General features: G+C 51.7%; 53 protein-coding genes and 1 rRNA gene (1 of these 54 running past the window's edge). 38 read left to right on the forward strand and 16 right to left on the reverse strand.

What is annotated here, in order from left to right:
* The 8 genes from B4113_RS15705 to dnaA form a co-directional block, all read right to left on the reverse strand.
* Window positions 1–79 (reverse strand): 16S ribosomal RNA (locus B4113_RS15705); the annotation flags it as partial.
* Between the two features lie 362 nt (window positions 80–441).
* Window positions 442–1503 carry an HD-GYP domain-containing protein gene (locus B4113_RS15710; protein ID WP_033842756.1) on the reverse strand — a complete coding sequence of 354 codons (1062 nt, stop codon included), beginning with the start codon at window positions 1501–1503 and terminating at the stop codon, window positions 442–444.
* A gap of 117 nt (window positions 1504–1620) precedes the next feature.
* Window positions 1621–4083, reverse strand: a complete 2463-nt coding sequence (gene gyrA, locus B4113_RS15715; protein ID WP_033842757.1) for a DNA gyrase subunit A — start codon at window positions 4081–4083, stop codon at window positions 1621–1623.
* A gap of 336 nt (window positions 4084–4419) precedes the next feature.
* On the reverse strand, window positions 4420–6339 hold the full coding sequence (gene gyrB / locus B4113_RS15720) for a DNA topoisomerase (ATP-hydrolyzing) subunit B (RefSeq protein WP_033842758.1): 1920 nt from the start codon (window positions 6337–6339) through the stop codon (window positions 4420–4422).
* 41 nt (window positions 6340–6380) lie between these two features.
* A complete protein-coding gene (gene recF / locus B4113_RS15725) occupies window positions 6381–7499 on the reverse strand; it encodes a DNA replication/repair protein RecF (RefSeq protein WP_033017850.1) in 1119 nt (372 codons plus the stop codon).
* Window positions 7500–7510: 11 nt separating this feature from the next.
* Window positions 7511–7732 carry a S4 domain-containing protein YaaA gene (yaaA, locus tag B4113_RS15730; protein ID WP_033017852.1) on the reverse strand — a complete coding sequence of 74 codons (222 nt, stop codon included), beginning with the start codon at window positions 7730–7732 and terminating at the stop codon, window positions 7511–7513.
* A gap of 176 nt (window positions 7733–7908) precedes the next feature.
* Entirely contained in the window at window positions 7909–9045 is a 1137-nt protein-coding gene (gene dnaN / locus B4113_RS15735) for a DNA polymerase III subunit beta (protein WP_033842760.1), read from the reverse strand.
* Between the two features lie 171 nt (window positions 9046–9216).
* The gene (gene dnaA, locus B4113_RS15740) at window positions 9217–10569 is read right to left on the reverse strand and encodes a chromosomal replication initiator protein DnaA (RefSeq protein WP_033017854.1); all 1353 of its coding nucleotides are present in this window, start codon (window positions 10567–10569) and stop codon (window positions 9217–9219) included.
* A 477-nt stretch (window positions 10570–11046) separates the two neighbouring features.
* On the opposite strand from dnaA, the gene rpmH reads away from it, so the two are divergent.
* The 11 genes from rpmH (at window position 11047) to B4113_RS15795 (ending at window position 20862) form a co-directional block, all read left to right on the forward strand.
* Window positions 11047–11181 carry a 50S ribosomal protein L34 gene (gene rpmH / locus B4113_RS15745; RefSeq protein ID WP_020961658.1) on the forward strand — a complete coding sequence of 45 codons (135 nt, stop codon included), beginning with the start codon at window positions 11047–11049 and terminating at the stop codon, window positions 11179–11181.
* 84 nt (window positions 11182–11265) lie between these two features.
* Complete coding sequence (rnpA, locus tag B4113_RS15750) at window positions 11266–11631, forward strand: ribonuclease P protein component (protein WP_033017858.1); 366 nt, start codon at window positions 11266–11268, stop codon at window positions 11629–11631.
* Window positions 11632–11704: 73 nt separating this feature from the next.
* Window positions 11705–12469 (forward strand): YidC family membrane integrase SpoIIIJ, encoded by a 765-nt coding sequence (spoIIIJ, locus tag B4113_RS15755; protein ID WP_033017860.1) that lies wholly within the window; start codon window positions 11705–11707, stop codon window positions 12467–12469.
* Window positions 12466–13122 (forward strand): RNA-binding cell elongation regulator Jag/EloR, encoded by a 657-nt coding sequence (gene jag, locus B4113_RS15760; RefSeq protein WP_033017861.1) that lies wholly within the window; start codon window positions 12466–12468, stop codon window positions 13120–13122. Before spoIIIJ ends, jag begins: the two co-directional genes overlap by 4 nt.
* Window positions 13123–13353: 231 nt before the next feature.
* On the forward strand, window positions 13354–14742 hold the full coding sequence (mnmE, locus tag B4113_RS15765; protein ID WP_033017863.1) for a tRNA uridine-5-carboxymethylaminomethyl(34) synthesis GTPase MnmE: 1389 nt from the start codon (window positions 13354–13356) through the stop codon (window positions 14740–14742).
* A gap of 16 nt (window positions 14743–14758) precedes the next feature.
* Entirely contained in the window at window positions 14759–16648 is a 1890-nt protein-coding gene (mnmG, locus tag B4113_RS15770; protein WP_033017864.1) for a tRNA uridine-5-carboxymethylaminomethyl(34) synthesis enzyme MnmG, read from the forward strand.
* A gap of 22 nt (window positions 16649–16670) precedes the next feature.
* Window positions 16671–17387 carry a 16S rRNA (guanine(527)-N(7))-methyltransferase RsmG gene (gene rsmG, locus B4113_RS15775; protein ID WP_033844728.1) on the forward strand — a complete coding sequence of 239 codons (717 nt, stop codon included), beginning with the start codon at window positions 16671–16673 and terminating at the stop codon, window positions 17385–17387.
* A 135-nt stretch (window positions 17388–17522) separates the two neighbouring features.
* Window positions 17523–18368 carry a nucleoid occlusion protein gene (gene noc / locus B4113_RS15780; RefSeq protein ID WP_033017865.1) on the forward strand — a complete coding sequence of 282 codons (846 nt, stop codon included), beginning with the start codon at window positions 17523–17525 and terminating at the stop codon, window positions 18366–18368.
* A gap of 126 nt (window positions 18369–18494) precedes the next feature.
* Entirely contained in the window at window positions 18495–19256 is a 762-nt protein-coding gene (locus B4113_RS15785) for a ParA family protein (protein ID WP_033017866.1), read from the forward strand.
* Window positions 19249–20118 carry a ParB/RepB/Spo0J family partition protein gene (locus tag B4113_RS15790; protein WP_033842767.1) on the forward strand — a complete coding sequence of 290 codons (870 nt, stop codon included), beginning with the start codon at window positions 19249–19251 and terminating at the stop codon, window positions 20116–20118. The genes B4113_RS15785 and B4113_RS15790 overlap by 8 nt, the downstream gene beginning before the upstream one ends.
* A 45-nt stretch (window positions 20119–20163) precedes the next feature.
* A complete protein-coding gene (locus B4113_RS15795) occupies window positions 20164–20862 on the forward strand; it encodes a DUF554 domain-containing protein (RefSeq protein WP_033842768.1) in 699 nt (232 codons plus the stop codon).
* Between the two features lie 394 nt (window positions 20863–21256).
* Here the strand turns inward: B4113_RS15795 and yyaC are convergent, their stop codons facing one another.
* Window positions 21257–21880 (reverse strand): spore protease YyaC, encoded by a 624-nt coding sequence (gene yyaC, locus B4113_RS15800; protein WP_033017870.1) that lies wholly within the window; start codon window positions 21878–21880, stop codon window positions 21257–21259.
* A gap of 212 nt (window positions 21881–22092) precedes the next feature.
* On the opposite strand from yyaC, the gene B4113_RS15805 reads away from it, so the two are divergent.
* The 19 genes from B4113_RS15805 to rlmH all read left to right on the forward strand — a co-directional run bounded on the left by B4113_RS15805 (window position 22093) and on the right by rlmH (window position 40215).
* The gene (locus B4113_RS15805; RefSeq protein ID WP_033017900.1) at window positions 22093–22974 is read left to right on the forward strand and encodes a mechanosensitive ion channel family protein; all 882 of its coding nucleotides are present in this window, start codon (window positions 22093–22095) and stop codon (window positions 22972–22974) included.
* Window positions 22975–22992: 18 nt separating this feature from the next.
* On the forward strand, window positions 22993–23190 hold the full coding sequence (locus tag B4113_RS15810; protein WP_033017872.1) for a DUF951 domain-containing protein: 198 nt from the start codon (window positions 22993–22995) through the stop codon (window positions 23188–23190).
* 27 nt (window positions 23191–23217) lie between these two features.
* Entirely contained in the window at window positions 23218–24318 is a 1101-nt protein-coding gene (gene ychF / locus B4113_RS15815; protein WP_033017873.1) for a redox-regulated ATPase YchF, read from the forward strand.
* A 196-nt stretch (window positions 24319–24514) separates the two neighbouring features.
* The gene (rpsF, locus tag B4113_RS15820; RefSeq protein WP_033842772.1) at window positions 24515–24802 is read left to right on the forward strand and encodes a 30S ribosomal protein S6; all 288 of its coding nucleotides are present in this window, start codon (window positions 24515–24517) and stop codon (window positions 24800–24802) included.
* Between the two features lie 29 nt (window positions 24803–24831).
* Window positions 24832–25326, forward strand: a complete 495-nt coding sequence (ssb, locus tag B4113_RS15825; protein ID WP_033017875.1) for a single-stranded DNA-binding protein — start codon at window positions 24832–24834, stop codon at window positions 25324–25326.
* A gap of 336 nt (window positions 25327–25662) precedes the next feature.
* Window positions 25663–25899 (forward strand): 30S ribosomal protein S18, encoded by a 237-nt coding sequence (gene rpsR, locus B4113_RS15830; RefSeq protein WP_008880812.1) that lies wholly within the window; start codon window positions 25663–25665, stop codon window positions 25897–25899.
* A 68-nt stretch (window positions 25900–25967) separates the two neighbouring features.
* Window positions 25968–26894: a YybS family protein gene (locus B4113_RS15835; RefSeq protein ID WP_033842773.1), complete on the forward strand. Its 927-nt coding sequence runs from the start codon at window positions 25968–25970 to the stop codon at window positions 26892–26894.
* A gap of 47 nt (window positions 26895–26941) precedes the next feature.
* Window positions 26942–28915 (forward strand): DHH family phosphoesterase, encoded by a 1974-nt coding sequence (locus B4113_RS15840; protein ID WP_033842774.1) that lies wholly within the window; start codon window positions 26942–26944, stop codon window positions 28913–28915.
* Complete coding sequence (gene rplI / locus B4113_RS15845) at window positions 28912–29361, forward strand: 50S ribosomal protein L9 (RefSeq protein ID WP_033842777.1); 450 nt, start codon at window positions 28912–28914, stop codon at window positions 29359–29361. The genes B4113_RS15840 and rplI overlap by 4 nt, the downstream gene beginning before the upstream one ends.
* Window positions 29362–29466: 105 nt before the next feature.
* On the forward strand, window positions 29467–30831 hold the full coding sequence (gene dnaB, locus B4113_RS15850; protein ID WP_033844731.1) for a replicative DNA helicase: 1365 nt from the start codon (window positions 29467–29469) through the stop codon (window positions 30829–30831).
* Between the two features lie 189 nt (window positions 30832–31020).
* Window positions 31021–32307, forward strand: coding sequence for an adenylosuccinate synthase (locus B4113_RS15855; RefSeq protein ID WP_033017903.1), 1287 nt, complete (start codon window positions 31021–31023; stop codon window positions 32305–32307).
* Window positions 32308–32502: 195 nt separating this feature from the next.
* Window positions 32503–33216 (forward strand): response regulator YycF, encoded by a 714-nt coding sequence (gene yycF / locus B4113_RS15860; RefSeq protein WP_061912659.1) that lies wholly within the window; start codon window positions 32503–32505, stop codon window positions 33214–33216.
* A gap of 6 nt (window positions 33217–33222) precedes the next feature.
* Complete coding sequence (gene walK, locus B4113_RS15865; protein ID WP_061912660.1) at window positions 33223–35052, forward strand: cell wall metabolism sensor histidine kinase WalK; 1830 nt, start codon at window positions 33223–33225, stop codon at window positions 35050–35052.
* Complete coding sequence (locus B4113_RS15870; RefSeq protein WP_061912661.1) at window positions 35045–36376, forward strand: YycH family regulatory protein; 1332 nt, start codon at window positions 35045–35047, stop codon at window positions 36374–36376. Before walK ends, B4113_RS15870 begins: the two co-directional genes overlap by 8 nt.
* Complete coding sequence (locus tag B4113_RS15875) at window positions 36363–37145, forward strand: two-component system regulatory protein YycI (RefSeq protein WP_061912662.1); 783 nt, start codon at window positions 36363–36365, stop codon at window positions 37143–37145. The genes B4113_RS15870 and B4113_RS15875 overlap by 14 nt, the downstream gene beginning before the upstream one ends.
* Window positions 37146–37153: 8 nt before the next feature.
* Window positions 37154–37948: an MBL fold metallo-hydrolase gene (locus B4113_RS15880; RefSeq protein WP_061912678.1), complete on the forward strand. Its 795-nt coding sequence runs from the start codon at window positions 37154–37156 to the stop codon at window positions 37946–37948.
* 105 nt (window positions 37949–38053) lie between these two features.
* Entirely contained in the window at window positions 38054–39274 is a 1221-nt protein-coding gene (locus tag B4113_RS15885) for a S1C family serine protease (RefSeq protein ID WP_061912663.1), read from the forward strand.
* Window positions 39275–39502: 228 nt separating this feature from the next.
* A complete protein-coding gene (locus tag B4113_RS19180) occupies window positions 39503–39652 on the forward strand; it encodes a CxxH/CxxC protein (protein ID WP_082799330.1) in 150 nt (49 codons plus the stop codon).
* An 83-nt stretch (window positions 39653–39735) separates the two neighbouring features.
* Window positions 39736–40215, forward strand: a complete 480-nt coding sequence (gene rlmH, locus B4113_RS15890) for a 23S rRNA (pseudouridine(1915)-N(3))-methyltransferase RlmH (protein WP_061912664.1) — start codon at window positions 39736–39738, stop codon at window positions 40213–40215.
* 121 nt (window positions 40216–40336) lie between these two features.
* On the opposite strand, the gene B4113_RS15895 is transcribed toward rlmH, so the two are convergent.
* The gene (locus B4113_RS15895; protein WP_061912665.1) at window positions 40337–41575 is read right to left on the reverse strand and encodes a GGDEF domain-containing protein; all 1239 of its coding nucleotides are present in this window, start codon (window positions 41573–41575) and stop codon (window positions 40337–40339) included.
* A gap of 303 nt (window positions 41576–41878) precedes the next feature.
* On the opposite strand from B4113_RS15895, the gene B4113_RS15900 reads away from it, so the two are divergent.
* Complete coding sequence (locus B4113_RS15900; protein ID WP_061912666.1) at window positions 41879–43021, forward strand: glycerate kinase; 1143 nt, start codon at window positions 41879–41881, stop codon at window positions 43019–43021.
* A gap of 102 nt (window positions 43022–43123) precedes the next feature.
* On the opposite strand, the gene manA is transcribed toward B4113_RS15900, so the two are convergent.
* Window positions 43124–44086, reverse strand: coding sequence for a mannose-6-phosphate isomerase, class I (manA, locus tag B4113_RS15905; protein ID WP_061912667.1), 963 nt, complete (start codon window positions 44084–44086; stop codon window positions 43124–43126).
* A gap of 141 nt (window positions 44087–44227) precedes the next feature.
* Window positions 44228–45751, reverse strand: a complete 1524-nt coding sequence (locus tag B4113_RS15910) for an FAD-dependent oxidoreductase (RefSeq protein ID WP_061912668.1) — start codon at window positions 45749–45751, stop codon at window positions 44228–44230.
* 187 nt (window positions 45752–45938) lie between these two features.
* Between B4113_RS15910 and B4113_RS15915 the strand changes: the two genes are divergently transcribed.
* Complete coding sequence (locus B4113_RS15915; RefSeq protein WP_061912669.1) at window positions 45939–47339, forward strand: hypothetical protein; 1401 nt, start codon at window positions 45939–45941, stop codon at window positions 47337–47339.
* 530 nt (window positions 47340–47869) lie between these two features.
* Here B4113_RS15915 and B4113_RS15925 read toward each other — a convergent pair.
* Window positions 47870–49258, reverse strand: a complete 1389-nt coding sequence (locus B4113_RS15925; RefSeq protein ID WP_061912671.1) for an amino acid permease — start codon at window positions 49256–49258, stop codon at window positions 47870–47872.
* Between the two features lie 231 nt (window positions 49259–49489).
* Here B4113_RS15925 and B4113_RS15930 point away from each other — a divergent pair, with 231 nt between their 5' ends.
* The 5 genes from B4113_RS15930 (at window position 49490) to qoxD (ending at window position 54330) form a co-directional block, all read left to right on the forward strand.
* Entirely contained in the window at window positions 49490–50230 is a 741-nt protein-coding gene (locus B4113_RS15930) for an RNA methyltransferase (protein WP_033842784.1), read from the forward strand.
* A gap of 310 nt (window positions 50231–50540) precedes the next feature.
* Complete coding sequence (qoxA, locus tag B4113_RS15935; protein WP_033842785.1) at window positions 50541–51446, forward strand: cytochrome aa3 quinol oxidase subunit II; 906 nt, start codon at window positions 50541–50543, stop codon at window positions 51444–51446.
* Window positions 51447–51464: 18 nt separating this feature from the next.
* Window positions 51465–53411, forward strand: coding sequence for a cytochrome aa3 quinol oxidase subunit I (gene qoxB / locus B4113_RS15940; RefSeq protein ID WP_033842786.1), 1947 nt, complete (start codon window positions 51465–51467; stop codon window positions 53409–53411).
* Between the two features lie 3 nt (window positions 53412–53414).
* On the forward strand, window positions 53415–54029 hold the full coding sequence (gene qoxC / locus B4113_RS15945) for a cytochrome aa3 quinol oxidase subunit III (protein ID WP_033017978.1): 615 nt from the start codon (window positions 53415–53417) through the stop codon (window positions 54027–54029).
* 1 nt (window position 54030) lies between these two features.
* Entirely contained in the window at window positions 54031–54330 is a 300-nt protein-coding gene (gene qoxD / locus B4113_RS15950) for a cytochrome aa3 quinol oxidase subunit IV (RefSeq protein WP_033017979.1), read from the forward strand.
* Between the two features lie 111 nt (window positions 54331–54441).
* Here the strand turns inward: qoxD and B4113_RS15955 are convergent, their stop codons facing one another.
* The 3 genes from B4113_RS15955 to B4113_RS15965 all read right to left on the reverse strand — a co-directional run bounded on the left by B4113_RS15955 (window position 54442) and on the right by B4113_RS15965 (window position 56707).
* Window positions 54442–55164, reverse strand: coding sequence for an amino acid ABC transporter ATP-binding protein (locus B4113_RS15955; RefSeq protein WP_033842788.1), 723 nt, complete (start codon window positions 55162–55164; stop codon window positions 54442–54444).
* Window positions 55161–55817 (reverse strand): amino acid ABC transporter permease, encoded by a 657-nt coding sequence (locus B4113_RS15960; protein ID WP_033017983.1) that lies wholly within the window; start codon window positions 55815–55817, stop codon window positions 55161–55163. The genes B4113_RS15955 and B4113_RS15960 overlap by 4 nt, the downstream gene beginning before the upstream one ends.
* Window positions 55818–55885: 68 nt before the next feature.
* Window positions 55886–56707 (reverse strand): basic amino acid ABC transporter substrate-binding protein, encoded by an 822-nt coding sequence (locus B4113_RS15965; protein ID WP_033842789.1) that lies wholly within the window; start codon window positions 56705–56707, stop codon window positions 55886–55888.
* 548 nt (window positions 56708–57255) lie between these two features.
* On the opposite strand from B4113_RS15965, the gene putP reads away from it, so the two are divergent.
* Window positions 57256–57671, forward strand: the start of a protein-coding gene (gene putP, locus B4113_RS15970; RefSeq protein ID WP_061912672.1) for a sodium/proline symporter PutP. It continues 1042 nt past the right edge of the window; only the first 416 of its 1458 coding nucleotides appear in the window; it begins with the start codon at window positions 57256–57258; its stop codon lies off the right edge, out of view.

A 57671-nucleotide genomic window follows, 5' to 3' on the forward strand; every position in this document is an offset into this window, starting at 1 on the left:
CTCATTCGGTCCGCTCGACTTGCATGTATTAGGCACGCCGCCAGCGTTCGTCCTGAGCCAGGATCAAACTCTCCAATGAAAGTGGATTGGCTTTGTAAGCTTCGGCGCCGACACCAAACGTGTCAAGCGGCCTCCGCTTTTCGTATGGTCTAGCTTCGGCCGCTATCGGCTCGCGACGCTTCGGCCCTGCTGCGGCGGCAACAGCCTCCTCGCAGGCCCTCCAGCGCGTTTCGCCGATAAGCGAGCGGCCTCCGCTTTTCGTATTGGCGCTTGGGTTTTGTTTAGTTTTCAAGGAGCATGATTACGAATAAAGACAGCTATTACATAATAACAAAAAAGCGATCAAAAGTCAACGCTTTTTTCTTTTTTATCGTTGCAAGCAGATTTGATTGTATCACGTCTCTTTCATTTTTGCAACAAAATTTTTTGGAATGACGGTTTTTATAGGATCTCATCGATAAATAGATCGCGCCGTTGATTCAATGGAAGCAACTGTCCCGTTTCAATGATTTTGACAATCGGTCGGACAGGATCGTCAGAGCGAGCAGATATTACTTCGGCCCGCTGGCCGTCAGAAAGCCGGACAATCGTGCCCTTTTGCAGCCCAATGAGGCCGTTGATCAACGCGGCGACAGCTTGGGCGTCCAGTTTGCTAGGTTGTTCTCGCCAAATCGTTTCAATCGCCCGAAACGGTGATTGTTTCCGGCGGTATAGCCGTTCTGAAGTCATGGCATGAAATACATCGGCGACAGCCACAATCAGGCTGTACGGATGAATTTTTTCTGCTTGAACGCCAAGCGGGTAACCGCTGCCATCCTTTCGTTCATGATGTTGCAACACCGCGAGTTTGGCTCCATGAGTTAAGGCCGGGATTTTTTGTACCATGCGATAACCGAAAATCGGATGTTGTTTCACCTCGTTAAATTCAGCCTCGGTAAGAGCGGACGATTTCCATAAAACCTGTTTGCTGACTTTCGCCATTCCGCAGTCTGCTAGCGCGCCGGCAAGAGCAACTTGATAACATTCCCCTTCGCTGTATCCGAGCTCCATTGCCAGCAAACCAGCGATCACTCCTACACTGACAGCGTGATGATAAAGATAATCGTCCTTGGACGCATAATGACGAACTGTGAGCAAATCGTGCTTCGCGTGCGCCATTTGCTCTAAAAGCGGAATGATCAACTCGCGGATTTCCCTGATTTCAATCGGCAGTCCCGATTGCCATGATTGAAACAGCTGTTTATATCGTTGGACCGCCTGCAAATACGAGGAAATGGGCTGTCGATGAGCCGTCGTCCCGATGACATCTTCTTCAAAAAACGGCTCACCATTGGCGAGAACCGGCTCGATTTCCACCTCGTCAATGAGAAACTTTTCAAGCACGTGCAGCAACGGCTCCGTGATGATCGTATTTTTCGGGATAATGGGCCGCTTGGTCGGGCCAAGCACATCATCGGCAAGCACGCATCCTTCACGAAGCCGGGAACGGTTTACGCGAACCATCAGTTTGTTCCTCCCTTCTCTTATATCTTTTATCGTAACATGACTTTGGGTGCATGGACAGCGTTTCGACATAAAAACCGACGCTCCCTGTCCGTTGCAGCAGAGCGTCGTCCCCCATTAGGCGAGATGTCCGTCTTCTTTTTCTTCTTCAGGCACTTTCGCCACAGTGGCTACACATTCATGCTCATCATCGCCAGAAAGGCGGATAAGTTTTACGCCTTGAGCGATTCTCCCTGTGCGGGAAATGTCACTGACCGCCATACGAATGAGCACGCCGCCTGTCGTAATGACCATTAAATCTTCGTTGCCGACGACAGTCGTCACCGCAACAACCGGGCCATTTTTTGGTGTGACATTGCATGTTTTCAATCCTTTGCCACCGCGGCTTTGCACGCGGTATTCCGAAGCCGGAGTGCGCTTGCCGAATCCTTTTTTCGTGACGACAAGCACGTCATGGTGATCTTCCAAAATCTCCATCCCGACTACTTCGTCGTTGTCGTCAAGCGTGATCGCTTTAACTCCAGTCGCGCTGCGTCCCATGGCCCGCACGTCGGTTTCCGGAAAGCGAATGAGCAGACCATTTTTCGTGCCGACAATTACATGCTTTTGACCGTCTGTCAATCGGACCGAAATGAGTTCATCGCCTTCACGCAAATGAATAGCGATCAACCCATTGTTGCGAATATGGGCAAACGCGGAGAGCGAAGAGCGTTTCGCGATCCCCTGTTTCGTTGCAAACACGAGGTAACGCTCGTTGTCAAACTCCTCGATCGGGATCATGGCGTTGATCCATTCACCTTTTTCAAGTTCGAGCAAATTCACGATCGGAAGCCCTTTGGCAGTTCGTCCGAACTCTGGAATTTCGTAGCCTTTCGCCTGATATACTTTCCCTTTGTTCGTGAAAAATAGGACAGTGTCATGAGTCGATGTAATCAGCAAGTGTTCGACAAAATCATCTTCCGCTGTGTTCATTCCTTGCACACCCCGACCGCCGCGCTTTTGGCTCCGGTACGTCGATAAAGGCAGACGCTTAATGTAGCCTTTATGGGTGAGGGTAATGACGACGCGCTCGTGCGGAATCAAGTCTTCGTCATCAAACTGTTCGACGGCTCCTGCCACGATTTCCGTACGCCGCTCATCATTAAACCGCTCCTTGATTTCGCTCAATTCCTCACGGATGATTTGCAACACTTTTTCTTCATCGGCGAGCACCGCTTTCAGCTCAGCGATCAAGCGGACAAGCTCTTGATATTCTTGTTCAATTTTTTCCCGCTCGAGGCCGGTCAGCCGCTGCAAACGCATATCCAAAATCGCCTGCGCCTGCCGCTCGCTGAGGGAAAACCGCTCCATCAATCCTTGGCGCGCCGCTTCTGTCGTCTGCGAACGGCGGATGAGATCAATCACTTCATCCAAATGATCGAGAGCCGTGCGCAAACCTTCTAAAATGTGAGCGCGCGCTTCGGCTTTTTGCAGTTCAAATGCCGTCCGTCGGCGAATCACTGTCTTTTGATGGTTTAAATAATGCTCCAAACATTCTTTTAAGTTCAGCACTTTCGGCTCGCCGTTCACCAAAGCGAGCATATTAATCCCAAAGCTCGTTTGCAGCGCGGTATGTTTGTACAAATTGTTCAGCACGACTTTGGCGTTCGCATCGCGCCGCACCTCGATGACAATGCGCATGCCGCTCCGGTCCGATTCATCGCGCAAATCAGTGATCCCGTCAATTTTTTTCTCACGGACCAGTTCGGCGATCCGCTCAATCAGCTTCGCTTTGTTCACTTGGTAAGGAAGTTCGCTCACAATGATCGTTTCTTTGCCGTTCGGCTGCTGTTCAATTTCGGCCTTGGCGCGCAGCGTAATCGAACCGCGGCCGGTTTCATACGCTTTGCGGATGCCGCTGCGGCCGATAATTTGTCCGGCGGTCGGAAAATCGGGGCCCGGGATGTATTTCATCAAGTCGGCAACCGTCATCTCTGGGTTTCGGCTTAGCGCCAGCAACGCATCGATCACTTCACCGAGCTGATGGGGCGGAATGTTCGTCGCCATTCCAACCGCAATGCCCGATGAGCCGTTGACCAATAAATTCGGAAATCGGGACGGCAGCACGACCGGCTCTTTTTCCGAGCCATCATAGTTGTCTTGGTAGTCAATCGTATCTTTATTGATATCACGAAGCAATTCCATCGCGATTTTCGCCATGCGCGCTTCCGTATAGCGCATGGCGGCGGCAGCGTCGCCGTCGATCGATCCAAAGTTCCCATGGCCGTCAACAAGCATGTAGCGGTAGTTGAAATCTTGCGCCATGCGCACCATCGTATCATACACGGCGGCATCCCCGTGCGGATGGTATTTCCCGATCACTTCGCCGACGATGCGAGCTGATTTTTTGTACGGTTTATCGGCGGTCATTCCAAGATCATGCATGGCGTACAAAATGCGGCGGTGCACCGGTTTCAAGCCGTCGCGCACATCCGGCAACGCGCGGGAAACGATGACGCTCATCGCATAGTCGAGAAACGAGGAGCGCATCTCTTGGCTGATATTGACTTCGCGAATGCGCGGTTGTTCATGTTCTGCCATTCTTCAAACCTCCCTTAAAACCCTCCTCCGATCCGACTGGCCGGCGACAGACGGGTGGCGTCAGTCCACCTGCGCATGCGAGGACACCCAGCGGCGTCACGAAGCGGGAAGGGGGCTGTCTTCCTCTCAGTTCAAAGCCTACAAAAAATCAGATGGATCAGCTTTAAAACGGACTCCAATGATGTGACGTTCACCGACCCTCCTAGAAGGTTGTGATTTAATGGCGTATACGGCTTTACCATGTCATTTCTCAATTAGAAAAACCTTGTTGTATCGGGCCTGCTTTTCAATCACTCTCCCATTGATGAAGGGGATCAGCGGTTTTTCACCGGCCTCCTAGATATCTAAGTTTTTCACGTAACGCGCGTTTTCTTCGATAAACTGGCGGCGCGGTTCGACTTTATCGCCCATTAAAATTTCAAACGTTTCGTCCGCATCGATGGCGTCCTGCAAACTTACTTGCAGCAGTGTTCTCGTCTCTGGATTCATCGTCGTTTCCCAAAGCTGTTCCGGATTCATCTCGCCCAATCCTTTGTAGCGCTGAATCGTCGGTTTGGGCTGATCGGGCAACGCGGCGAGAATTTGTTCAAGCTGACGGTCGTTGTAAGCGTAACGGACTTGTTTTCCCTGCTCGATTTTATAGAGCGGAGGCTGGGCAATATAAATATAGCCTTGTTCAATCAATTGACGCATATAGCGGTAAAAGAACGTCAAAAGGAGCGTGCGGATGTGAGCGCCGTCAACGTCCGCGTCGGTCATGATAATGACTTTATGATAACGGGCTTTCGAGATGTCAAAATCTTCGCCAATGCCCGTGCCAAGCGCCGTAATAATCGCCCGCACCTCATTGTTTGACAAAATTTTGTCCAAGCGTGCTTTTTCCACGTTAAGAATTTTCCCGCGCAGCGGCAAAATGGCTTGAAAATGGCGGTCACGCCCTTGTTTCGCTGATCCGCCCGCCGAGTCGCCCTCAACGACGTACAGCTCGCTGATCGCTGGATCTCGCGATGAACAGTCGGCCAATTTCCCCGGCAAATTGGAAATTTCGAGCGCGCTTTTGCGCCGCGTCAACTCGCGCGCTTTTTTCGCCGCCAGCCGGGCGCGCGCTGCCATCATGCTTTTTTCCACAATCTTGCGGGCGATTGTCGGGTTTTCCAGCAAAAACGTTTCAAACTGTTCGGAAAAAATCGCATCGGTCACCGTACGGGCATCGCTGTTACCGAGCTTCGTTTTCGTCTGCCCTTCAAATTGCGGAGACGGGTGTTTGATCGACACGATGGCGGTCAATCCTTCACGCACATCCTCACCGGTTAAATTGGCATCGTTGTCTTTCACCAATTGTTGCTTGCGGGCATAGTCGTTGATAATGCGCGTCAGCGCCATTTTAAAGCCGGATTCATGCGTGCCGCCTTCATGCGTATGAATGTTGTTGACGAACGAATAGATGTTGCTCGTGTACCCGTCGTTGTACTGCAAGGCGATTTCAACTGCAATGCCGTCCCGCTCGCCGGCGATATAAATCGGCTCCTCATGCAGCACTTCGCGCGTCCGATTCAAATGCTGGACATAGGAGCGAATGCCGCCTTCATAAACATATTCGTTTCTCCGGTTGTCAACCCGTTCATCGGTCAACGTGATTTTCAAGCCGCGATTTAAAAAGGCGAGCTCGCGCAACCGGGCGGCCAGCGTTTCGTAATCGAACTCAATCGTTTCGGTAAAAATCTCTGGGTCCGGCTTAAAGCGAGTCGTTGTCCCGGTTCGGTCCGTTTCGCCGATGATTTGCAAGTCGGTGCAAGGCTCTCCCCGCTCGTACCGCTGATAATGGATGTTTCCATCGCGATACACGTACACTTCGAGCCACTCCGACAGGGCGTTGACGACGGAAGCGCCAACCCCGTGCAAGCCGCCGGATACTTTATAACCCCCTCCGCCAAACTTCCCGCCGGCATGCAGAACGGTCATAATGACTTCAACAGCCGGGCGGCCAGTCGCTTCATGAATGTCAACCGGGATGCCGCGTCCATTGTCGGCGACGGTGATGCTGTTGTCTTTGCCGATCGTCACATCAATGGTCGTGCAATAGCCTGCCAGCGCTTCGTCGATGCTGTTGTCGACGATTTCCCAAACGAGGTGGTGCAGCCCTTTTGATCCCGTTGATCCGATATACATTCCCGGGCGCTTGCGGACGGCTTCAAGGCCTTCAAGCACTTGAATTTGACTTGCATCGTACGCCTCGACTCGCTGTTCCATGGTCATGCCTGATCACCTACGCTTTCTTTGCAAACGTTCAATCACGATCAAGAAGGAGCGATGACCGAACCGGAATGGACTCGATAAATCGCCGCTTCTTGAATCACATCGTGGTTAATGCCGTCGATGCTTGTCGTTGTGACAAAAGTTTGCACTTTTTTCCGGATGGCATCAAGGAGGTGGGTTTGCCGAAAGTCGTCCAGCTCCGACAATACATCATCAAGCAATAAAATGGGGTAATCGCCTAACTCGGAAAAGATGAGCTCAATTTCTGCCAATTTGACTGCCAGCGCTGTCGTGCGCTGTTGTCCTTGTGAACCGAAAGTTTGTACATTTTTTCCGTTCACCCAAAACGCCACCTCATCGCGGTGGGGGCCGACCAAGGTCGTCCCTCGTTGAACTTCTCGCTCCTTTACGGCGGCGAACGTTTCTCTGTATGCTTCTACTATTCTCGACAATTCCGCCTTGTCTGATACGTCGACCGACGGTTCATAGCGAATGTGGAGCTGTTCGGCCCCACGGCTGATTTCGCGATGGATGGGAGCCGCCCACTGCTCAAGCAACGACAAAAACTGGCGGCGTCGCAACGTAATTTTGGCCGCCAGCCAAACAAGCTGTTCGGTTAGGACGTCAAGCACCGCCTCGTCGCTCCGCTCGCGGGTCTGCATCATTTTCAGGCAATGATTGCGCTGCTGCAACAACTTCTGGTACTGGCTTAAATCGTGTATATAAACGGGCGAAATCTGCCCGATTTCCATATCGATAAACCGGCGCCGCACTTGCGGGCTTCCTTTGACTAAATTCAAGTCTTCCGGGGCGAACATGACGACATTTAAATGGCCGACATATTGACTGAGCCGCTGCTGCTCAATGTGATTGCATTTGGCTCGTTTCCCTTTTTTGGAGATCAACAGTTCGAGCGACAACGATCCGTTGCGTTTCTCTGCTTTCCCCTCTATTTTAGCATACTCTTCATTCCAACGAATAAGGTCTTTATCGTTGGACGTGCGATGCGATTTGGCCATCGCCAAAACGTAAATAGCCTCCATCATATTCGTTTTTCCTTGGGCGTTTTCCCCCAAAATAATGTTTACCCCTTGATCGAAACGCATCGTTTCCCGCTCATAATTGCGGTAGTTCGTCAACGCTAAGTCGGTTAAAAACACCCGGCCTTCACCTACTCCGCTTTTACGATGACAAACGCGCCGACCTCTTTGATCTCGACCCGGTCGCCTTCTTTTAACTTCCGCCCGCGCCGGTTTTCCCGTTCCCCGTTCACCAGCACGTCATGTTCCTGCAAAAACCATTTGGCTGCGCCGCCGGTGTCAATCACATGCGCCAACTTTAGCATCTGCCCTAGCGTAATCGTCTCCGTCTTAATGGCGACTTGTCGTTCCATCCGTTCATCGCTCGCTTTCGTTACAAACTGCCTATTCTTTTATTTTACCGAAAAATTCGTTCGTTCGCAAAGAAACCCGATGAAAGGGAGAAAAGCGGTGGCTCTCCCTCATTGAATGAACGCCTGATGGCATTCAAGTCAGCCTTAGCCATCAGACGCGCCAAAGCGGATCGGCTTCAATACGTTCTGACCGGCAGGATGAGCTGAAGCATGGAGTCGCTGTGGAGCGGGCGCAAGACAAACGGCCGCATCGCCCCGGTGAAGCTGATTTGAATGTCGGTGCCATCAAGCGCGCGCAACGCGTCCATCATATATTTGGCGCTGAATGAAATGTTCAACTCTTCGCCTTCAAGCGATTCGGCTTTCAGCTGTTCTGTTACTTTTCCAATCTCCGGGGAAACTGAGGAAATTTCCAACCTCTCTCCTGAGAGCGTCGCCAGTTTCACCACGTTGTTTCGCCCTTCTCTTGCTAGCAAGGAGGCGCGGTCGATCGCCTGCAAAAACTCCTTGGCATTGACGGTCACCGTTGTTTTGCTGTCCGTCGGGATTAAGCGGGCTGTCTCCGGATAGTTCCCGTCGAGCAGGCGTGAGAAAAACAGAAGATGCTCCGCCTTAAACAGCACTTGATTGGCCGTGATGACAATATCGATCGGATGGTTGCCATCATCTAAAATTTTGCTCAATTCATTCAGACTTTTTCCAGGAATGACGACGTTATACGCCCAATCGCTTTCAATGCCGATTTTGACTTTGCGCATTGCCAGACGGTGACTGTCGGTAGCGGTGCAGACGAGTTCACCATCTTCTATTTTCCAGTTGACACCTGTCAAGATGGGGCGCGTTTCCGATGTTGAGACGGCAAATACCGTTTGGCGGATCACCGCCTTCAGCAAATCAGCCGGAATTTGAAAGGCGTGTTCTTCCTCGATTTGCGGCAAGCGCGGGTACTCATCGGCGTTAAATCCGTTGAGACGGAATTCGGAGTGCCCTGAGCGAATCACGGTTAAAAAGCTGTCTTCCGTTTCGATTTCCACCGTTTGCTGCGGCAGCTTTTTCACGATTTCAGAGAAAAAGCGCGCCTGCAAGACGATGCTTCCCGGCCTCTTTACATCCACCAGCAGCCGTCCTTCTTTTTCGAGCGGAATAAACGATTCAATGGAGATGTCCGAGTCGCTTCCGGTTAAGGTGACTCCGCGAGCCGAGGCTGTCAGTTTAATCCCGGTCAAAATCGGGATCGTCGTTCTTGTCGATACGGCTTTCATCACATCTTGAACGCTTTTGACGAGCGCTTCGCGGTCAATGGAAATGTTCACGCTGTTGTTCCTCCCCATTTGGAATGTCTTCGGAAATAAATTATAAAGATATAAAAACAAAGATCATAGTACTAGTCGTATGGCTTGTTGGTATGTGGATAAACAAATAAAGACGAGCAAGCACAGCCTGTCCACATGTGGATAAGCTGTGCGTAAGACAGCGACTGTTATTCACAATTGCTTCAGCTTTTCTTGAATCTCTTGAATATGTTTTTGCAGCTGCGTGTCCGTTTGCAAAAGCTTCGTTATTTTTTCATGGGCGTGAATGACCGTCGTATGGTCGCGGCCGCCGAATTCGTCGCCGATTTTCGGCAGCGAACAGTCGGTCAGCTCACGGGAGAGATACATGGCGATCTGCCGGGGAAACGCGACCGATTTGGTTCGTTTTTTAGCTTTGAAATCGTCAAGCTTAATGTTGAAGTGTTGGCCGACGACGCGCTGAATGTCTTGAATCGTGATGACCTTCGGCTTCGCGCTCGGAATGATGTCCTTGAGCGCCTCAGCTGCTAGATCGGCGGTGATTTCTTTATTAATGAGCGAGGAATAGGCGACGACGCGAATGAGCGCCCCTTCCAGCTCGCGGATGTTTGAATCGATTTGGTTGGCGATGTAGAGCATCACTTCATTTGGGATATCAAATCCCTCTGCCTTCGCTTTTTTCCGGAGAATAGCGATTCGCGTTTCCAAATCAGGCGGCGTGATGTCTGTGATCAATCCCCACTCAAAGCGCGAACGCAAACGGTCCTCAAGCGTTGGGATCTCTTTTGGAGGCCGGTCGCTCGAGATGACGATTTGCTTGCTTTCTTCATGAAGCGTATTGAACGTATGGAAAAACTCTTCCTGCGTTTGTTCTTTTCCCGCCAAAAATTGAATATCATCGATTAACAGAACGTCGACGTTTCGATACTTGTTGCGAAAGTCATCAGGACGGTTGTCGCGGATGGCGTTGATAAACTCGTTCGTGAACTTTTCCGAAGATAAGTAGACGACTTTCGCTGACGGATTATGTTCGATGACGTAATGGCCGATGGCGTGCATGAGATGCGTTTTCCCTAGCCCGACACCGCCGTAGATGAACAGCGGATTGTACGCTTTCGCCGGGGCTTCGGCGACGGCTAGGGAAGCGGCGTGCGCAAATCGGTTGCCGGAGCCGATGACAAACGTATCGAAGGTGTACTTCGGATTTAGCATGCTCTGCGGGAAATCGTTCGTCTCTTCGTATGGCTTGCGCTGTTTTTTCGCTGCCGCCTGAAATTCGGCGTCTTCGTCGCCTTGGTTAGGCGGAATGATAAATTTGACGGCCAGCTCTTCGCCGGTAATGGCATAGATTGTTTCGGCAATCAAATGGGAGTAGCGGGAGTCAAGCCAATCTCTAGCAAACTCGTTCGGGGCTACGATGACGAGCGTGTCACCTCGCAAAGAGTGGGCCTTCGTTGATTTGAGCCAAGTCTCAAAGCTCGGCTTGCTAATTTTCTGCTCGATTTCCGCGAGCACGCGATTCCATAAGTCATGGATATTTTCCACCCGTTGCCCCTCCCTTGGTTAGCGGATGATCATTTGGTTAAGAAAATAAGTTTGTGGAAAAAACAATATTAAGGAAAAAAGGCGGCTTTTCGACAAAATCCACCACCTGTGGACAAAACGATCAACAGCCTGTGAAAAATACTATCCACAACCTATCCACAGAATGTGGATATCTTTCTTTATCCACACAGTTGTCCATAGTGAAAACACAATAATAATAGCAAATAAAACAAGTTGTTGCAACGGCTTTTTTGCTTATCCACAAAACGGACAGACTGTGCAAATTTCGTTATCCACACGGGTGAAGATGTGAAAAAAATGTCGATAAATGTTGTGAATTGTTACTTTGGTGGCGAAATTTTATCCACATCGTTGCGTCGAAGGAGCGAAACAAAGAGGCAGTTGACATTTGCTGAGATTGTTCAATATAATGAGAAAGACTGCCCGTAACAGTTATTCCCTAGGGAGGTGTCATAGATGAAACGGACGTACCAACCAAATAGACGGAAACGCAGCAAAGTGCACGGATTTCGCGCCCGCATGAGCACGAAAAACGGGAGAAAAGTGCTGGCGCGCCGCCGCCGCAAAGGAAGAAAAGTATTGTCTGCATAATAGGCCACTGAAGTTTCAGTGGTCTTTTTTCTCACGTGGTGATTGGTCGCCTGGAAATGAGGGCAAATGGAGTGTTTACGGAAAATGAAAAAAAAGCATCGAATCAAGAAAAACGATGAATTCCAAGAAGTGTTTCAGCGAGGGGTTTCGACAGCCAACCGCCAGTTTGTTGTCTACACGCTTGACCGCCCGGGGCAGCCTTATTTCCGCATTGGGCTTTCCGTAAGCAAAAAGCTGGGCAAGGCCGTCACCCGAAACCGGATCAAGCGCTACATCCGCCAATGTTTCCTCGAGTTGAAAGAGGAAATCGTCCCCGGCAAGGACTATGTCGTCATCGCTAGACAGCCCGTTTCAGAGATGAGTTACACGGAAGTGAAAAAAAGTTTCATTCATGTGCTTAGGAAAGCTGGCGCGCTGAAAAATGGGACAAAGTCGCGGCCCTCGGTTTGACACGATGCCCCATCTAGCCAAAAAAGATGGTAAAATACAGACGTGAACTCGTACATATGGGAGGAAAAAGAAGGTGAAAAGGCGAATTGTATGGATAGTCTTAGGTTGTGCATTGATGGCTGTCTTGGCGGGGTGCACGGAAATCAACAAACCGATCACTCCGGAGAGCAAAGGGTTTTGGAATGAGTATATCGTTTATCCGCTTTCTTGGCTGATCAAACATGTCGCCGGGTTGCTTGGTGGAAGCTTTGGGTTGTCGATCATCGTCGTCACGGTGTTGATTCGCTTGTTGATTTTGCCGCTGATGATCCAGCAGACGCGCAATGCCAAGGCCATGCAAGCGCTTCAGCCTGAGATGGAGGCGCTGCGCAAAAAATACAGCTCGAAAGACGCCCAAACCCAGCAAAAACTCCAGCAAGAGATGATGCTTTTGTTCCAAAAGCACGGCGTCAACCCGATGGCTGGTTGCCTTCCTATTTTGATTCAAATGCCGATTTTAATCGGTTTCTATCACGCCATCATGCGAACGAGAGAGATTGCGCAGCACAATTTTCTCTGGTTTGACCTTGGCGAAAAAGACCCGTACTATATTTTGCCGGTCATCGCCGGGGTGACGACGTTCATTCAGCAAAAAATCATGATGGCTGGCTCCGCTCAGCAAAATCCGCAAATGGCGATGATGCTTTGGGTGATGCCGATCATGATCGTCATTTTTGCCGTCAATTTTCCAGCTGCTTTGTCGCTTTACTGGGTCGTCGGAAATCTTTTCTCTATTGTGCAAACGTATTTCATTAAAGGGCCGAACGTTTCTGCCCATTCAGGAGGAGCGAAAAAGTGAAAGAAGTCACCGCGACTGCGGCAACGGCCGAAGAGGCGGTGCGGTTGGCGCTTGCCCAGCTCGGTGCACCTCGGGAGCGCGTCGACATCGTCGTGCTTGATGAAGGAAAAAGAGGCTGGTTCGGCTTGTTTGGCGGCCGTCCGGCAGTGGTGAAGGCGGTGTTGAAGGTCGATCCCATCGAGGAAGCGGTGCGCTTTCTCGAACGGGTGATGGCGCAGATGGGAGCGGAAGGGGCAAGCATTGAAGTTGTGCGGCGCGGCAAACAAGCGACGCTTCACGTTCACGGGGGACCGGTCGGACTGCTGATCGGCAAACATGGACAAACGTTGAATGCGCTCCAGTTTTTGGCGCAGCTCGTCGCCAACCGCTATGCCGATGAATATGTGTCCATTGTCGTCGATGTTGAACATTACCGAGAGCGGAGAGAAAAAGCGCTCATCGAGCTCGCGAACAAGCTGGCGGCTCAGGTGGTGAAAACGGGAAAGGAAATCCGGCTCGAACCGCTGCCGGCGCATGAGCGAAAAATTATTCACGCCGCGCTGGCCCGCCATAAGCGGGTCTCCACTTATTCGGTCGGGGTCGATCCGCATCGATCAATCGTCGTGGCCCCGGCGATGGAAACGAAAGCGCCGACGAAAGAGGCCCCTCTCTGAATGAGGAGAGGAAGGCCTTTTTTTGTTGTCGTGGTGGCGCTGGCAGCGGAAAGGATGGTTTGAAACAAAACCGCGGCCGCACATATGGTCTTTTTTCAACATGAGCATGCCATATTGTTATTCACATGTGGATAAGTTAAAATTGAACTGAGCAACGATGCACACGGAAAGCGACAGCGGAAACGGGCTGTGGATATAGAAAAGACAGGGAAAAAGCGAGGTGAACGAGCCATGACAGAATTTGATACGATTGCCGCCATTTCGACGCCGATGGGAGAAGGAGCGATCGCGATCGTCCGATTGAGCGGCGATGAGGCGGTGGAGATCGCCGACCGGCTCTTTCGCAGTCCGAGCGGGAAACGGCTCAAAGAGGTCCCGACGCATACGATCCATTATGGGCATATCGTCGATCCGAAGAGCGGCCAAATCGTTGAAGAGGTGATGGTGTCGGTGATGCGGGCCCCCAAGACGTTCACCCGTGAAGATGTCGTGGAGATTAACTGCCATGGCGGGTTTGTTTCCGTCAACCGGGTGCTGCGGTTGGCGCTGGTTAATGGGGCGCGCCTTGCTGAACCGGGGGAGTTTACGAAGCGGGCGTTTTTAAACGGGCGCATCGACTTATCCCAAGCGGAGGCAGTCATCGACTTGATCCGCGCCAAAACGGATCGCGCCATGAACGTTGCTTTGCAGCAAATGGAAGGGCGGTTGTCGAAATTAATCGGCGAATTGCGGCAGACCATTTTAGAAACGTTGGCGCACGTTGAAGTCAACATCGACTATCCAGAATACGATGATGTCGAAGAGATGACGCCGCGCCTGCTCAAAGAAAAGGCGCAATATGTGCGCGGACAGATTGAAAAGCTGCTGTCGACCGCCAATCAAGGGAAAATTTTGCGCGAAGGCTTGGCAACGGTCATTATCGGGCGGCCGAACGTCGGAAAATCATCGCTGTTAAATGCGCTCGCCCATGAAAACCGGGCGATCGTTACCGACATTCCAGGGACGACGCGCGATGTGATTGAAGAATATGTCAACGTCCGCGGCGTACCGCTCCGCTTGATTGATACGGCCGGCATTCGCGAAACGGAAGATGTCGTGGAGCGAATCGGTGTTGAGCGTTCGCGGCAAATGCTGAAGCGGGCTGATTTCGTTTTGCTCGTTCTGAACAACCATGAGCCGCTGACGGAAGAGGATGAGCGGCTGTTTGCGATGATTGAAGGGATGGACGCGATCATCATCGTCAACAAAACCGATTTGCCGAGACGAATGGATATGGAACGGGTCGAGAAATTGGCGGCCGGCCGACCGATCGTGACGGCTTCATTGCTTCATGAACAGGGAATCGATGAATTGGAAAAAGCCATCGCCGATCTGTTTTTCGGCGGCGAACTTGAGGCGGGCGACTTGACCTATGTATCAAACTCCCGCCATATCGCGCTGCTTGAACAAGCGAAGCAGGCGGTCGATGATGCGCTTTCCGGCATTGACGCCGGCATGCCGGTCGATCTTGTTCAAATCGATTTGCGCCGGGCGTGGGAGCTGCTTGGCGAAATCGTTGGCGATACAGTAAACGAAAGTTTGATTGATCAGCTGTTTGCCCAATTTTGTTTAGGAAAATAAGCAAGGAGGAAACGAAATGGAGTATCACGGAGGAACGTATGACGTCATCGTCATCGGCGCCGGCCATGCTGGCTGCGAAGCGGCGCTTGCTTCGGCGCGCATCGGGGCAAAAACGCTCGTCATTACGCTCAACCTCGATATGATTGCGTTTATGCCGTGCAACCCGTCGATCGGCGGCCCGGCGAAAGGGATCGTCGTGCGCGAAATCGACGCTCTCGGCGGGGAAATGGCGAAAAACATTGACAAAACGTATATCCAGATGAGGATGTTAAACACGGGCAAAGGTCCGGCTGTCCGCGCGCTGCGGGCCCAGGCTGACAAAGTGCTGTACCAGCGGGAAATGAAGAAAACGCTCGAAAATCAGGAAAATTTGACGTTGCTGCAAGGGAAAGTCGAGCGGCTCATCGTTGAAGACGGCGTCTGCAAAGGCGTCATCACCCAAACGGGCGCTCATTATTACGCGAAGGCCGTCGTCATCACAACCGGGACGTTTTTGCGCGGAGAAATTATTATTGGTGACATTAAATACTCAAGCGGACCGAACAACCAGCAGCCGTCGATCAAGCTGTCCGAGCATTTAGAAGAGCTTGGGTTCGAGCTCGTCCGCTTCAAAACGGGCACGCCGCCGCGCGTCAACAGCCGGACGATCGACTACAGCAAAACAGAAATTCAGCCGGGAGACGAAGAGCCGCGGGCGTTTTCGTACGAGACGACAACTTACATCACCGATCAGCTGCCGTGCTGGCTGACGTACACGACAGAGGAAACGCACCGCATCATTGATGAAAATTTGCATTTGTCGCCGATGTACTCCGGCATGATCAAAGGAACCGGGCCGCGCTATTGCCCGTCGATCGAAGATAAAGTCGTTCGGTTCCACGACAAGCCTCGTCACCAGATTTTCCTCGAACCGGAAGGGCGGGAAACGGAAGAAGTCTACGTGCAAGGGTTGTCGACAAGCTTGCCGGAACATATCCAACGCAAGCTGCTTGAGACGATCCCAGGGCTCGAGAAAGCGCAGCTCATGCGGGCCGGCTATGCGATCGAGTACGATGCCATCGTGCCGACACAGCTTTGGCCGACGTTGGAAACAAAGCTGGTGAAAAATTTGTACACCGCCGGGCAAATTAACGGCACATCCGGCTACGAAGAAGCGGCGGGTCAAGGCATCATGGCCGGCATTAACGCCGCCCACCGCGCGCTCGGCCGCGAGGAAATCATTTTAAGCCGTTCGGACGCTTATATTGGCGTCTTGATCGACGACTTGGTGACAAAAGGGACAAACGAGCCGTACCGCCTGCTCACATCGCGCGCTGAATACCGGCTGTTGCTCCGCCACGACAACGCCGATTTGCGCCTCACTGAGCTCGGGTATCGGATCGGCCTGATTTCCGAAGAGAGATACCGAGCATTTTTGGCAAAAAAAGAGGCGATCGAACGGGAGAAAAAACGGCTGCAAACGGTCATCATGAAACCGACGCCAGAGGTGCAGGAAGTCATCCGCCAGGCGGGCGGAAGCGAGCTGAAAGACGGGATTCGCGCCGCTGATTTGCTCAGGCGTCCGGAGATGACGTACGAGCACATCCAAAAACTGGCGCCTTCCGATGAAGAGATCGCTAAAGAAGTGGCGGAACAAGTCGAAATTCAAATCAAATATGAAGGTTACATTCAAAAATCGCTGCAAGAAGTCGAGCGGCTCAAAAAAATGGAAAACAAAAAAATCCCGGAAGATATCGACTACGACGCCATTCAAGGTCTGGCGACCGAAGCGCGGCAAAAACTGAAACAAGTGCGCCCGCTCTCAATCGCCCAAGCGTCGCGCATTTCCGGCGTCAATCCGGCCGATATTTCGATCTTATTAGTGTATTTGGAACAAGGAAGAATCGCGCGCGTGTCGAATGAATAAACATGAGGGAAAGGATTGGCTTATGGAGGCGACACAATTTCAAGCCATGCTTGAAGAGAGGGGGATTTCCCTCTCTTCCCAAGCGCTTGCGCAGTTTGAGCGCTATTACGAACTGCTCGTCGAATGGAACGAGAAAATGAATTTGACCGCTATTACAGACAAGCCCGGTGTCTATGTGAAACATTTTTTTGACTCGGTTTCCCCCGCCTTTTACTACGATTTTTCCGCGCCGCTTTCGCTGTGCGATGTCGGCGCTGGAGCGGGGTTTCCAAGCATTCCGCTCAAAATTTGCTTTCCGCATCTGCGCGTTTCGATCGTCGATTCGTTGCAAAAGCGCATTCGTTTTTTGGACCATCTCGTCGCCGCGCTGCAACTTGAGGGAGTGGCGCTCTATCATGATCGGGCCGAGACGTTCGCTCGTCAAAAGGGAATGCGCGAATCGTTTGACGTTGTCACGGCTAGGGCGGTAGCGCGCATGCCGGTGCTTGCCGAACTTTGTCTTCCGCTTGTCAAAGTTGGAGGCACATTGATCGCCATGAAGGCTGCTTCGGCGCCTGAAGAATTGAAAGAGGGAAAAAAGGCGATCGCGGTGCTCGGCGGGGAAGTCGCGGCGGCGGAAACGTTCGCGTTGCCGTTTGCGGAGGGGGAGCGGACCATTATTTTCATTCATAAAACGAAAAAGACGCCGGTCCAATATCCGCGCAAGCCAGGAACGCCGAGCAAGCAGCCCATTCAGTAGCCGGCGGCGGACACGGCGCAAAGGCGGCTCCGTCGTCCCGTGTCTCATGACGGGGAAACAGCTAGGGAGAAGGTCGCGCGTGCCGGGTGGCAAAGAGAGCGTTTTGCTAAGTACGTCCAAAGGTGGTGTAGGGGGATGAAGCATCCATTTTCGCGCTTGTTCAGTTTTGGAGAGAGAGAGCTGGAAGAAGCGGGGGAAAAACAAGAGAGGGAAGAAGTTCGCCACATTCCGGTCGAAAGCATTATCCCGAACCGCTTTCAGCCGCGCACGATGTTTGATGAAGAAAAAATCAATGAATTGGCGTTGACGATTCGCACGCACGGCATCATCCAGCCGATCGTCGTCCGCGAATGCGGAAACGGACAGTTTGAAATCATCGCCGGCGAACGGAGATGGAGGGCGGTGCAAAAGCTCGGCTGGACGGAAATCCCGGCGATCATCAAAAACTTAAATGACAAAGAAACCGCCTCCGTCGCCCTCATTGAAAACTTGCAGCGTGAAGAGTTGACACCGATTGAAGAGGCGATGGCGTACGCCAGGCTCATCGAACTGCACGATTTGACGCAAGAAGCGCTCGCCCAGCGGCTTGGCAAAGGGCAGTCGACGATTGCCAACAAGCTGCGTCTGCTCAAACTTCCGCAGGAAGTCCAAGAAGCGCTGTTGCAGCGGGCGATTACGGAGCGTCATGCGCGCGCCCTAATTGCGTTGAAAGACAAAGAAAAACAGCTGAAGTTGCTGCAGGAAATCATCGACAAGCAACTGAACGTCAAGCAGACGGAAGACCGGGTCGTCAAGCTGCTTGAAGCGCGGGAACAAAAGCCGAAGCCAAAGCGCAAGGCGTTCAGCCGCGATATGCGCATCGCCATTAATACGATTCGCCAGTCGCTTTCGATGGTGGAAAATAGCGGGGTGTCCGTTCAATCGGAAGAGGAAGAATTGGACGATTACTATCAAATTACGATTCGCATCGCCAAAAAATAATCAACTGGTCATCGTTTGCCTCATCACGCGCGGCTGATGGGGTTTTTTCTTTCAGAAAACAAAGTCATTTTCCTTTTTTCATGATAAAATAAAGTTTATGAGGAAGAGATAGAGGTAGGTGGCATCGTGGGCAAAGTCATTGCTATTGCAAACCAGAAAGGTGGCGTCGGAAAAACAACGACAGCGGTCAACTTGTCAGCTTGTCTCGCCCATCTCGGAAAAAAAGTGCTGTTGGTTGACGCCGATCCGCAAGGAAATGCGACAAGCGGCATCGGCATTGAACGGGGAGATGTTGACGAATGCATTTATAACGTCATCATCGGTGACATGAAGGCGAAAGACGTCATTCGGCCGACAGACATCGAAAATTTATACGTCATTCCAGCAACGATCCAGCTGGCTGGTGCGGAAATTGAGCTCGTTTCCGTTATCTCTCGCGAAATTCGGTTGCGAAACGCGCTCGCACCGCTAAAAGACAAGTATGACTTTATCATTATTGACTGTCCTCCTTCGCTCGGGTTGCTGACGCTGAATGCGTTGACGGCGGCCGATTCTGTCCTTATCCCGGTCCAATGCGAATATTACGCGCTGGAAGGGCTCAGCCAGCTGCTCAATACGATCCGGCTTGTGCAGCGGCATTTAAACTACGATTTGCGCCTTGAAGGCGTTCTGTTGACGATGCTTGATGCAAGGACAAATCTAGGTTTGCAGGTCATTCAAGAAGTCAAAAAGTATTTCCGCGAAAAAGTGTACGAGACGATCATCCCGCGGAATGTGCGGTTGAGCGAGGCGCCAAGCCATGGCAAACCGATTATTTTGTACGATGTCAAGTCGAGGGGGGCCGAAGTGTATTTGGATTTAGCGAAGGAGGTGCTTGAACGTGGCTAGAGGGCTTGGCAAAGGCATCGGCGCGCTGTTTGACAACTTCCCGCTCAACGGAATGGACGGAAACGAAGAAACTGTGCGGGAAGTCAGCATTCACGATCTTCGGCCGAATCCGTACCAGCCGCGGAAAACGTTTCAACCCGAGGCGATCGAGGAGCTGAAGCAATCGATTTTGCAGCATGGCATTTTGCAGCCGCTCATCGTCCGCCGCGCACTGAAAGGGTTTGAAATCGTTGTCGGCGAACGGCGCTACCGGGCGGCAAAAGAGGCGAATTTGTCGTCAGTGCCAGTGGTGGTTCGCGAATTGACCGACGAGCAAATGATGGAGTTTGCGCTTCTCGAAAACTTGCAGCGTGAAGACTTGAACCCGATCGAAGAAGCGATGGCGTATAAAATGTTGATGGACAAGCTGCACTTGACCCAAGAGGAAGTCGCCAGCCGCGTCGGGAAAAGCCGCCCGCACATCGCCAATCATTTGCGTTTGTTGTCCCTCCCTTCCGATGTGCAAAAACTGCTCATCGATGGCACTCTTTCGATGGGGCATGGCCGCGCGCTTTTGGGGCTGAAGCAAAAAAGCAAAATGAAACCGATTGTGGAACGGGTGATTCGCGAAGGACTGAACGTCCGTCAGCTGGAAAAGCTGATTCAGCAGGCCAATGCCGATGTTCCACGTGAAACATTGAAGCGAAAAAAGCAAGAAAAAAGCGTGTTTCTTCGCGAAAGCGAAGCGTTGCTGCGCGAAAAATTCGGAACGAACGTCACCATTAAACAAACGAAAAAACGCGGAAAAATCGAAATTGAATTTTTTTCTCCGGAAGATTTAGAGAGAATATTAGAACTGCTCGATGTGCGGTTTGATGAGTAGGCCGATGATCGAGGATGTTCAATTGGTTGGAAAGAGTGGTTCATCATGGTATTGCTAGGAACGATCGTCAATGGGCTGAGCATTGTAGCTGGAGCATTGATCGGCAAGGCGTTTCGCCGCATCTCCGACCGCGTCAAAGAAACGGTGATGGGAGGAATCGGACTTGCTGTGGCGCTTCTTGGCGTGCAGATGGGGATGAAAAGCGAGCAGGTTCTTGTTGTCATCATTAGCCTTGTATTTGGCGGCATTCTCGGAGAGTGGTGGGACTGGGAGGAAAAGCTGAACCGGCTCGGCCGATGGCTCGAGAAAAAAGTGGGCGGGAACGGGGATAGCATCGCCCAAGGATTTGTGAGCGCGACGTTATTGTTTGTCATCGGCGCGATGGCCATTGTCGGGGCGCTGGACAGCGGGCTGCGCGGCGACCATAGCGTCCTCTACACGAAATCGATTTTGGATGGGTTCGCCAGCGTCATTTTGACGACGACGCTTGGCATCGGTGTCATATTTTCCGCGCTGCCGGTGATGGTTTACGAGGGCAGCATCGCGTTATTGGCGACGCAAATCGAGCGGTTTGTGCCAAAGAGCGTGCTCGATTCCTTTATCGCCGAGTCGACAGCGACCGGAGGGATTTTGATTATGGCGATCGGTCTCAATATGCTCGGGGTAACGAACATTCGTGTGGCGAATTTGCTGCCGAGCATTGTTGTCACGGCAGGCGCTGTTTTTCTTCTTTCGTTCTGGTAGTGGGACGGCAAGCCGCGTGCCCCCCTCTTTCAACAGCTGAGACTGAGAAAGAGGGGGATTGGCCGTCCGCCATCGCCAATCATGAGGAGTCCGGTGATTCATTCGTGAATACGGCTTTGCCATCTCATTTCTCAACGAGAAACACCTTGTTGTATCGGTCCTGCTTTTCACGCGCTTTCCCATTGATGAAGGGAATCAGCGGTTTTTCACCGGACTTTTAGGAGGCTGGTGATTGACGCGCGCAACCGCTTTCCCAAATCGTTTCTCAAGTGGAAGCGACTTGTTGCCTCAGCCTCTATGTTTGCGCGTTCCACTATCGGTCAAGGCAAACAGCGATTTTTCACCAACCTTTTAGGCGAAGCGGTGCACGGGCTCCAACAGCCGAACCGTTTTTTTACCACAACGACCGCCGATCTTTCGAAAGCGGAGGGGCGCCAAGCCGCTCCTTGCGAACGACGAACCGTTCTGCTTCGTAAATGCTGTTGGCAATGGTTTTGGCCATGTTCATGACCAAGTGAAGGCGCGTATTTTGCAGGACAAAAAATTCCATAAATCCGCTGACATTGACCACCCCGGCAATATGGGCGTCCCCGACGGGAAGCAGCTGTTTATTGACTCCAGCCCCGGGGCGAACCGGCCCTTTGGCAACGGTGATGGCGCCGACGCTTTTCAACCGACCAAGGCAGGCGTCCACCGCGATCATGAACGGTTCATCGTGAGTCAGTCGAATCGCCTCCACTTTTTCCTCAAGATTGACGGCGTGAATCGGCTCCTCGAGTGTTCCGTATACATGAAAGCGGGATAACGGCTTTTCTTTCAACATCGTGCCCACTAACGGTCCGAGCGAATCGCCCGTCGATCGATCGGTGCCGATGCAAACGATGGCGACCGGCTGGACGAGCGGATCCGGAAGCAGCGCGGCGATCCGCCAAGCGATCAATGATACCGCCCCTGGCTCATCGTAAAAAATGCGGTCTCTTTCCTCCTTGGAAGAGAAAAAAATCGATGGTATGCTCATTCCTTTCACTCCTACTTTCCATCCAAAAGTATTAACAGTATACGGAAAATAAAAGAATGATATACGTTTCTTCCCCTATTTTCCCGCTCTTGTTCGCGAGTGATGCGGATGGCGAAAACATCGGGCTACCCATCGATGGCCTGTCTTGTTAAAATAAAAAGCGCAGAACGAAGAAGATCGAGGTGTTGTCAACGTTGAAAGCGATCGAGAAAATGGTCGATGAACTGTTGGCGTTTTTGACTGATGAAACGCTGTGGCTGGAGATAGGAAAAGGGGCGCTGAAGATCGTTTTGATTTTCCTCGTGTGCGCCGTGGCCGTGAAAGTGTTAAAAGTGGCTGTCCATAATATGTTTCGCGTGCGGCAAAAGGCGCCGATCCGCATTTCCGAACGGAGGGAGGCGACGCTTGTTCGCCTGCTCGACAATGTCATTACGTACGTACTATATTTTATGGCGCTCTTAATGATTTTAGATACATTTGGTGTTCCGGTGAAAGGATTGCTTGCTGGGGCCGGGGTCGTTGGATTAGCGGTCGGCTTCGGGGCGCAAAGCTTAGTCAAAGATGTCATTACCGGATTTTTCATTATTTTTGAGGATCAGTTTGCTGTCGGTGACTATGTGCGCATCGGCAACTTTGAAGGATACGTGGAAGAAATCGGGTTGCGGGTGACAAAAATTAAAAGCTGGACGGGAGAAGTGCACATTTTGCCCAACGGCAGCATTATCGAAGTGACGAACTTTTCGTTGCATAACAGCTTGGCTGTTGTCGACGTCAGCATTGCCTATGAAGAAGATATTGAAGAGGCGGAACAAGCGATCCGCGAGCTTCTTCCGCAGCTGCCGGAGAAATACGAAGATATGGCCGCCGCACCGGAGTTGCTCGGCGTGCAAAACGTCACCGGGGCGGAAGTGGTCCTCCGCATTACGTGCGAAACGAAGCCGATGCGTCATGTAGCGGTGGCTCGCGCGATTCGCAAAGAAGTCAAAAAGCTTCTTGATGAACGCGGCATTGATATTCCGTATCCTCGGCTTGTGCTGCATCGCCGCGGCGGGGAGGAACAGCTGGACGCCAAGCCGCAAAAACAACAGCTGTGATCGCGAGGAGGTGGACAGATGGAAGAAAAAGAATTTGGTCTTTATGATATCGTGGAAATGAAAAAACCGCATCCGTGCGGGACGAACCGATGGAAAGTGATTCGTCTAGGCGCTGACATTCGCATTAAATGTGAGGGCTGCGCTCACAGTGTGTTGCTGCCGCGGAAGGAATTTGTCCGCAAAATGAAAAAAGTGCTTGTCAAGCATGAAGAATAACCGAACGGGAAAAGAGGAGTGGAATCCATGGGATTGACAGCAGGAATCGTCGGTTTGCCCAACGTCGGCAAATCGACGTTGTTTAACGCCATTACGAAAGCCGGAGCCGAGTCGGCGAACTATCCGTTTTGTACGATTGAGCCAAACGTTGGGGTGGTTGAAGTGCCCGATGAGCGGCTTCGAGTATTAACTGACATGTTTCAGCCGAAGCGGACGGTGCCGACCGTGTTTGAATTCACGGATATTGCGGGCATTGTCAAAGGGGCAAGCAAAGGAGAAGGGCTTGGCAATAAGTTTTTGTCCCATATCCGCCAAGTCGATGCCATTTGCCAAGTCGTGCGCTGTTTCAGCGATGAAAACATTACGCACGTGGCCGGCCAAGTCGATCCGCTCGCCGATATCGAAACGATCAATTTGGAGCTTGTGTTGGCCGATTTAGAGACGGTTGACAAACGAATCGAGCGGGTCGGCAAAATCGCCAAGCAAAAAGATAAAGAGGCGGCGTTTGAGCACGGGATTTTGCTGCGATTGAAAGAAACGCTCGAAGCCGGCAAACCGGCGCGCACACTCGAATTCTCTGAGGAAGAGATGAAAGTCGTCAAGCAGCTGCACTTGTTGACGATCAAACCGATGCTGTATGTCGCCAATGTTGGCGAGGAAGACGTCGCCGATCCTGACGGCAATCCGTTTGTCAAGGACGTGCGCGAGTTTGCGAAGCGCGACAACGCGGAAGTGATCGTCGTCTGCGCCAAAATTGAAGAGGAAATTGCCGAGTTCAGCGAGGAAGAAAAGCAGCAGTTTTTGCGGGAGCTCGGCATTGAGCAGTCCGGCCTTGACCAGCTGATTCGCGCTTCTTACAGTTTGCTTGGGCTGGCGACGTTTTTCACTGCCGGTGAACAGGAAGTGCGGGCGTGGACGTTTCGAAAAGGGATGAAAGCGCCGCAATGCGCGGGCATCATCCATTCCGATTTTGAGCGCGGCTTCATCCGCGCCGAGACGGTTTCATACGATGACTTAGTCGCTGCCGGTTCCATGGCGGCAGCGCGCGAGGCGGGCAAGGTGCGGCTTGAAGGAAAAGACTATGAAGTGCAAGACGGCGACATTATTCATTTCCGATTCAACGTCTAGCGTTTCGCATTCCCCCGAAAGAAGCAAGGCCGCTAGTTCAACCGAAATAAGGATGGCAAATGTTTGTGCCGCGCAAATGCGGCAAACTGCCTTGCTTATCGTTGTCCATCATGGTATAATCAATAAATGTGAGTAATGTTCATTGCTCCTTGCCCTTCAGCGGAAGGGCCGTTCAGACCAAAAGGAGGTGACGAGCGTGAGAAAATACGAAATTATGTACATCATCCGCCCGAACATGGACGATGAGGCGAGACAAGCTCTCGTGGAACGGTTCAACAACGTGTTGAAAGAAAACGGCGCGGAGATTACAAACGTGACGGATTGGGGTAAGCGTCGCTTAGCTTATGAAATTCAAAAATACCGCGATGGCTATTACATGATCATCAACGTCACAGCGGAGCCGAAAGCGGTGCAGGAATTTGACCGTTTAGCGCGCATCAGCGAAGACATTATCCGTCATATCGTCGTCAAGGAAGACGAATAATTTTTTCTTTATGGCAAGAGGTGGTTCTGATGATTAACCGCGTCATTTTAGTCGGCAGGTTAACGAAAGATCCGGAGTTGCGCTACACTCCAAGCGGAGTGGCTGTTGCCACGTTCACGCTTGCCGTCAACCGGCCGTTTACAAACCAGCAAGGCGAACGGGAAACGGATTTTATTCAATGCGTCGTTTGGCGCCGCCAAGCGGAAAATGTGGCGAATTTCCTCAAAAAGGGGAGTTTGGCTGGAGTCGATGGCCGGCTGCAGACCCGCAGCTATGAAAATCAAGAAGGCCGGCGCGTCTATGTCACGGAAGTGGTGGCTGACAGCGTCCAATTTTTAGAGCCCAAAGGCGTGAGCGAGCAGCGAGGGGCAGCAGCAGGCGGCTACTATGGGGATCCATTCCCATTCGGACAAGATCAGAACCACCGATATCCGAACGACAAACAGGCGGGCCGCATCGATGAAGATCCTTTTGCCGATGACGGTCAACCGATTGATATTTCCGATGACGATTTGCCGTTTTAACGTCATTTCTGACAGAAGTCTCCCACCTCAAGGAATGTGCACAGGGCAAAGCCAAATGAGTAGGTGGAAGAGGAATGTCGGCGATCGCCGACGGATGTGGTCATCGATTGTTTGAACGGACGCCTTTGGAGCGAAGGAAGGCGTAAAGGGGACTTGGGTGTGGCTTAGTTTGGCGAACACGCCCAAGTCGCTGGAAGCCTCCACCTCTAAGCGAAGCGTAGGTGGCGGGCAGTTCATCGTCTGAAAACACCGTCCTCCGCCCGAAAAATGGGAAGAGCGCTGATCGCATGGGCGGGCGGCGGTCCGGAAAGCGAAGAAAGAAAGGAGGAAACAAAAATGGCAGGACGGAAAGGCGGACGCGGCAAACGCCGCAAAGTATGCTACTTCACGGCGAATAACATTACGCATATCGACTACAAAGATGTCGATTTGCTGAAAAAATTCATCTCTGAACGCGGAAAAATTTTGCCGCGCCGCGTAACGGGAACGAGCGCAAAATATCAACGCAAACTGACGGTAGCGATCAAGCGCGCGCGTCAAATGGCGCTCTTGCCGTACGTTGCGGATGAATGAGCCGGAAAAGGGCAGTAAGGGGAACCTTACTGCTTTTTTTATATCTGGTCAAGAAAGGGGAACATTCCTTGCGAAACACGCATGTTCTCACCGAGGCGGCGATCGAGCTTGCGCTGTTTGCCGTTTTGTTTTTGCTTGCGCTGTACGTGCCGGTCATCGGGATCGTTGCTACTCTGTTTTTGGCGCTTCCGTTTATGGTGTTCACGATGCGCCACGGATGGATTCCTGCTATGTTGCTGCTGGCGGCGGCTCTTGTCGTCTCCGGTTTGATCGGTTCGCTTCTGGCGCTGCCGATGGCGTTGATATTCGGCACGTTTGGCATCGCGGTTGGCGCGCTGCTTTCCAAACAGAGAAACCGATACGTTGTTCTTCTTGTCGGTACGTTTGTATTTTTGCTCAATATCGTCCTTGATTACATCATCTCGATTCAGTTTTTGCACGTCGATCTGATCCAAGATACGCTTGCGCTCGTGCGTGAATCGTTTGACACCGCGATGCGTCTCATGGAAGGGATGGGGCAAGCGCCATCTTTGGAGATGCAAAGGCAGATCGAACAAGGACTGAAGCTGATCGGCTATATGATTCCGACGCTGTTTGTCATCGCGGCGTTGGCGCTTTCGTATGTGACGATCATCGTTTCGCTGCCAGTGATGAAAAGGCTAAAGCTGCCGGTCGGTTCATGGCCGCCGTTTCGTGAGTTGACGTGGCCCAAAAGCGTGCTATGGATTTATGTTGTCGTCCTCCTTCTCTCCTTGTTTCCGCTGGAAGAAGGATCGTTTGCCTATATGGCGGTGCTAAATGTATCGTATGTGTTACACCTAGCCATGATCGTGCAAGGTTTTTCGTTTTTGTACGCTGTTGCCTACAAAAAAGGAATCGCCAAAGGCGTGGTGGTAGCGGGGACGGTCCTTTGCTTATTCCTGCCTTTTCTACTTTATCTTGTGGCGATATTCGGTATAATTGATTTAGGATTTGATTTGCGCCGCCGCATATGATAATTGGATAAGGTGAGTCATTTCTTCCGAAGTAGGAGCTGACTTGAATGCATTTTTATGAAAGGAAAGCGTATCGCTATCCGCTTTATGCGTTGGCCGCCATGGCGGTGCTAATGGCGATTGGCCTGTTTTATTTCCAATGGCTGATCGGGCTGGTCGCCCTTCTCGGCATTGGATTCGTCCTGTACAGCGTCATCTGGTCGCAGCGCTCTTTGTATCAAGAGCTGGAACATTATATTTCCAATTTATCGCACCGCGTTAAAAAGGTCGGGGAAGAAGCGCTCATGCAAATGCCGGTCGGCATTATGCTTGTGAGTGAAGACGGCGAGATCGAATGGTCCAATCGCTTTCTGGCCGCCTGCTTCAAAGAGCAGACGTTAGTCGGCCGCTCTCTCGCTGAACTGTCCGAGCCGTTGGCCGCTTTCGTCAAAAGAGGAAAAACGGACGAAGAGATCTTTGAGTTTCATGGAAAGCGGCTCAAGGTGCTCATTCGCCGCTCTGAACGGCTTCTTTACTTTTTTGACGTCACCGAGCATATGGAATTGAAGCAAAAATACGAGGCGGAACGCTTGGTGCTCGCCATTATTTTTCTCGACAATTATGATGAAATTACGCAAGGGATGGACGATCAAGCGAAAAGCCAACTGAACAGCCTTGTCACTTCTGTGCTGAATCGGTGGGCCAATGATTATGGCATCTTTTTAAAGCGGACATCGTCCGACCGGTTTATTGCGGTGTTGAATGAGCAGATCTTGAGCCGATTGGAAAAAAGCAAATTTTCCATCCTTGATGAAGTGAGAGAACAGACGGCGAAGCATCATGTTCAGCTGACGCTGAGCATCGGCATCGGCGCCGGTGTGTCTCCGCTTCCTGAACTTGGCGCGCTCGCGCAATCAAGCCTCGATTTGGCGCTTGGGCGCGGCGGCGACCAAGTGGCGATTAAGCAAGGAACCGGGAAAGTGAAATTTTACGGCGGCAAAACGAATCCGATGGAAAAACGGACGCGCGTCCGCGCCCGCGTCATCTCCCATGCGCTTCGCGAATTGATCGTTGCAAGCGACAAAGTGCTCATCATGGGCCACAAGTATCCGGATATGGACGCGCTTGGGGCGGCCATCGGCATTTTAAAAGTCGTTCAATCGAACCAAAAGGAAGGATTTATCGTCATTGACCCGGCGAAAACGGATGCTGGGGTGCAGCGGCTGCTCGAGGAAATGAAAAAGCAGGCCGATTTATGGTCAAGGTGCTTGAAGCCGGAGCAGGCGCTCGAGTTGGTGACAGATGATACGCTGCTCATTGTCGTGGATACCCATCGGCCGTCGCTTGTCATTGAGGAGCGGTTGCTGTACCGCACCGACCACATTGTCATCATTGACCACCATCGCCGCGGGGAAGAGTTTATCGAGGCGCCGCTGCTCGTCTATATGGAGCCATACGCTTCCTCAACGTCCGAGCTCGTTACCGAACTCTTGGAGTATCAACCGCGGCGCATGAAGTTGTCGATGTTGGAAGCTACCGCTTTGCTTGCCGGCATTGTTGTCGATACAAAAAGCTTTACGCTCCGTACCGGCTCGCGGACGTTTGACGCGGCCTCGTACTTGCGCTCCCAAGGAGCAGACACGGTGCTCGTGCAAAAGCTGCTGCGGGAAAGCATCGCCAATTACGTCAAACGCGCCAAACTGATTGAACGGGCCGCCATCGATGAGCGCGGCATTGCCATTGCCAGTGGGGACGAACATGAGGTGCACGATCAAGTGTTGATCGCGCAAACGGCTGATACGCTCCTGACATTGAGCGGTGTCGTCGCTTCGTTCGTCATTTCCAAGCGGGCGGATGGAACGGTCGGCATCAGCGCCCGCTCGCTTGGCGATGTCAATGTGCAATTGATCATGGAGCGGCTCGGCGGAGGCGGGCATTTAACGAACGCTGCCGCCCAGCTGTCTGATGTGACGGTCGAAGAGGCGGAGCGGCAGCTGCGTGAGGCGATTCATGACTATTTTGAGGGGGGGAAGCCATCATGAAAGTCATTTTTCTAAAAGATGTGAAAGGAAAAGGGAAAAAAGGCGAAATCAAAGACGTAGCTGACGGTTATGCGAACAACTTTTTGTTCAAACAAGGGCTCGCTATTGAAGCGACCCCGGCCAATATTAAAGCGCTCGAAGCACAAAAGCAAAAAGAGCGTCGCCAAGCTGCGGAAGAGCTGGCCAATGCCAAAAAACTGAAAGAAACGCTCGAAAAACTGACGGTGGAAATCGCGGCGAAAGCGGGCGAGGGCGGCCGCTTATTTGGCTCGATCACAAGCAAACAGATCGTCGAGGCGCTTTACGATCAACATGGCGTAAAGCTTGATAAGCGAAAAATGGAACTTGCTGACGCCATTCGTTCCCTCGGTTATACGAATGTGCCAGTAAGGCTTCATCCGGAAGTGACAGCCACGTTGAAAGTGCACGTCACCGAGCAAAAATAACAGCTGTTGTCGGATGCCCCCGCCCGCTGCGGCGGGGTTCCTTGCTTCTCAGCTTTGAAGGTTTGGCGTGGAATGAAAAACACGGGGGAAAAGGTGGTGAAACCGATGAGCGAACTGTTTTCCGAACGAATTCCTCCGCAAAGCATCGAAGCCGAGCAGGCTGTGCTTGGCGCCGTATTTTTGGATCCTACCGCACTGACGCTCGCCTCCGAACGATTGATTCCCGAAGATTTTTACCGTGCGGCACACCAAAAAATTTTTCATGCCATGCTCCGGGTGGCCGATAAAGGCGAGCCGGTTGATTTAGTGACGGTGACGGCGGAACTCGCCGCCTCCGAGCAGCTTGAGGAAGTGGGCGGCGTTTCGTATTTAAGCGAGCTGGCGGATTCGGTGCCGACGGCGGCCAACGTCGAATATTACGCCCGCATTGTTGAAGAGAAATCGGTGCTTCGCCGCCTCATCCGCACGGCGACATCGATCGCCCAAGACGGATACACCCGCGAAGATGAGATTGACATCCTGCTCGACGAGGCGGAACGAAAAATTATGGAAGTTTCCCAACGGAAACATTCCGGTGGTTTTAAAACGATTCGCGATATTCTCGTTCAGACCTATGACAATATTGAAATGCTCCACAATCGGAACGGGGATATCACCGGCATCCCGACGGGGTTTACCGAACTGGACCGGATGACGTCCGGTTTTCAGCGCAGCGATTTGATTATCGTCGCTGCCCGGCCGTCAGTCGGAAAAACCGCGTTTGCCTTGAATATCGCGCAAAATGTCGCAACAAAAACAAACGAAAACGTGGCGATTTTCAGCTTGGAAATGAGCGCCCAGCAGCTTGTGATGCGGATGCTTTGCGCCGAAGGCAACATCAACGCACAAAGCTTGCGCACGGGCAAGCTGACGCCGGAAGATTGGGGCAAGTTGACGATGGCGATGGGCAGCTTATCCAATGCCGGCATTTACATCGACGATACGCCGAGCATCCGCGTCAGCGACATTCGCGCCAAATGCCGTCGACTGAAACAAGAAAGCGGCCTTGGCATGATTGTCATTGACTATTTGCAGCTCATTCAAGGAAGCGGACGCAATCGGGAAAACCGCCAACAGGAAGTATCGGAAATTTCCCGTTCGTTAAAGGCGCTCGCCCGTGAACTTGAGGTGCCGATCATCGCCTTGTCGCAGCTGTCGCGGAGCGTAGAGCAGCGCCAAGATAAGCGGCCGATGATGTCCGATATTCGCGAATCGGGAAGCATTGAGCAGGATGCGGATATTGTCGCCTTTTTGTACCGCGACGACTACTATAACAAAGATTCAGAGCATAAAAACATCATTGAAATCATCATCGCCAAACAGCGGAACGGTCCAGTCGGAACGGTGCAGCTCGCCTTTATTAAAGAGTACAACAAATTTGTCAACTTAGAACGCCGCTTCGATGAGGCGCACATTCCGCCCGGAGCGTAACGGTGTGCAGCCGGCGGTTGCCTCTGATGCTGCCGTGCCTGCGCAACGTCGCCTTGTCGATGCCTCCAGTGAATCATTGACGAATAAAACAAGATAAGGATGTTTTGAATGTTCGTGTTTCATTGACTTTGCGGCTGAAAACTGATACACTGACAATGTTCAGACCGAGGAAAACTGGAGGTGCTCGCCATGTCGTCAGTCGTTGTTGTCGGCACGCAATGGGGCGATGAAGGGAAAGGAAAAATTACGGATTTTTTATCGGAAAACGCAGAGGTCATTGCCCGATACCAAGGGGGAAACAACGCCGGGCACACGATCGTGTTCAATGGAGAGAAGTATAAGCTGCATTTGATCCCATCGGGCATTTTCTATAAAGATAAAATTTGTGTCATCGGCAACGGGATGGTCGTCGACCCGAAGGCGCTCGTCGCCGAGCTTTCGTACTTGCACGAGCGCGGTGTTGCGACCGACAACTTGCGCATCAGCAACCGCGCCCACGTCATTTTGCCGTACCACTTGAAGCTGGACGAGCTGGAAGAAGAGCGGAAAGGCGCGAACAAAATCGGCACGACGAAAAAAGGAATCGGGCCGGCATACATGGACAAAGCGGCCCGGGTTGGCATCCGTATCGTTGACTTGCTTGACCGCGAGGTGTTTGCCGAAAAGTTGGCTCGCAATTTGGAAGAGAAAAACGTGCTGTTTGAAAAGGTATACGGAGTGGAAGGCTTCCGGCTGGAAGACATTTTCGAACAATACTACGAGTACGGCCAACAAATCGCTACGTACGTCTGCGACACCTCGGTCGTATTGAACAACGCCTTGGATGAAGGGCGCCGCGTCTTGTTTGAAGGGGCGCAAGGTGTCATGCTCGATATCGACCAGGGCACCTATCCGTTTGTCACATCGTCGAACCCGGTCGCCGGCGGGGTGACGATCGGTGCTGGCGTCGGCCCGACGAAGATCAAACATGTCGTTGGAGTGGCAAAAGCGTACACGACGCGCGTCGGTGACGGGCCGTTTCCGACGGAATTGCACGATGAAATCGGCGATCGCATTCGCGAAGTCGGCCGCGAGTACGGGACGACGACCGGTCGGCCGCGCCGCGTCGGCTGGTTTGACAGCGTCGTCGTCCGCCATGCCCGCCGGGTGAGCGGCATTACCGACTTGTCGCTCAACTCGATCGACGTGTTGACCGGCATCGAAACGTTGAAAATTTGCGTTGCCTATCGTTACCGCGGCCAAGTGCTTGAAGAGTTTCCTGCAAGCTTAAAAGTGTTGGCCGAATGCGAACCAATTTATGAGGAGCTGCCTGGTTGGACAGAGGATATTACCGGCGTGAAAAGCCTTGATGAATTGCCGGCGAACGCCCGCCATTATGTCGAGCGCATTTCCCAGCTCACCGGCATTCCGCTTTCGATTTTCTCCGTCGGTCCCGATCGCTCGCAAACGAATGTCGTTCGCAGCGTCTACGCGTAAACAGCGGCAGCAGACCATAGGAAAAACAGGCATAGATGCATGGCGTCTATGCCTGTTTCGTCATTGGGCGGCAAAACGACAGCGCAATTTCGCTCGACTCCTCAAAATGGCAGCCGGCAACGGATGATTTCATGGTCATAACATGGTAAATTAGTAATGATAGCATTCCATCGCAAAAGGAAGGATGTGTGCGAGATGGAAAAACGCATTTTAGTCGTCGACGATGAAAAACCGATTGCCGATATTTTGCAATTTAACTTACAAAAAGAAGGATATGAAGTCATTTGCGCCTACGACGGCGAAGAGGCGCTGCAAAAAGTCGAAGAAACGATGCCGGACTTGATTTTATTGGATATTATGCTGCCGTTAAAAGACGGCATGGAAGTCTGCCGCGAAGTGCGGAAAAAATATGACATGCCGATTATTATGCTGACGGCGAAAGATTCCGAGATTGATAAAGTGCTCGGGTTGGAGCTCGGCGCGGACGATTATGTGACCAAGCCGTTCAGCACACGCGAGCTCCTCGCGCGGGTGAAGGCGAACTTGCGCCGCCATGCGCAAACAGCCGCGCAAGAAGGAGAGGGAAGCGAAACGAATGAAATTGCCATCGGCCCGCTCGTCATTCGCCCGGACGCCTATGCCGTACAGAAGCGGGGCGAAACGATTGAACTGACCCATCGCGAATTTGAGCTTCTCCACTATTTAGCCAGACACATTGGACAAGTCATGACGCGCGAACATCTGCTGCAAACTGTCTGGGGTTACGACTATTACGGCGATGTGCGCACGGTCGATGTGACGGTAAGGCGGTTGCGGGAAAAAATTGAAGACAATCCATCGCACCCGAATTGGATCGTCACCCGCCGCGGGGTCGGTTACTATTTGCGCAACCCGGAACAGGAGTCATGAACGAACATGAAAAAAGTTGGGCCGTTTCGTTCCATTCATTTTAAGTTTGTCATCATTTATGTGCTGTTAATTCTCGTCGCCATGCAAATTATCGGCGTCTACTTCGTCCGTAAATTGGAAACCGAACTCGTGCAAAACTTTAAAAACTCGTTGAATGAGCGGGTGACGCTGCTCGCTTATAATATCGAGCAGGCGATGAATCGGGAGCGGGATGAGAATAGCCCGACATTAGAAGAAGACATCCGCTCGCTTCTTCATGACTTCGTTTCTCAAGACATTTCCGAAGTGCAAGTGATCGATGACAAAGGAAAAGTGCTGGCGACGTCCAACCCATATACGCAAAACATCGTCGGAAAGCGGACAACGCAAATTTATATCAAGCGGTCGCTGATTACTGGGGAAATGGTTGATCAAATGATGCTCGATCAAAAGACGGGCCATCGCATGTATATTTCCTCGACACCGATCAAAACGAGCGGGGAAATTAAGGGCGTTATTTACGTCATCGCTTCGATGGAAAACGTCTTTTCGCAAATGCGGCAAATCAATATGATTTTGGCGACCGGAACGGGGATCGCTCTCGCCATTACCGCCGTGCTCGGCATTTTTTTGTCGCGCACGATCACTCGCCCGATTTCCGATATGCGCCGGCAAGCACTGGCGATGACAAGAGGAGACTTCTCCCGCAAAGTCAAAGTGTACGGCTACGATGAGATCGGCCAATTGGCGATGACGTTCAACAATTTGACGAAAAAATTGCAAGAAGCGCAGGCGACCACCGAAGGGGAGCGGCGCAAGCTCGAGTCAGTGTTGACGCATATGACCGATGGCGTGATCGCGACCGACCGCCGGGGGCGCGTCATTCTCATTAACGATGCCGCGCTAAACATTTTGAATGTTTCACGTGAAACAGTGCTGTCCAGTTCGATCGTTGACGTGCTCGGCCTTGCCGACCAGTATACGTTTGAAACGCTGCTCGAGGAGCGCGATTCGCTCATTTTAGATTTCAGCACGGATGAGGAACTGTACATTTTGCGCGCATCGTTGTCGGTGATTCAAAAAGAGGGCGGATTTGTCAACGGATTGATCGTCGTTTTGCACGACATTACCGAACAGGAAAAAATCGACCGCGAGCGGCGGCAGTTTGTCGCCAACGTGTCGCATGAATTGCGCACACCGCTCACGACGATGAAAAGCTATTTAGAAGCGCTCGCTGACGGCGCTTGGCAAGATAAAGACATCGCTCCAAGGTTCATTCAAGTCGTGCAAAATGAAACCGAGCGGATGATCCGGCTCGTCAACGATTTGCTTCATCTGTCCAAGCTCGACAGCAAAGACTACAAGCTCAAGAAAACATGGATCAATTTTTCAGCCTATTTTCATAAAGTCATTGACCGGTTTGAGCTGACGAAAAGCGACAACATCCGGTTCGTCCGCAAAATTCCCCGTGAGGCGATTTTTATTGAAGTGGATGAGGACAAAATTACGCAAGTGTTGGACAACATCATTTCCAACGCGTTGAAATACTCTCCTCAAGGCGGGACGATTACGTTCCGCGTGCGCCAGCTAGCTGATGAAATCATCGTTAGCGTTAGCGACGAAGGGGTCGGCATTCCGAAGGCTGACTTAGGCAAAATATTTGAACGTTTTTACCGCGTTGATAAGGCGCGGTCGCGCAAACTGGGCGGGACCGGCCTCGGGCTGGCCATTGCCAAAGAAGTCGTCGTAGCCCATGGCGGAACCATTTGGGCGGAAAGCAAAGAACATAAAGGAACGACGATTTACTTTACATTGCCGGTAGAACGAGAACAAAAGGATGACTGGGACGATGTATGAAACGATCAAAACCATCGTGTTGACGGCGCTCGTATTCATCAGCGTGATGCTGACGTTTGCTTTATGGACATACCACCCAAGATACGACGTGTTGCAAAGCAGCGATGAATACATTCAACACGTCTCCGTAAGCAATACGCAAGTGGACACGGCAATGGTTGTGCAGCCGGAACAAATGCTGATTCATAAAAACGGGATCCACTATGCGGTCGTGAAAGAAGAGGAAAAAAATGAAGCGTTAAAAGAGATCAGAAAATGGTCGCTTGATGACTTCGAAGATATTTCTTCTTCTGTCCCACAAGGGAAGTTTTTATCGTTTTTAAGCGGCAAGGAGCGGCTAGAAGTCATTTATCCCGACGAAGTGCCGATGGATATTTACCGCTTGATTTTTACGATTGAAGACAAAAAAACGGAAGGATTGGCGTTTGACCGTCTCGTTGTTCCGCTTGGCGGAAAGAACGAGTTTCCTGTATACTTTATCGCGACCGATAAGCGGAAAATTTACCGGGCGACCGCCACCGACGCTTCGCTATCCGTCATCAACCGGCTGGCGAGGGAGGCGAACCGTTTTCCTCGGTATTTCGCCTACCCGATCAGTGAAATGAAGCAACTTTATTTGCCGGAAAACGAAGTGACGTTGAACAGCCTGCAATATTATACAGATGAGCTGGACGCTGATAAGTTTAAAGAGGCGCTGTTTAGCGACCCCAGCTTCGTCAAAAAAGATCTCATTCCGTTCGGTGAAGAGTATACGGATGGATCAAGGCTGATGGATGTTGATTTTCTGCAACGCATGCTTTTATACGTCAATCCGGCGGCGCGCGTCTCAAACAGCGGGCAGACAGAGCCGGAAACCCATCTCATTCAAAAAAGCATTGAATTTGTCAACGAACATGGCGGCTGGACGGATCTGTACCATTTCGCCCGCTGGAACGAAGAAGATCGGAAAGTCGTGTTCCAGCTCGTTGTCAACGGCTATCCGGTTTTTAACGATTATGGCATGTCTGAAATTGTGGAAACGTGGGGGGCGAGCGATTTAATGAAGTATCAACGCCCGCTCTTTCGCTTAGAAATCGCTGACCGTAGCCGCACGCCGAAAACGCTGCCGTCCGGCCGCGAAGCCGTCAAACAGCTCGAACAAATGAAAGGCGTCCGCCGGTCGCTGATCAAAAATATCGTCATCGGCTATGAGCTCGTGAAAGATCCCGATCGGGAAAAAGTGATCCGCCTTGAACCAGCATGGTTTTATTTATACGGGCAAACGTGGAAAAAGGTGGCACCGAGCGGAACGGAACGAGGAGGGGAAGCGCATGGATTGGAGTAAAACGAAGACCATTTTTATCATCGTCTTCCTCGTTCTCGACTGCTTTTTAGGCTATCAATTTATGGAAAAACGAAGCAGCAGCCAGCTGGACGTCATTTTAGAAACGACGATTGAAGAGCAGCTTGAGGCCAATGGCATTACGTATGTCGAGCTGCCGAAAGAAGTGACGAAGGCGGCGTATGTCAGCGGCAAAAGTCGTCAATTCACCGAGGCCGATGTGAAAAAGTTGCCGAGCCAAAAAGTGAAAATCGAAGGAAAAACAAAAATCAAAGGAACATTTACCCGTCCGCTTGTTTTGCCGGTCGATGACCCGTATCGACTGCGCGAGTTTTTGCAGCATTACATGGTCAACGGGGGACAGTATGCCTTTTGGTCGTTCAATGAAAATGAAGGGACAGTTATCTGTTATCAAGTGTACGACGGCAAAATGATTTATGGCAACGAAAACAGCAAGCTGGTCATCCATGTAAACAAAAAGCAGGAAGCATTGTCCTATGAACAGACGATGTTGGACGACTTGGAAAAATATGAACGAAAACAAGACATCGTCCCAGCGATCAAGGCGCTTGAAACGCTGTATCGAAAAGGGTATTTGCAGCCGGGGGACCGCGTCACTAAGGTCGAACTCGGCTATTACGGACTTGTCCAATTCACCGCCTCTCAAGTATTGACACCGACATGGCATATTGTCGTCAATCGCAAGGAAGATTATTTCGTCAACGCCTTTGAAGGACAAGTCATCAATGACCAAGGAAATGTTTTGGAGTGAAAACGAACATGACGATGCGATTTAGCGTACTGGCAAGCGGCAGCACCGGCAACGCCTTTTATGTGGAAACGGATCGCCAGCGTCTGCTTGTCGATGCCGGTTTGAGCGGCAAACAACTGGAGGCGCTGTTTGCGCAAATCGGCCGCCACCCAAGCGAACTGCATGCGCTTCTTGTCACCCATGAACATAGCGATCACATTAAGGGGCTTGGCGTCTTAGCGCGCAAATATCGCTTGCCGATCTTTGCCAATGAAAAAACATGGCGAGCGATGGAGGCGGCGATCGGGGAAATCCCGAGTGAACAAAAGTTCGTTTTTCCGCTCGGCGCGGTAAAGACGTTCGGCGATCTTGATGTAGAATCATTCGGTGTTTCCCACGACGCTGCCGAGCCGATGTTTTACGTCTTCCATTGCGGCGGAAAAAAACTCGCCTTGCTCACCGACACCGGTTATGTGAGCGAGCGGATGAAAAAGACAGTGGAGAACGCCGACGTGTTCGTGTTTGAAAGCAACCATGACATCGGCATGTTGCGAATGGGAAGGTATCCGTGGAACGTCAAGCGCCGCATTTTAAGCGATGTCGGCCACATTTCGAACGAGGAGGCGGGCTTGGCGTTGGCCGATGTGATCGGCGACCGGACGAAGCGAATTTATTTGGCCCATCTGAGCCAAGACAACAATATGAAGGAGCTGGCGCGCATGACCGTAGCGCAAACACTGGAACAAAAAGGCCTCGCGGTCGGCGGCCGCTTTCATCTGTACGATACCGATCCGCATCAGGCGACCGCGCTCGCTTGCGTCTAATGGCGGTGCGGCTTTGGCTGCGCAACGGGCACCGATTGGATTTTTTTCTCTGTTCATGATTATAATGAGGGATGGAGAGAAATATAGAAAAAGGTGGTGATGGGCATGGGATATTACGATGATCATTATGAATCGCACGGTCAAACGAGACGAACACGGCGCGGCGGCTCGTTTGCCTCGGCGTTCGTCGGCGCCATACTGGGAGGCGGGCTCGTGCTCCTTTCGATTCCAGCGCTTTCCCGTTGGGACATTCTCCCATACAATGTTGCCCCTTCCGAGCAAGCTGGCGGAGAAGAGCGGGCAGGGGACAATGGCACCCCTCCCATCCAGCAAAGCGTTTCTGTTGACGTGACCACAGCGGTCACGAAAGCCATCGCTCAAGTGTCGGATGCCGTTGTTGGCGTTGTCAATATTCAAGCGGCAGGCTTCTGGTCACAAGGTGAAGAAACCGGCGTTGGATCGGGGGTCATTTACAAAAAGGCGGGAGGAAGGGCGTTTATCGTCACAAACCATCATGTCGTTGAAAACGCAAGCCAGCTGGAAGTCAGCTTGAAGGACGGAACGAGGGTGCCGGCGAAGCTGCTCGGGAGCGATGTACTGATGGATTTGGCCGTGCTGGAAATTGAGGCGAAACATGTGAAAAAAATCGCCCAGTTCGGCAACTCTGACGCCGTGAAGCCGGGAGAGCCGGTCATCGCCATCGGCAATCCGCTCGGTTTGCAGTTCGCAGGCTCAGTGACGCAAGGCATCATCTCCGGAACGAACCGGACGGTGGAAGTGGATTTGGACCAAGACGGCAATCCCGACTGGAATGCCGAAGTATTGCAGACCGATGCGGCCATCAACCCGGGCAACAGCGGCGGCGCCCTTGTAAATATTAAAGGGCAAGTCATCGGCATTAATTCCATGAAAATCGCCCAAGAGGCTGTCGAGGGCATCGGTTTTGCCATTCCGATCAATGCCGCCATCCCGATCATTTCCGATTTGGAGCGATATGGTCAAGTGCGCCGCCCATATATGGGCGTGGAGCTTCGCTCGTTAAGCGACATTCCGTCATATCATTGGCAAGCGACGCTTCATTTGCCGGCAAACGTAACCGAAGGTGCTGCCGTTATTCAAGTTGTCCCGATGTCGCCAGCGGCCCAAGCCGGCTTGCAGCAATTCGACGTCATTGTGGCGCTTGACGGCGAGAAAATTCGCAACGTGCTCGATCTGCGCAAGTACTTGTACACGAAAAAGTCGATTGGAGACCGGATGGACGTAACGTTTTACCGCGATGGGAAAAAACGGACAGTTACTTTAAAACTGGCGCGTGAATCGTATTAAACAAAGAAGAAGGAGCGAGACCGCTCCTTCTTTCCGTGAAAACGCCGAACCGGCACGGATTTTCATCCTTGGGTGGAGGGCGGGGCGCGCCGCCCATGGAACGTTTCTGTGAAAATGCCGCGCTGGCACGGTCGAGGGCAGATCGCTGCCCCTGGAACTTTTCCATGAACGAACCGGTTGGCTGGCACGGATTCCTGCTCATAAACGGGCGATAAGGAGGGGGAAGCGATGATATTCACATGTGAAGAACATATTGATGCCGCCATTGATGAATATGTGGATGAAACGGAACGAGCCCCTGACTTGGCCCCTGTGGATAACGATGAAAACAGGTGTTGGTTTTGCGGGAAGAGGGCCATATATGTAGTAGGAAGCTAATATTTTTACACAATATGTGGATATATATTGTGTATATGTGGATAAATGTTGTTGATAAAGTGTTTACAAGGTGGGGATGGATTGTGCATATTTGCATTGCCGCTGTGGGTAAGTTGAAAGAGACCTACCTAATCGCTGGAGTGAATGAATATAAAAAGCGGTTATCCCCGTATGCCAAAATCGAGATCATCGAGGTGGCGGACGAAAAAACTCCCGAGCGGGCGAGTCCGCTTGAAGAGGAACGAATCAAAGAGCGAGAGGGAGAGCGGCTGTTGGCTCACATCCCTGACAGCGCCTATGTGATCGCGCTGGCTATCGAAGGGAAGATGAAATCGTCCGAGCAGTTTGCTGCCCATCTCGATGAGCTGGCGACCTACGGGCAGAGCAACATCGCTTTCGTCATCGGCGGCTCGCTCGGCTTGAGCAGACGAGTGATGGCGCGTGCCGATGAGGCGCTGTCGTTTTCAAAAATGACGTTCCCCCATCAGCTGATGCGGCTCATTTTGCTCGAGCAAATTTACCGCGCCTTCCGCATCAACCGGGGGGAGCCGTATCATAAGTAAGACAGGTCGTTTCGTAAACAAAGCGGGCTGAGCTCGGCGTTCGCCTCGGGTGATAGCCGGGTTTTTCGCTTGTTCCGGTTGGCCGGTGCGCTGGCGAGGGGATGGAAAAGGAGCGGCCTGACTAGGCAGCTCCCCCACATTGGGCAGACACTTTGTTTTTGCCGCTTTCTTTTGAGCGAAGCAATAAATGATCGGCATAAATGTACGCCTTTTCGATTGACATCGTCCCCTCGGCTCGAAAAAAGTAAAGACCAAAGGACGATGTATACGATACGGTCTGTTTGCTCATCCCATAATCGACAAACACCGTGCTGCGTTGCACCGCTTTTCGCATTTCTTCCACAAGTTGGATGCATTGTTCAAAGGTGCGATGGCGCAAAAACATCGTAAATTCCTCGCCGCCGCTGCGGAATAGAAAATCTTCTTCTTGCAAAAATCGTCTCAAGATTGAGGTAAAGTGGCGGATGACTTCATCGCCGACCGCGTGATTGTATGTGTCATTAATTCTCTTAAAATTGTCGATGTCGGCGACGACAACGCCGATCCATTCCCCTGTTCCGTTTAGCTTGGCAATCGTTTGGTCCATGAAGGCGCGGTTGTGGACGCCGGTCAAAAAGTCGGTATAAGCCATTTTTTCAAAATGGTCGCGCTCGAGCTTATGCTGGATGCTTTGTGACTTGGAAAAAAAGGAGCGGCTGACGAAATAGTTGAGCAGAAACAAGCATAAAAGCATGTCCCAGCGCTGCTCTTGCAAAAAGAGAAACAGCAAGCCATTGGTCAGCGCGGTTTTAGCCATATCAGCCCAGCTTCTCGTTTTAATAAAATCGAGAGCTTCGCGCCTTGTTTGAATGTCGCCTGTTATGTAGAAAATGACGATTAAGCAACAGTCAGTCAAGAAGGAAACGGTCACAACAAGCAGGAAGATCAGCAGCCAAAATCCGATGAACGGAACGGTCTCAAACAGTGGAGCCAAGAAGCTGTATATGGCAAATGCCAGCGAATTGAATGTCACAAACGAGCCGATGTTGTACAGCGTGTGCAGCCATTCATCAGGCTCCGCGGTTTTCAAGTACTTTTTCGTCCCATGCTCTGTCAAGCGAAGCAACGCCTCGAACAGAAACAGTCCAAGCGGGCCGGCAAACAAGGCGAACGACAGGCTATAGTTGATGCCGTAGTCGACCGGAATGTTGTTTTTCGTTTTGTCGACGACGCGCAAATGCGAATATAAGCTCGAAAACACCCAATAAACCAACAAGGCAACGGCATAAGTGCGATCAAGGACGGGCGGCTCGGACACAGCAACGATGATGATCGAAACGAAAAAAAGGATGAAAATCACTGGTCGCGCTTGAAATAACATCTCAACTCTCTCCTATGATCTGACCTCTGACCACTTTTGGGCTGGCGAAACAACGCCAAAGAAAAGGATGGCTAACCACCATGGCAGCGCGTTCCCGGTCACCGTTTGAGCGGCGGCAGGCGGCAGCGGGCGGTGAAGACGGGGCCCAAAGGCATGAATATGTTCTTATTTGGAGCAAACAAACGAGCAGTTAAGTCTATTATAGTACTATATACATAATTGTGAAAATAGACAGAATGGCATGGTTTTTCGACTTTTTTCGCGAAATTTGACATGAACCCCAAAGCCAGGGAGGGGAAAAATGTGAAAATTGTCATTGCTCCTGATTCATTTAAGGAAAGTCTTTCGGCGCTCGAAGTCGCTGAGGCGGTGGAGCGTGGGTTTCGCGCCGTGTTTCCGGAAGCGGACTATGTGAAAGTGCCGATGGCCGATGGCGGGGAAGGAACCGTACAATCGTTGGTTGACGCAACGAATGGCCGCTTGATAAACGTCGAAGTGACAGGACCGTTAGGCGACCCTGTGCCGGCGTTTTTCGGCTTGCTTGGCGACGGAAAGACAGCGGTGATTGAAATGGCGGCCGCCTCGGGACTCCACCTTGTTCCCCGCCATCGCCGCAATCCGCTGCTGACGACGACGCGCGGAACAGGGGAATTACTTCGTGCGGCGCTCGATGCCGGGGCGACTCGCTTGGTGATCGGCATTGGCGGCAGTGCGACGAACGACGGGGGAGCGGGCATGGTGCAAGCGCTAGGTGGACGGCTGTTGGATCGCGACGGCCGCGACATTGGTCCGGGAGGAGGCGCTTTGGCCGATCTATATGCGATTGACCTTTCTGGGCTGGATCCACGCCTTGAAGACGTTTGCATTGAGGTCGCTTGTGACGTCGAGAATCCGCTTACGGGGCCGAACGGCGCGTCCGTCATCTTTGGCCCGCAAAAAGGGGCGACGCCCGACATGGTCGCCGTTCTCGACCGGAATTTGGCGCATTATGCGGATGTCGTCGAGCGCGAACTCGGGAGGCGGGTCGGCGACATCCCGGGCGCTGGTGCGGCGGGTGGCTTAGGAGCGGGATTGCTGGCGTTTCTAAAGGCGCGGTTGAGGCGCGGCGTCGATCTTGTGATCGAAGCCGTCCAACTAGCAGAACGCGTCAAAGACGCTGATTTGGTGATCACGGGCGAGGGACGGATCGATGGACAGACGGTTTTCGGCAAAACGCCAATCGGTGTCGCGAAAACAGCGAAACGGTTTGGCGTCCCGGTCATCGGCATTGCCGGGTCATTGGGCGAAGACAGTCATGTCGTGTTGGATCACGGCATTGACGCATTGTTTACGATTGTTCCTGGCGTCGTGCCGCTTGACAAGGCGCTGGAGCAGGCGAAACAGTATGTGGTGCAGACGGCGCGACACATCGCTGCGGTGTATCGTCTCGGCCAAAGCAGAGGGTGAGGACTAGGGAAAAAAAGAAAGCAGGCGCCCGTGCGAAACGACGGAGCGCCTGTTCCTTATCTAGCAGAGACATTGGTGCTAGGCGCGGCGAGCACGGCCCGTTTATTTGCCTGCCCGCGGCCATGAGGCGATCGCCTCGAGTGTCCCTTGGATCGTGAAGCAGCCGAATTGGTGCGGTAAAATCAAATGGTCCCCGTAGCGAAGCGGATAAGCGCGCCCATTGTGGATGAGTTCGCCTTCGCCCCGGAGGATGCTGACGATGAGAAACGGCTTTGTCTGCGCTGACGTGAACGTGTCATGGATGTTCCATTTTTGGACGCCAAAGTAATCCCCCTCCACGAAGGTCGTCACCGTTGCCCCCGGAAACTCGGCGACATAGGGGCGAACATCGGCGTCGCGGTGCGGAACCGTGGTGACATCCAGCGCTTTTTCCAGATGGAGTTCGCGTTTCCGTCCGTGGCTGTCGACGCGGTCGTAGTCATAGACGCGGTACGTTGTGTCGGAGCTTTGTTGCGTCTCGAGAACGAGCGTTCCTTCGCAGAGCGCATGGATCGTGCCGCTCGGGACATAGAAAAAGTCACCGGGCTGAATGGGCACTTTCCGGAGCAGGCGGTCCCACTCCCCCGCCTCCATCATGGCGCGCAGCTGTTCCTTCGTTTCCGCATAATGGCCGTAAATCAACTCGGCCCCCGGCTTGCAGTCAATGATGTACCAGCACTCCGTTTTGCCGAGTTCCCCGCCCTCATGTGTCTTCGCGTAGTCGTCATCCGGGTGAACTTGCACTGATAAATCAGCGTTCGCATCCAAAATTTTTGTCAATAGCGGAAAACGATCCGATGGAAAATGGCCGAACAAGTCGCGGCGTTCCTCCCAAAGTTGTCCCAGTGTGATTCCGGCAAACGGTCCCTGGGCGATTTTGGTCTGGCCATGCGGATGAGCCGATACCGCCCAACATTCCCCCGTTTGCGCGGATGGAATCTCATATCCGAATCGTTCGGCCAACTTTGTGCCGCCCCAAATCCGTTCTTGGAATACAGGAGTGAGAAAAATCGGTTCAAAATCCATGCGTCATCCCTCCCGAAAACGTCATGCCGATGCCATCCTTTATCCATTTTTATCTTACCATGAATGGCGCCAGCGGCAAATGAAAACGGTAAGCTCGTTGGACTGCAGGGCATGCGTGAATCGGGATCAACTTTCCATTCGTCATGTCGCGTCCCATTCGATGCGGCGCAGCGGGCGCGTCGCTGGACCTTCGACGACGGCGCCATCGACCGAGAAGCGTGAACCGTGACATGGGCAGTCCCAAGTTCGATCCCCGCCGTTCCACTCCAATTCGCAGCCCATATGGGTGCATGTCGTATCGACAACGTGGAGCATTCCTGCCTCGTCTTTGTAGGCACCAGCTCGTTTTCCGTTGACCGCAACAACCGCCCCTTCGCCGCGCGCCAAATCTTGCGGCCGGCGGCTGACTGGCTCTATTTTCCCGGCCAACAAGTGTTTGGCGACATCTAGATTGGTGGTGAAAAATTGTTTCACACTCGGGTCAGCGTAAAAACGCGATGGGGAATACAAATCGCGATACCGGTTGTCGCGGCCGAGAATGAGATCGGACAGCAGCTGTCCGGCGGCAGTGCCGTTTGTCATTCCCCATTTTCGATATCCTGTCGCGACATAAATCGTCGGTGTGTCCGCTGTCATCGGGCCGATATACGGCACTTTATCGAGCGTCGTCAAGTCTTGGGCTGACCAGCGATAACGGATGTCCTTCACCGTAAACAGCTGAGAAGCGAATGAGGACAGCGCCTCGTAATGATGCATTGTCGGTACACCTTGGCCGGTTTTATGGTTCTCGCCCCCGATCAAAATCAGCGTCTCACCGTTGGCGGCAACGGAACGAATGGAGCGCTTCGGATCGTCGGCGCTTAAGTACATCCCGCCCGGATACGGCTCGGCGACCGTGACTCCCAATACGTATGAACGTTCGGCGTACATGCGCGAAAAGTAAAATCCCCCATCGTAAAACGGAAAGTGGGAGCAAATAGCGACATGGTCGCACGCAATCCGCCGCTTGTTTCGGGTGATGACAGCCAACCGCTTCCCTTGTTCGATGTCTGCAGCGGGCGTATGTTCATAAATGGCGCCACCGGCGTTGACGATGACTTCAACAAGCTTGAGTAAATACGTAAGCGGATGGAACTGCGCCTGTTTTTTCATTACGACCGCCGCTGTCGCTGGCAGCGGCAGAGGAATCGAATCGACAAAAGCGCCCTCAATGCCGAGCTGTTCGTACGCCTCCCACTCTTTCACAAGTTTGGGTAAAGAGGAGGAAGATGTTGTATAGACGTAGGCATCTTGTTCGCCAAAATCGCAATCGATTTCCCGGCTTTCGACGGTAAGGCGGATGAAGCGGAGCGCATCCATGCAAGCGTCGTAATAAAGGCGCGCTTTTTCCGCGCCAAAGTGACTGATCAGTTCATCGTAAATAAGATCGTGTTGAGCGGTGATTTTTGCCGTCGTATGGCCCGTTGTTCCGTTGAGCAATCGATCGGCCTCGACAAGAGCGACACGGACTCCTTGCGTGGCGAGCAAATAAGCGGTCGTAATTCCGGAAATGCCGCCGCCGATCACCGCAACATCAACGGAAATGTCTTCGTCAAGCGTTGAAAACGACGGAAGCGGAACGGAATCGCGCCAGTATGGTTCCACAGCTGAAGGAAGAGATGACATGGATGAAACCTCCTTAACTGTCCACAGTCTCGTTTTTGGTAGTTTGCTCTCGGTTATGGCGTGTTATTCCACCTATCCACACCCGTTTCTTTTTTCGCAACCGTCCGCAACGGCAGGAAAAGATGATACAATAGAAAGAAAAGAGGAAAAAAGATTTTGTGAAAATAATGTTAAAGGAAGATCAGAAGTGAATAAATATACAAACCCGTTTCATGATCGCGCCCATTCATGGGCCGACAGTCTGATTTTGGAACATTACAGCGTAAGCGAGCTCAACTTTGAGACCGTCAATCACTATCGGGAGCGGTTTGCGCGGGTGAAGCCCGACCATCCGTGGAACGGCCTCGAGACAAAAGAATTTTTATACAAAATCGGAGCGTGGGGCAAACTGCGCGACAGCAGCAAAGAAGGGTTGACCCTCGCCGGATTGTTGATGTTCAGTGAAGAGCGGATCATCACCGAGGTGCTCCCGCAGTACTTTTTGGAGTATCGGGAGCATGCGGAGCGGGCGGAAGCCGGTTGGATGAAGCGCTTCACCTCGCAAGACGGAACGTGGTCGGGAAACGTCTACGACTTTTATTTTCGCGTGCTCGCTGAAGCGGAGCGCCACGTTTGGTCAGAAGAAGGGCGGATGGTGCTGCGGGAGGCGTTGGTCAACGCGCTTGTCCATGCGGATTATGGGGAGGAAGGCGGCATCATCGTAGAGAAGGACGGCGCTTCGTTTCGCTTTGCCAATCCCGGGCGGTTTCGCATTCCGATTGAGGCGGCGATGGCTGGGCAAATGAGCAACTTGCGCAACCCGAATATTTTTAAAATGTTTTTGCTGATCGACGTGTGCAAACGGGCCGGCTCCGGTTTGAAACGGATGAGTGACGGCTGCGGACGGACGCTCGCCGCTCCGGTCGATATTTCGCAACAAACCGCTCCCGACCGGACGATCGTGACACTATGCTTGTTGCCGTTTCCAGAAGAAACGAGCGCCACAATTGAAACAGGGATAGACGAAGTTGTGCAACAGATCGAACAAGAATGGATGGAATCAGGCGAGTTGGATCGCGATGAAAACTTCGTAAATAACACTCCTAACTCCATAAATATAAAGCCCAACTTCGTTAATAACGAACCAAACTACGTAAATAGCGGGTCTAACTTCGTAAGCAAGGCCGAAAACTCCTTAAATAGCGATGCCAACTCCATGAATATCTCGCCCAACTCCGTAACTAAACCGCCCAACTCCGTAAACAGCGCACCCGACTTCGTAAGTAGCGAAATCGGCATCGGCGGTACGGATGAAGAAGAAGAGGCGGTTGATGAACGGTTGTGGAAGATGGCGGAATTGGCGCGGCGAAAAAAGCGGCTCGCCCCAGCGGTGATGGAGGAATTGATCGTTCGTTTATGCCATGAACGGCCGCTTCGTTTAAAAGAACTGGCGGCACTGTTGGAGCGAACGCCGGACGGGCTGCGCAACAACTACTTAGGGAAACTATTAGAGGAAGGAAAAATTCGTCTCCAATATCCGGATCAGCCCAATCACCCGCGTCAGGCGTACATCGGAGCCGACAAGAAGCAACTTGGTCGGCATGAGTGAGGAAACTGGACCGATGTGCCGGAAGAAGGTTGAAAATCGGATCGGTCGGTGAACGATTGGAAAGGAACGAAAAAGCCGACAAGTGCCGCCGGTGGCAACAACTCATCGTCTTGGAAACGAAAACGTCGATCGCGCAAACGAAGTGTAAGAAAAGCGAAAAGGAGAGGGTGTCCCAAAAGGATCGGGATACCCTCTTTCATTGCTATATACGTGCTGACTGCTTCTGTTGCACGACATGTTGTGTCTATCGTGAAAATACCTGCCATTCGAACATAGGCAAAGGGATGTTCATCCTTCTGATGGTGACGAAATTGTTTCATCAAGGAAGTTATCTTGAAGACAGTCAACCTTTTGGATTAAGCTTTCCTCTCATTGCTAATATAAAGCGGCTGCTGCACGGCAATGGGCGACTATTTTGAGAACAGTCAACCGTTTTGGTCAGTCTCGTTTTTCTGAATGATGCCGGCGAAACGGTCGGCGCTACGATCTCCGTCTGTCTAGGGAGGCCGTTCGAGGGGGCGTTTCGTTTTTCAGCCGGCTTGTTTTTTCGATTCACGGTTGTGCTGACGACGATGCATGCCTTTTGCGAAATATACTGCTGTCAAGAGAAGGAGCCAAGCCGGACCAACCAATAAAGCGATGCGTGTATCCGGGAAGTATGCCATCAAGGCGACCACCGCGAGCAAAAAGGCCAATGAGACGTACGTGCTGTACGGATAAAACGGCAGCTTGAACGCGAGCCGCTTCACTTGTTCGGCGTTGAGCTGCTTGCGGAACTTCAGCTGCGACAGCAAAATCATCGCCCACGTCCAAATCGCGCCAAATGTCGCCACGCTTGTCACCCATTGAAACACTTTTTCCGATACATAGTTCAAGTAAACGCCGACCAGCATCGCCACGGCGGTGACAATCAAGGCAACGCCGGGAATGCCGCGGCTCGTTAGGCGGCCAAACGCCTGTGGGGCCTCTTGTTGTTCGGCGAGGTTAAACAGCATTCGGCTCGTGCTGAAAATGCCGCTGTTGCACGACGACAGGGCGGCCGTTAAGACGACAAAGTTAATGATGCCAGCCGCGGCGTGAATGCCGATTTTTTCAAATGTCAGCACAAACGGGCTCCCTTTTTCGCCGATTTCGTTCCAAGGATAAATGGACATGATGACAAACAGGGCGCCGACATAGAAGATCAAGATGCGCCAAAAAACGCTGTTGATCGCTTTGGTCAATGATTTTTGCGGGTTTTTGACTTCGCCGGCGGTGACGCCGATCATTTCGATGCCTAGATAGGCGAACATCACCATTTGTAGTGACATCAAAACGCCGCCGATTCCATGCGGGAAAAAGCCACCATGTTTCCAAAGGTTGCTGATGCCGGTGGCAACGCCCCCGTTGCCGATACCGAAAGCAATCATGCCAAAACCAATGACAATCATGGCAACGATCGTGACAATTTTGATGAAAGCAAACCAAAACTCAAACTCCCCGTAGGCTTTGACAGCAAGAAAGTTGACCAATGTCATGACCATTAATGCCGCGAGCGCCCACGCCCAGCGCGGCGTGTCTGGAAACCAAAATTGCATGTAAATGCCGACGGCAGTGATTTCCGCAATGCACGTAACGACCCATAAAAACCAATAATTCCAGCCGGTCAAGTAGCCGGCCAGCGGGCCTAAATATTGGTAAGCGTAGCGGCTGAATGAGCCGGCGACCGGATGGTCAACGGCCATTTCCCCTAGCGCGCGCATAATGAAAAACATGACGACACCGCTTAGCGCATACGCGAGTAAAATCGCCGGGCCTGCCATTTCAATCGCCGAGGCCGAGCCAAGGAACAGGCCGACGCCGATGGCGGCGCCGAGCGACATCAGTGAGATATGCCGTTCTTCCAATCCGCGATGCAATTGCGGCTGTTTTTGTTCCATTTCTTTTCCCTCCTTAAAAACTAAGAATATCAAAATCATTTTCTAAAAAACGATTATTAAAACGCTTACAATAAAATATTAATTGATATAATAACTATTTGTAAACGGGCAATGGTTTCTAATTGATATTTAAAAAATAGTTTGAATAATATTTAAAAATAATGGAATTGCGCCCTTTGCGCCCTCTTTTGTACAATGGAAAACACAAAAAGAGAAGCGGAGGTTAGGCAGATGGAAGAACGGGAGGCGAAGGCGATCGTTGAACAGCTCCAAAAAGAAGGGCTGCTCACCGAATCGACGCGCCCGGTTTGGGAAATGATTTTGCCGCGTCGGCTTCAGCGGATGCATGAGGTGCTGAACGAGCGCACCCGCTACATTACCGTGATGATGGAGGCGGTTGACGATCCGCACAATCAGGCCGCGGTGCTGCGGACGGCGGAAGCGTTTGGCGTCCAAGATGTTTCCATTGTAGCCGGAAGGGCGCCGTTTGCTCCGAACCGGCTTGTGACGCGCTATGCCGATCAATGGTTGACGTTGCATCAAAAGCCGGATGTGCAAACGGCGGTCGCCGACTTGAAGCAGCGCGGCTATCAAGTGTACGCAAGCTATTTGGGCGACGGAGCGGTTCCGCTCTCCGCCATCGATTTGTCGCGGCCGACGGCGCTGCTGTTTGGCAACGAGCACCGCGGCGTGTCGGAAGAGGCGCTTCGCCTAGCGGACGGAACGTTTATCATTCCGATGCACGGGTTTGTGCAAAGCTTTAATATTTCCGTCGCCGCCGCGTTGGCCCTCTATGATGTCACGGAACGGGCGCGCCGCCAAGTCGGTGAGCGCTACTATTTGTCGTTTGAGGAGAAACGGGCGCTTTATGAACAATGGATGTGGCAGACGTTGCAGCCGCGCATCCGCAAACAGCTGGAACAACGAGGATATACGATGGGGAAAGGCGGACAGCCGGGTTCCTTTCAGTAAGGATGCCCGGCTGTTTTGCTTTGGACGGTCTCCGCATTCGTCCTGTTCGCGTTGGGACATTGCCCATATAAGGCACGGGAGGAAAACGGCTGTTCAAGTTTGTCCGCCTTTCCCATGTTGCCTAATAGAGGAAAAGAAGTGGCGATTTCTTGAACAATGATTGAACAGTTTGTGACAAATGTTTTGCTGATTTATGAATTTTTCCTTTTGTTCATTTCAACGATTTTCAATTTTGATATGGTAGAAACAAAGAAGAAGTGACATCGAATCGCTCTGTTTGATCGGAGCGGATAAAGGGGGATTGACAGCGATGAAACGGGCAAAATGGCGGGCGTTGCTGATGGTGCCGCTTTTCCTTTTTCTTGGAGGCTGTGTGGAGCGCACAGCTGTGCTCAATCCGCAAGGGCCGGTGGCGCGCACGCAGTATGATTTGATCATGTGGTCGATCGGTTTTATGTTGTTGATTATTGTGGTTGTTTTTACGTTGTTTGCCGTTTTTCTGATCCGTTATCGCGAAAAGCCGGAAAACGCTGATTATGAGCCGCCGGATGAGGAAGGGAATACGCTGCTTGAGATCGTCTGGACGGCCATTCCGATTTTGATTGTCGCTGCACTCGCTGTTCCGACGGTGAAGGCGACGTTTGCCTTGGAAAAGCCGCCGACGGAGAAAGTGAAGCCGATCACGATTCATGTAACGGCGGCAAACTGGAAGTGGATTTTTAGCTATCCGGGAGAAAACATCGAGACGGTCAACTACGTTCATATTCCAGCCGGTGTGCCGGTCAAGTTTAAGCTGACTTCCGTCGGGCCGATGAACTCGTTTTGGGTGCCGGAATTGGGCGGCCAAAAATACGCGATGGATGGCATGGAGACCGAGCTGATTTTGCAAGCGGACAAACCCGGTTCTTACATGGGGCGGAGCGCCAACTTTTCCGGGGAAAAGTTCGCCCATATGGAGTTTGAGGTCGTCGCGCAAACGGGAGCTGACTTCCGCAAATGGGTGAAGGAAGTGAAACAAACCGCCCCGAAGCTCGATGAGAAAACATATACGCAAATTTTAAAACCGGGGCTTGTTGGGCGGATGACGTTTTCGAACACTCACTTGGAGTGGATCGACCATGCCAAGCAAAACAGCCACCATGAAAACGGTCATTCGAAGGGTCGCGAGCATCAACGGGATGACGGCATGTCTGAAGGTCACCATCATGGAGAGTAGGAAAGGAGGAGCGAACCGATGAAGTGGAGCGAGTTTTTTGTCACCGGCGAGCCGCTCATTTATGCGGCCGATGTGGCGATCGTTTTAACGATGATCGGCATTGTGTTTGTATTGACGTACTTTAAAAAGTGGAAATGGCTGTGGGACGAATGGCTTACGACCGTTGACCATAAAAAAATCGGGGTTATGTACATTATTTGCGCCGTCCTCATGCTGTTCCGCGGGGGCGTCGATGCGCTTTTGATGCGGGCGCAGCTGACCGCTCCGAACATGAAATTTCTTGATGCCCAGCACTATAATGAAATTTTCACGACGCACGGGACGATTATGATTTTGTTTATGGCCATGCCGTTTATCATCGGTTTGATGAATATCGTCGTTCCGCTGCAAATCGGGGCGCGCGACGTCGCGTTTCCGTATTTGAACGCGTTGAGTTTTTGGCTCTTTTTCTTCGGGGCGTTGCTGTTTAACATTTCGTTCGTCATCGGCGGATCGCCGGATGCCGGATGGACGGCGTACTTCCCGTTGGCCGGGAACGAATTCAGCCATGGCGTTGGCAACAACTACTACGCCGTTGCCTTGCAAATTTCCGGGATCGGGACGCTCATGACCGGGATCAACTTCCTTGTCACGATTTTAAAAATGCGCGCGCCCGGCATGACGTTGATGCGCATGCCGATGTTTACGTGGACGATTCTTATTACGTGCGTGCTCATTATTTTCGCTTTCCCGGTTTTGACGGTCGCCTTGGCGCTAATGACGTTCGATCGCGTATTTGACACGCAGTTTTTCACGATGGCCAACGGCGGCATGTCGATGCTGTGGGCGAACTTGTTCTGGATTTGGGGCCACCCGGAAGTGTATATCGTGATTTTGCCGTCGTTCGGCATTTTTTCGGAAGTCGTCAGCACGTTTGCGCAAAAACGGCTGTTTGGCTATAAAGCGATGGTCGGTTCGATCGTCGGGATCGCTTTCTTGAGCTTTATCGTTTGGGTGCACCATTTCTTTACAATGGGTGCGGGGCCTGCGGTGAATTCAGCGTTCTCGATCACTACGATGGCGATCGCCATTCCGACCGGGGTGAAAGTGTTTAACTGGTTGTTTACGATCCGTAAAGGAAAAATTCGTTTTACGACGGCGATGCTTTGGTCGCTGGCGTTTATTCCGAATTTTGTCATCGGCGGTGTGACAGGGGTGATGCTGGCGATGGCGGCGGCCGATTACCAGTATCATAACAGCTATTTTCTCATCGCCCACTTCCATTACGTGTTGATCGCGGGGACGGTGTTCGCCTGCTTTGCCGGCTTGCACTACTGGTATCCAAAAATGTTTGGCCATATATTGAACGAGCGGCTCGGCAAATGGACGTTTTGGCTGTTTATGATCGGCTTTAACGTCTGCTTCTTCCCGATGTATTTCCTCGGACTGATGGGGATGACGCGCCGCATGTACACGTACTCGGACGGTCTCGGCTGGACGCCGCTGAACGTTGTCGCGACTGTTGGGGCGGTGCTGATGGGCATCGGATTTATCGTGCTTTGCTATAACATTTATTACAGCGCGCGCTACGGCGAGCGCGACATGACCGGCGACCCGTGGAACGGGCGGACGCTCGAGTGGGCGACGGCATCGCCGCCGGTGCATTACAATTTCCCGGTGACACCGGTGGTGGAAGATATCGATGCATATTGGGTGATGAAGAAAAAATATGGCGGCTTCCACGTGAAAGAAGAGGATTTGAAGCCGATCCATATGCCAAGCAACTCAGGACGTCCGTTTTGGATGTCGGTGGCATTTTTCGTCGCCGGATTCGGCCTTGTGTTCAAATGGTTTGCGCTAGCGATAGCAGGTGCGCTGTTCATTGTGCTCGGGTTGATTCTTCGCTCGTTTGAAGACGATGACGGCTACTATATTCCGGTTGATGAGATTAAACGGATGGAACGGGCGGCGCGAAAGGGGGCGTAACGAATGGGAGAAGCGGCACATCGTTATGATGAAACAATGCCATTGGAGTATCGGACACAAGAGAGTCGGTTGAACATATTGGGCTTTTGGATTTTCCTCGGGGCGGAAGTCGCGTTGTTTGCGACGCTGTTTGCGACGTATCTCGTCTTGTTTCAACGGACCGGCTCCGGACCGACGGCAGGCGAGCTGTTTGAGGTAAAAGACGTTTTGATTGAAACGCTGTTGCTGTTAACGAGCAGTTTTACGTGCGGGCTGGCCATTTTTGAAATGCGGCGCGGCCGCATGAGCGGGCTGATCGCTTGGCTGCTTGTCACGCTGCTGCTTGGCGCGGGGTTCATCACATTTGAACTTCGCGAGTTCATCCATTACGTCCATGAAGGGGCGACGATGCAGACGAGCGCCTTTCTGTCCAGCTTCTTTGTGCTTGTCGGCACGCACGGCGCCCACGTCAGTTTAGGGATCGCTTGGATGATTCTCATCATTATTCAGCTCCTCCAGCGAGGGTTGACGGCGAAAACGGCTCGCAAAGTGTTTATTGTCAGCTTATATTGGCACTTTTTGGACGTCGTTTGGATTTTCATCTTCACGCTCGTCTATTTGTTAGGGATGGTGATCTAACATGGGCGCGAACAGCCATCAAGAATCATTTCCGTGGAAACATATCATCGGGTTTTTGTTGTCGCTCGTTTTGACGTTTGCGGCGCTTTGGGTGGCGCTCTCGTCCGGGCTGCCGCTCAAGGCAGTCATTGGCATCATTGTGCTGTTTGCCGTCATCCAAGCCAGCTTGCAGCTGTTTATGTTCATGCACGTCAACGAAAGCGACAGCGGCCGCATGCAGACGTTCAATATGATGTACAGTTTCTTTATCGCGGTTGTCGTTGTCGCCGGTTCGATTTGGGTCATGCAGTTTGTGTTGTAGAGCGAAGCTGGCCGAGTCCACGGCCAGCTTTTTTCTATCCTAAAAGACGAGGCGAAAGCACGGCGTTTCCGCCGTAAAAAAGCGTCTTGCCTTCAATGGGGCAAGACGCGTTTACAATACTTTGGACAAAAATGCTTTCGTCCGCTCGTGCTGCGGGCGATCAAACAACTCTTTCGGCTTTCCTTCTTCGACGATGTAGCCGCCGTCCATAAACAAGACGCGGTCGCCGACTTCGCGGGCAAAGCCCATTTCATGGGTGACAACGACCATCGTCATCCCTTCATTGGCCAGCTGCTTCATGACCGAGAGCACTTCGCCGACCATTTCCGGGTCAAGCGCTGACGTCGGTTCGTCAAAGAGCATGATTTTCGGTTCCATGGCGAGCGCACGAGCGATGGCGACACGCTGCGACTGTCCGCCGGAAAGGGAATCCGGATAGGCGTGCGCTTTATCTTGCAAGCCGACTTTGGCGAGCAGCTCCATCGCCTTCGCTTCCGCTTTTTCACGCGGCCATTGACGCACTTTCATCGGCGCCAGCGTAATGTTGTTGAGCACCGTCATATGCGGAAACAAGTTGAAGCGTTGAAACACCATGCCGACTTCTTCCCGCACTTTATTTAAATTCGTGTCTTTCGCCTTCAAATTGAGGCCGTCAATGATAATTTCCCCTTCATCGAAATCCTCAAGGAGATTTAAGCAACGCAAAAACGTCGATTTCCCCGAACCCGACGGACCGATGACCACGACGACTTCTCCTTCGCGGATATGGACGTCGATTCCTTTCAATACTTGAAGCGAACCAAACGATTTTTTCAGTTGCCGTACGTCGATCATTGGGTCGAATACTTCCTTTCAAGATAATGTGACAGCTTGCTTAAAGACAATGTCAAAACAAGATAAACGAACGCAACGGTCAAATACGGCTCCCAGACGCGATAATATTCGCCGGCGGCCGCTTTTCCCCAGTACATCATTTCCGGAGCGGCGATGACCATCCCGAGCGACGAATCTTTAATCAAAACGATAAACTCGTTCGCAAACGGTGGAATCATTCGCTTCAACGCCTGCGGCAAGATGATGTAACGCATGGCTTGCGCGTGGGTCATCCCGAGCGAGCGGGCGGCTTCCATTTGTCCCTTATCGATCGATTGGATGCCGGCGCGGAAAATTTCTGCTACATAGGCAGCCGAGTTCAGCGACAGCGAGACGGCCAATGAAACGATGGCGTTTGGTTCGGCAAGCAAGAGCGGCATGGCGCCGAAATGGACGAGCAAAATTTGCACGACGAGCGGCGTGCCGCGGAAAAAGTTGATGTACCAAGTAAAGGGAAGGCGGACGAGCGGATGATGGGCCATTTTGCCAAGGCCGATGAACAGGCCGAGGATGAGGCCGAAGATGATGCCGACCAATGACACGCCGATCGTCGCCAGCAGCCCTTGGAAAAAGTAAGGCGCATACTCAACAATAATGTCAAAACGGAAATCCATTGATCTCACCTTTCTCTACGAAAAATGCGTAACTTGCTGGCAGTTACGCATGTTTCTGTTTCGTTTGTTCACGATGATTGACCTAGGCGTTGGATATTCGGTTCTTTATTAAACCATTTTTTGTAAATTTCCGTGTATTTGCCGCTGTCGATCACTTTCTTTAATGCGTCGTCCACTTTTGCTTTTAACTCGCTGTTTTTCGGGAAGATCATTCCGTAATATTCCGATGCAAAGTTGTTCGGGTCTTCGATGACTTTCAACTTTTTCGTTGGGTTGTTTTTGACGTATTCATTAGCGACGGCGTTGTCTGTAATGACCGCTTCCACACCGCCGTTTAACATTTCCATAATCGCGACAACGGTCGTTTCAAATTTTTTGATGTGGTTGCCTTTGCCAAACAATTTTTCAGCCGCTTCTTGCCCTGTAGTCGCGTTTTGCACACCGATCGTTTTTCCTTTCAGATCAAGGGCGTTTTTCACCGGGCTGTTTTCTTTGACTAAGATGACTTGCGTCGCTTCAAAGTACGGTGCTGAGAAATCGTACGATTGTTTCCGTTCATCCTTAATCGTGATGCCGGAAATGCCCATATCGACTTCTTTGCTTTGTAGCGCGGCGAACAGCGGATCCCAGCCGATGTTTTTCAGTTCATAGTCCAAACCGGCTTCTTTCATGACTGCGTCGAGAAGATCGACGTCAAATCCGACAATCTTTCCTTTTTCCATGTACTCAAATGGTGCGAACGCCGCGTCCGTTCCGACAACGATTTTTTTCTTTGCTTCCCCTTCGCTTCCCGACGGTGAGCTTGTTTCTTTCGACTTGCTGCCGCACGCGGCGAGCGCCATCATCAGCGCAACCACGATGGCTGCAAACAAACTTTTCTTCTTCCACATCTTATAAAAATCCCCCTTTGGAATCATGGTCGATGAACGATTATCATACTATCAATATTTTTTTGATTATGCAATAGGTTTTATAAAAATAATTGTTTGAACATTTTGGTACCTCCGTATAAATGGGGAAAATCTTGTATTTATCAAGTGTTTTGTTTGGTTTTCCAAAAGGTAGTCGTGGGATTAAAATCGAAAATGAATTTTTATAAAATAACTTCTAGTTGGACAAGACGGCAAAAGGTAAATGTCGAACTTTACTGAATATTATATCAAAAGAAAACCCTGCAAGCAATGGTTTTATTGATTGGTATTTTTACCGCTCTTCACTAAAAGTTGTGCTTGACTGGTTCAACCCATGCCATCTTTCCTTCTGTTAACGAATCAACAATTTTAAGGCGATGCGAAAAGAAGTCTCACTTGCCAAGGACACGTTGTGGCAACGAACCATTTTTGTTGCCCTATGGAAAAAAATAAAACTATTGTGTAAATACTATTAATTTCGTTATGATGAAAGTGGTGATAAGACAGCCAAGGGAAGGGGAATCAGCATGGTTTTATTTTCAGTCATTGTCTACTTAATCGGCATGCTGTGGATCGGCTATTGGGCGTATAAACGGACGTCGAATTTGTCCGATTATATGCTTGGCGGCCGCACGCTCGGGCCGGCGGTCACGGCGTTAAGCGCCGGAGCCTCTGACATGAGCGGCTGGCTGTTGATGGGGCTGCCGGGAGCCATGTACGTGGACGGAGTAAGCGCTGCTTGGATCGTCATTGGCTTGACGCTTGGCGCTTATGCAAACTGGTTGTTCGTTGCGCCGCGTCTGCGCGTCTATACGGAAGTGGCGAACGATTCGATTACGATTCCAGAGTTTTTGGAAAACCGTTTCGGTGATCGAACGAAGTTGTTGCGAATGGTATCAGGAATCGTGATCATGGTCTTTTTCACTTTTTATGTCTCATCGGG

Source organism: Geobacillus sp. B4113_201601, from assembly GCF_001587475.1.
GTDB classification, from domain to species: domain Bacteria; phylum Bacillota; class Bacilli; order Bacillales; family Anoxybacillaceae; genus Geobacillus; species Geobacillus icigianus.

What these genes read in the sequence shown, in the direction of transcription:
- B4113_RS15710 (WP_033842756.1), bottom strand. Translation starts at nt 1,503, where the DNA reads ATGGTTCGCGTAAACCGTTCCCGGCTTCGTGAAGGATGCGTGCTTGCC.
- gyrA (WP_033842757.1), bottom strand. Translation starts at nt 4,083, where the DNA reads ATGGCAGAACATGAACAACCGCGCATTCGCGAAGTCAATATCAGCCAA.
- gyrB (WP_033842758.1), bottom strand. Translation starts at nt 6,339, where the DNA reads ATGACCATGGAACAGCGAGTCGAGGCGTACGATGCAAGTCAAATTCAA.
- yaaA (WP_033017852.1), bottom strand. Translation starts at nt 7,732, where the DNA reads ATGGAACGACAAGTCGCCATTAAGACGGAGACGATTACGCTAGGGCAG.
- rpmH (WP_020961658.1), top strand. Translation starts at nt 11,047, where the DNA reads ATGAAACGGACGTACCAACCAAATAGACGGAAACGCAGCAAAGTGCAC.
- rnpA (WP_033017858.1), top strand. Translation starts at nt 11,266, where the DNA reads ATGAAAAAAAAGCATCGAATCAAGAAAAACGATGAATTCCAAGAAGTG.
- mnmE (WP_033017863.1), top strand. Translation starts at nt 13,354, where the DNA reads ATGACAGAATTTGATACGATTGCCGCCATTTCGACGCCGATGGGAGAA.
- mnmG (WP_033017864.1), top strand. Translation starts at nt 14,759, where the DNA reads ATGGAGTATCACGGAGGAACGTATGACGTCATCGTCATCGGCGCCGGC.
- rsmG (WP_033844728.1), top strand. Translation starts at nt 16,671, where the DNA reads ATGGAGGCGACACAATTTCAAGCCATGCTTGAAGAGAGGGGGATTTCC.
- noc (WP_033017865.1), top strand. Translation starts at nt 17,523, where the DNA reads ATGAAGCATCCATTTTCGCGCTTGTTCAGTTTTGGAGAGAGAGAGCTG.
- B4113_RS15795 (WP_033842768.1), top strand. Translation starts at nt 20,164, where the DNA reads ATGGTATTGCTAGGAACGATCGTCAATGGGCTGAGCATTGTAGCTGGA.
- yyaC (WP_033017870.1), bottom strand. Translation starts at nt 21,880, where the DNA reads ATGAGCATACCATCGATTTTTTTCTCTTCCAAGGAGGAAAGAGACCGC.
- B4113_RS15805 (WP_033017900.1), top strand. Translation starts at nt 22,093, where the DNA reads ATGGTCGATGAACTGTTGGCGTTTTTGACTGATGAAACGCTGTGGCTG.
- B4113_RS15810 (WP_033017872.1), top strand. Translation starts at nt 22,993, where the DNA reads ATGGAAGAAAAAGAATTTGGTCTTTATGATATCGTGGAAATGAAAAAA.
- ychF (WP_033017873.1), top strand. Translation starts at nt 23,218, where the DNA reads ATGGGATTGACAGCAGGAATCGTCGGTTTGCCCAACGTCGGCAAATCG.
- ssb (WP_033017875.1), top strand. Translation starts at nt 24,832, where the DNA reads ATGATTAACCGCGTCATTTTAGTCGGCAGGTTAACGAAAGATCCGGAG.
- rpsR (WP_008880812.1), top strand. Translation starts at nt 25,663, where the DNA reads ATGGCAGGACGGAAAGGCGGACGCGGCAAACGCCGCAAAGTATGCTAC.
- B4113_RS15840 (WP_033842774.1), top strand. Translation starts at nt 26,942, where the DNA reads ATGCATTTTTATGAAAGGAAAGCGTATCGCTATCCGCTTTATGCGTTG.
- rplI (WP_033842777.1), top strand. Translation starts at nt 28,912, where the DNA reads ATGAAAGTCATTTTTCTAAAAGATGTGAAAGGAAAAGGGAAAAAAGGC.
- dnaB (WP_033844731.1), top strand. Translation starts at nt 29,467, where the DNA reads ATGAGCGAACTGTTTTCCGAACGAATTCCTCCGCAAAGCATCGAAGCC.
- B4113_RS15855 (WP_033017903.1), top strand. Translation starts at nt 31,021, where the DNA reads ATGTCGTCAGTCGTTGTTGTCGGCACGCAATGGGGCGATGAAGGGAAA.
- yycF (WP_061912659.1), top strand. Translation starts at nt 32,503, where the DNA reads ATGGAAAAACGCATTTTAGTCGTCGACGATGAAAAACCGATTGCCGAT.
- walK (WP_061912660.1), top strand. Translation starts at nt 33,223, where the DNA reads ATGAAAAAAGTTGGGCCGTTTCGTTCCATTCATTTTAAGTTTGTCATC.
- B4113_RS15870 (WP_061912661.1), top strand. Translation starts at nt 35,045, where the DNA reads ATGTATGAAACGATCAAAACCATCGTGTTGACGGCGCTCGTATTCATC.
- B4113_RS15875 (WP_061912662.1), top strand. Translation starts at nt 36,363, where the DNA reads ATGGATTGGAGTAAAACGAAGACCATTTTTATCATCGTCTTCCTCGTT.
- B4113_RS15880 (WP_061912678.1), top strand. Translation starts at nt 37,154, where the DNA reads ATGACGATGCGATTTAGCGTACTGGCAAGCGGCAGCACCGGCAACGCC.
- B4113_RS15885 (WP_061912663.1), top strand. Translation starts at nt 38,054, where the DNA reads ATGGGATATTACGATGATCATTATGAATCGCACGGTCAAACGAGACGA.
- B4113_RS19180 (WP_082799330.1), top strand. Translation starts at nt 39,503, where the DNA reads ATGATATTCACATGTGAAGAACATATTGATGCCGCCATTGATGAATAT.
- B4113_RS15895 (WP_061912665.1), bottom strand. Translation starts at nt 41,575, where the DNA reads ATGTTATTTCAAGCGCGACCAGTGATTTTCATCCTTTTTTTCGTTTCG.
- manA (WP_061912667.1), bottom strand. Translation starts at nt 44,086, where the DNA reads ATGGATTTTGAACCGATTTTTCTCACTCCTGTATTCCAAGAACGGATT.
- B4113_RS15910 (WP_061912668.1), bottom strand. Translation starts at nt 45,751, where the DNA reads ATGTCATCTCTTCCTTCAGCTGTGGAACCATACTGGCGCGATTCCGTT.
- B4113_RS15925 (WP_061912671.1), bottom strand. Translation starts at nt 49,258, where the DNA reads ATGGAACAAAAACAGCCGCAATTGCATCGCGGATTGGAAGAACGGCAT.
- B4113_RS15930 (WP_033842784.1), top strand. Translation starts at nt 49,490, where the DNA reads ATGGAAGAACGGGAGGCGAAGGCGATCGTTGAACAGCTCCAAAAAGAA.
- qoxA (WP_033842785.1), top strand. Translation starts at nt 50,541, where the DNA reads ATGAAACGGGCAAAATGGCGGGCGTTGCTGATGGTGCCGCTTTTCCTT.
- qoxB (WP_033842786.1), top strand. Translation starts at nt 51,465, where the DNA reads ATGAAGTGGAGCGAGTTTTTTGTCACCGGCGAGCCGCTCATTTATGCG.
- qoxC (WP_033017978.1), top strand. Translation starts at nt 53,415, where the DNA reads ATGGGAGAAGCGGCACATCGTTATGATGAAACAATGCCATTGGAGTAT.
- qoxD (WP_033017979.1), top strand. Translation starts at nt 54,031, where the DNA reads ATGGGCGCGAACAGCCATCAAGAATCATTTCCGTGGAAACATATCATC.
- B4113_RS15955 (WP_033842788.1), bottom strand. Translation starts at nt 55,164, where the DNA reads ATGATCGACGTACGGCAACTGAAAAAATCGTTTGGTTCGCTTCAAGTA.
- B4113_RS15960 (WP_033017983.1), bottom strand. Translation starts at nt 55,817, where the DNA reads ATGGATTTCCGTTTTGACATTATTGTTGAGTATGCGCCTTACTTTTTC.
- B4113_RS15965 (WP_033842789.1), bottom strand. Translation starts at nt 56,707, where the DNA reads ATGTGGAAGAAGAAAAGTTTGTTTGCAGCCATCGTGGTTGCGCTGATG.